The sequence below is a fragment of the Streptomyces sp. TRM70350 genome, from assembly GCF_019219825.1.
Classification (GTDB): Bacteria; Actinomycetota; Actinomycetes; order Streptomycetales; family Streptomycetaceae; genus Streptomyces.
Genome location: NZ_JAHUXH010000017.1, coordinates 57,672 through 115,342, shown reverse-complemented (window position 1 = coordinate 115,342; position 57,671 = coordinate 57,672). Strand labels below are relative to the sequence as shown.

Genomic DNA, 57,671 nt, shown 5'->3' with positions numbered 1-57,671 from the left:
GAGGACCGCACGGAACGCCTGGCCCTTCCCGCTTACGCCGCCCTGGGCGACGCTCACTGTGAGCATCTCGCCGAGCTCGCGAGCGCCTTCGGCAGGGCCGGGGTCGAAGCCGGACTTCTCAAGCCGGGCTGAACCGACCCTTCTCCCCTCCCCCTCGTTCCTCCGCCTTGAGGACCGCTCCAGTGTGCACAGGCATGCTCGTCGAGGTGGTGCGGAGCCGCTGACGCCGGAGCGTCGGGGCGCGCCGGGATGCACTTGACGATTTCGACGACCTCTGGGGAGCAGGCTCTCGGGCGCTCGTACACCACCGTTGACGAATCGGGTTCCATGGGACGACAAGGCTTTCGTGGACGTACTCAGTCCACCTCGTCCATGCCCTGCTGGAAGAGCGGTGGGACACCAAGGGCCGCAACAGGCAGTCGCGAGGAGAGCCGACGGATCCCTTGAGACGGCCTCGTTCTCCCGTGGCGACGGGTGTGCTCGCGTGTTCTCAGGGTCGGGACTCGGCCGCGGCAGCCGGTTCCGGGACCGGGAGCGCCTGCCGGGCCGGCAGGAAGCGGGAGACCACCGGCGACGTGACCGCCGTGGTGATCAGGGCCACCAGGACCAGCATGGTGAACAGTTCCGGGCCGATCACGCCGAGTTCCAGACCGATGGACAGCACCACCAGCTCCGTCAGGCCCCGGCAGTTCATCAGGGCGCCGATCGCCATCGCCTGCCGCCAGGGCTGTCCGCAGACCAGGGCGGCACCGGCCGCTCCGCCCCACTTGCCGAGCACCGCGATCGTCAGCAGCGCCCCGGCCCACAGCCACTGCGCCGGGTCGGCGGCCAGGGTCCCCATCTCGGTGCTGAGACCGGTGTGCACGAAGAACAGCGGCAGCAGCACCGGGACCACCACGGCGCGCAGCCGCGCGGCCGACGCCTCGATGCGGCGGTGGCCACGCGGTGTGGCCACGCCGAGCAGGAACGCGCCGAACAGCGTGTGCACCCCGATCAGGTCGGTCGCCAGCGCGGAGACGCTCAGGCCGCTGAACAACAGGACCATCACGGCCCCGTCGCCCGCCCGGTCCGCCCGCCCCCGGGCCCACCGGGCGAGCAGGGGGCGGACCACCAGCAGCATGGCGGCACCGAAGGCGACGGTGAACCCCGCCGCGGTCAGGGCGTCGAGCGGGGAGCCCGCCGTGCTGAACGCGACCACCAGCGCCAGCAGGCACCAGGCGGCCACGTCGTCGACCGCCGCACAGGCCATCGCCAGGGCGCCGAGCGGAGTCCCGTACAGGCCGCGGTCCACCAGGATCCGGGCCAGCACCGGGAAGGCGGTGATGGCCATGGCCACCGCGACGAACAGCATGAACGGTGTGAACTCGACGCCCTCGGGCGCCAGTTGGTCGTACATCGGGAAGGCGAGCAGCGCGCCCAGGCCGAGGGGGAGCAGGATACCGGCCTGGCTGACGGCGACGGCGGTGCGCGAGTTGCCGCGCAGCGCGCCCAGGTCGAGCTCCAGGCCGACGAGGAACATGAACGCGAGCAGACCGAGCTGTCCCAGCACCGAGGTGTACGGCAGGACCGACTCGGGGAACAGCCAGTGCTGCGCCTCGGGCCAGAGCCAGCCGAGCAGGGACGGTCCGAGGACGATGCCCATGGTGATCTCGCCGATCACGGGTGGCTGGCCGAGGCGTCTGAGCAGGCTCGCGCCGGCCTGGCAGGCGAGGACGGCGGCCGGAACGGCGACGAGCAGGGCGCGCATGGTCTCAGCTGCGGACACGGGCGGCTCCTTCGGCCGGGACGGAACGAGGCGGGAGCGGCAGCGCGGCCGGCGGGGGGCCGGACGCGGCGGCGGACCACTCGGCGTAGCGGCGCAGGCCGTACAGGAGGGGTTGTGCGGTGGGGCGCACGCTGATGCGGCGGGCCTGTGCGAAGACGGCAGTGTGGTCGCCGAAGGCGGCGGTCTCCACGACGGTGCAGTCGGCGATGGCGTGTGCGGAGGAGGTCAGGTGCGGGCCGCCGGCGCCGAGGGGCAGCCGCCAACCGACGCGGTCGAAGCGGTCGGGCGCTCCGGAGGCGAAGAGGTCGGAGGTCGCGCGGGCCCGTTCGTGCAGCAGGTTGACGGCGAACTGCCCTTGATCGAGGAGGGCCCGCAGGGTCGGGCTCGCCGTGCGGACGCACACCACCAGGGTGGGCGGGTCCAGGGCGACGCTCGTCATCGAACTGCACGTCATGCCGCGGGGCAGGCCGTCGGCGTCGACGGCGGTGACGACGGTGACGCCGGAGGGGAAGGCGGCCATGAAGGGCCGCAGGTCCGTAGCCCGGGGTGCGGCGCGGTCCGCGGCGGCGGCCGTTTCGTTGCCGTCGCCGTCCGGAGTGTCCGGGTGCGGAGCGGAGTTGGGCATGTCTGACTCCCTGTGGAGGACGATGCAGTGCGGCCCGGCACCCGGCTGACTGCAACGCCGGGCGCCGGGCCTTGGGAGCGGCGGCGGAAGCCGGGGCGGTCCGGGGGTGGCCGCCGGTTCCGCGCCGGAGTGCTGCGGTGCCGGGGAGACGCGAGGGAGGAAGCCGGGCCACGCCCGGCCCCGGCCGCTGCTACCCGTGCAGTCGCTTGAGGTACTCGTAGGCCGTGGGCAGCGTCTCCAGCAGGTTCTGCTGCTGGCGCTTGACCGTCTCGAACAGCGGCTCGGCGCCGGCCACCGACTCCGGCTTGTACGCCAGGGCCGGCAGGGGCGCGTCGGGCTCCAGGCCCAGGCCCGCGAAGATGCAGTAGTAGCTGCCGTTGGTCCAGAAGTTGCGGAACTCGGCCTCGAAGTTGCCGTAGTACGTCGACTCGTCGGTGATCGGTGAGTTGATGGGCAGCCCCGCCCGGTAGGCGGCGATCTTTCGCTGGATGTTCTCGGGGAGGGTCAGCTTCTTGTTGGCCTGCCAGAACGGGGTGTCGTTGCGGGGCGCGTAGAAGAAGTGGGCCTGGATGAAGTCTCGGGTGTCGTCGAACATCACCTCGATCTCGTGGTTGAAGCTGTCGATCAGGCCCTGGTTGAAGGTCGTGTCGGGGAAGTGCTTGGCCAGCTGGTAGATGGCCGCGGTGATGAAGTAGATGCCGGTCGACTCCAGCGGCTCCAGGAAGCAGGACGACAGGCCGATGCTGACGACGTTCTTCACCCAGGCGCGGCGGTTGCGGCCGACCCGGAAGCGGATGTGGTTGAACGCCGTCGTCTCGGGGTCGAGACCCCACATCGCCGCGAACTCGGCGGTGGCCTGGTCCTTCTCGGTGAACTTGCTGGAGTACACGTAGCCGGTACCGAACCGCCCCAGCATGGGGATCTTCCAGGCCCAGCCGGACGACATGGCGATGGCCGAGGTGTACGGCTCCACGCCGCCGGCCTCGTCGTCGTGCGGGACGGCGGTGGCGACCGCGCTGTCGCACAGCAGGTGGTCGCTCATGTCGACGAACGGCTCGGCCATCGCCTTGTTGATCAGCAGCCCGCGGAAGCCCGAGCAGTCGACGAACAGGTCGGCGTCGAGTTCCTGGCCGCCACGGGTGCGCAGCGCGGTGACGTGGCCGCGCGCGTCCTGCAGGACCTCCGTCATCTCGTCCTGGACGTGGTGGACGCTCTGCTTCTCGGTGGCGAAGCGGCGCAGGAAGTCGGCGACGAGCTGGGCGTCGAAGTGCCAGGCGTAGCGGGTGGCGGAGCGGCCGTCGAGCCAGCGCGGCGCCTTCATCGCGTCCATGACGGGAGGCTCGCGGAAGCAGGCGTAGTCGAAGGGCTCCGTGGTGCTCCCCTCGTACTTGCGCTTGAACCAGTAGTGCGACAGCGGCGTCTGGTCGTAGTCGGGCAGTAGACCGAACGGGTGATAGAAGTGGTCGGGTCGGCCGTCGGGCAGCTCCCGGGCCGTGGCCTCACCCGTGCCCTCGGTGCGCCAGTTCACGAAGCGCACCGCCATCTTGAAGCTGGCGTTGCACTCCCGCATCCACTCGTCCTCGGCGATGCCGAGGTAGTCGAAGAACGCGCGCTGCAGGTTGGGCACCGTCGCCTCGCCGACCCCGATCCGCGGAATCGTCGGGGCTTCCAGGACGGTGATGTCGACCGTGCCCTGGAGGGCCTTGCCGAGATACGCGGCGGTCATCCAGCCGGCCGTGCCACCGCCCAGGATGACGACCTTCTTGAGTCGGGTGTCGGTACTGGTCATGGAGCAGCCCTCATTTCGGAGTCGGGAGTCACGGCCGGAAGCCGGGAGCTGGAGAAAGGGCGACGTGCGGCGGGTCGGACCCGGGCCGCGGCCGGCCCCTGTCCGGCGGACGGGGGCCGCGCACCGCCGGTGGCGGCGGCCCGGGCCATCGGAGACTCAGTCTGGGGAGCGGCTCTATGACGGACCTACAGCAACGGGATCCGGCCGGTATAGGGCCCGTGTAGAGCCGGGGAACAGACTCGCCGCAGGCAGAACGGCATACGACGGCCCCCGGGAGGACGCGATGACGACCGCGGTGACCGGAATCGCACGGCAGGCGGTGCGCATCCGCTTCTTCGGCGACTTCGAACTGACCGTGAACGGCGCCCCGGTGCGGCGCTGGCGGGCCGGCAAGGCGCGCGGGCTGTTCCAGTTCCTGGTGATCCACCGCGGTCAGACCCTCACCCGCGAGCGGCTGTACGAGGCGCTGTGGCCGGGCTCCGACCGTTCCGCCGGGGACAGCTCGCTGAAGGTGGCCGCGCACGCGCTGCGCCGGGTCCTGGACGCGCACCCCGACAGCCCGTGCGCGTCGGGGATCCGGCTGTCCTACCGCGACTTCGGCTACGTCCTGGACGTCGCCGACCTCTGGTCGGACGTGGACCGTTTCCGGGAGCTGGTGCACACCGGGCTCCGGGCGGCCGGCGCGGGCGACCGGGGTGCCGCCCGCGAACGGCTGCGGTCCGCCGTGGCGCTGTACACCGGGGAGTTTCTGCGTGGCGAGAGCGCGGACTGGGTGGTCGAGCAGCGCGAGTACCTGCGGTCGCTGGCGCTGCGCGCGCTGGAGGTGCTGCGCGCCGACGCCGCCGAACGTGAGGACTTTCCGGAGCTGATCGAGGTCTGCCGCAGCACCCTCGGCATCGACCGGCACCACGAGGAGACGTACCGGGCGCTGATGACGGCGCACGGCAGGCGCGGCGAACACGCCTGTGTGCGCCGCTGGTACGACCTGTGCGCGCGCCGACTGCGCGAGGACCTCGCGGTGGCGCCGTCCCGGGAGACCGACCGGCTGCTGCACGCGATCCTGCCCGCGGCCCTGCCGTCCGCGACAGCCCGCGCCGCGCGTTCGGCCGTGGCGCCAGCCGCACCCGGCGGTTCCTCCACCGGACTGCGCCCGCGCCCCTTACGCCGCGCCCGGCCCGACGCCCGGCCCGGTGTCCTCGCCGACGTCCGGCCCGCAATCCGTGGCGACGTCCGGCCTGGCGTCCGCCCCGATGCCGTGCCCGAGGTTCGCACCGACATCCGACCCCAACTTCGTACCGGCGCCCGTACGGACACCCGGCCCGAGATCCGCGCCGACGCCCGGCCCGCCAACCACGCCGAAACCCAACCCGAGACCCACACCAACCTCCGCCCCGAAGACCGGACCAACACCCCTCCCCAAGCCCGAACCCCCACCCGACCCGAAGCCCAAACCCGCACCCACACCGACACCCGACCCCAGGCACACCCCGACACCCGGCCCGGGATCCGCCCCGGCGTCCGACCCGAAGTGCCTGCCGCCGTCCGTGCCGCGGGGGACGCCGCGAGTCGCGTCGCCGCTGCCCGGGCCGACACCCGTCCCGCGCCCCGTCTCACCGGTCCGGCGGTCGGCCCCCGGGCCGTCGCCCCCCGTCCCGGGCCGGCCCCGGGACCCGTCCCGCCTCCGCGCATCCCGTGACCGAGCGACCCAGTGAGGAACCACCGTGACCGTGCTGACCGAGCCGCAGGGCTACGCCGTACCGACGGCCGAGCCGTCCCCGGGCGCTGTGCCGCCCCGCTACGACGACCACTTCATCGGGGGCCGCTGGACGGCGTCCGACGCCGATCGCCGGCTGGTGGTCACCGACCCCAGTTCCGAAGCGCCGCTCGCCGCGGTGCCCGCGGGGACCGCCCGCGACGCCGACCTGGCCGTACGCGCAGCCGCCACCGCCTTCCCCGGCTGGTCCGCCGCCCCCGCCCGGGAGCGGGCGGCTGTGCTGCGGCGGGTGGTCGAGGGGCTGGAGCGCAACGCCACGCGGTTCGCCGGGATCATCACGGCCGAGGTCGGGGCGCCGTCCCGGATGGCGCTGCAGACCCATGTCGGCCTGGCGATCGGCATGGCGGCGCACTGCGTGGAGACCGCCACGTCCTACGGGTTCGAGGAGCGGGTCGGCCACTCCCTGGTGGTGCGTGAGGCCGCCGGTGTCGCCGCGTGCATCACGCCGTGGAACGTGCCGCTGCTGCTGACGGTGCAGAAGCTGCTGCCCGCGCTCGCGGCCGGCTGCACCGTCGTGCACAAGCCCAGCGAACTGACGCCGCTGCACGCCCGGCTCCTCGCCGAGGTCTTCGCCGAGGCCGATCTGCCGCCCGGCGTGGCCAACATGGTCGTCGGCACCGGTGACACCGTCGGCACCGCCCTCGTCACCCACCCACTGGTCGACGTGGTGTCGCTGACCGGCTCCACCCGTGCCGGGCGCCGGGTCGCGGCCCTGGGCGCCGACGGCGTCAAGCGGGTCCACCTGGAACTCGGCGGCAAGAACGCCTCCCTGGTCCTGCCCGACGCCGATCTGCGGGCAGCGGTGGGCGCCACCGTCGACCAGGTCCTGTTCAACACGGGCCAGACATGTCTGCAGTGGAGTCGGCTGCTGGTGCCCCGGGACCGCCAGGACGAGGCGGTCGAACTGGCCGGACGGATCATGGACGGGTACGTCACGGGCGATCCCCGCGATCCCGCGACCGACCTCGGCCCGCTGGTGTCGGCCGCCGCTCACGCCCGGGTCACCGACTACATCGTGCGGGGCGCGTCCGAGGGCGGCGCCCGCCTGGTGCACGGCGGCGCCGGCCGTCCCGCCGGCCTCACCACCGGCTACTACGTCCGGCCCACCGTCTTCGCCGACGTCGACCCGCTGACGACGATCGGCCAGGAGGAGATCTTCGGGCCGGTGCTGTGCGTCATCCCGTACGACGACGAGGACGAGGCGGTCCGGATCGTCAACGGCACCCGGTACGGGCTGCACGGCGCGGTCTGGTCCGGCGACGACGACCGGGCCGAGCGCGTCGCACGCCGGTTCCGTACCGGCCTGGTCGACGTCAACGGCGGGTCGTTCAACCCGGCGGCGCCGTTCGGCGGTTTCAAGCAGTCCGGCATCGGCCGGGAGTGCGGGACCGCCGGGCTGGAGGCCTTCCTGGAGACCAAGTCGATGCAGCTGCCGCAACGCGGGGGGAACGGCGGGCCCGTGGTCGGCCCGCGCCTGCGCGCCACCGCGCCGGCCACGACACCCCCGGCGGCCGCGACGGTCGCACCCACCGCTGTCCCCGACGAGGAGAGGAACGACGGATGACGGCCCAGCACGCCGGTTCCGTACCGGCCCCGCGGCCCGCGCACGGGCCGTCGGCGGGAGCTGCTCCCCCGCTGTTCGCCGCGCTGGCGCGCTGGACCCGTGAGCAGCCGGACGCGCCCGCCGTCAGCGCCGAGGACGGCACCCTGACCTACGCGGACCTCACCGCGCGCACCGCCGCCACCGCGGCGGCGCTCGCCGCGGCCGGCGCTGGACCCGAGCGCGCCGTCGGACTGCTCCTCGGCCGTTCCCGCGAGAGCGTGCCCGCGCTCCTCGCGGTGTGGAGCCTCGGCGCAACGGCCGTGCCCCTCGACCCGGACCATCCGGTGGAGCGGCTCGCCTCGGTCCTGCTCGACGCCCAGGCCACCCTGCTGGTGGCCGCGGACGTCCCCGAGGGGCTCGACCTCACGGGCATCCGTACGGTCACCCCGGCCGGCGCCGCCCGCGAAGAGCTCGCCGTGACCGTCCCCGCGCCCGACACGTGCGCGTACGTGATCTACACGTCCGGCACCACGGGCCGCCCCAAGGGCGTCGAGGTCACCTACCGCGGCCTGGACACCTTCCTCGGCGCGCTCGCCGGAGTGGGGCTGCCGTCCGGCGGTCTCGGCCTCAACGCCGTCTCGCCGGCCTTCGACGGCTGGCTGTGGTGCACGCTGCTCTACCTCGTCCACGGTCAGGGCGTCGCCCTGGTGGACCTGTCCCTGGACGGACTGCGCCGCGCCGACGCACAGGGCCGGGAGCCGCTGCCCGCCGGGCTGCGCACCGCCTCCCTGACCCCGTCGCTGCTGGCCGCCCACGGCGGCGCGCTCGACGAGGCGGAGGTGGTCGTCGTGGCCGGCGAGACCTGTCCGGCGGCGCTCGCCGCGCGCTACGCCCGGGGCCGGCGGCTGCTGAACGTGTACGGACCGACGGAGGCCACGATCGCGGCGACCTGGGCCGACAGTGAGCGGGGGGACGACGTGAGCAGCATCGGACGGCCGCTGCCCGACTACCGGGCGTACGTCCTGGACGACGACCTGCACCCGGTGCCCGCCGGGACCGAGGGCGAGCTCTACCTCGGCGGGCCGGCCGTGGCCCGCGGCTACCGCAACCGCGCGGGCCTGACCGCCGCCCGGTTCCTGCCCGACCCGTTCCAGGGCGGCGGGGCGCGGATGTACCGCACCGGGGACGTGGTGGTCCGGCTGGTGAGCGGCGAGCTGGAGTACCGGGGGCGGCGCGACGACCAGGTGAAGGTGCGGGGCCACCGCGTGGAACTGGGCGAGGTGGAACGGATCGCCGCCGAGGTGCCCGGCGTGGTCGCCGCGGCCTGCTGCCCGCTCACCTCGGGCCAGTCGCTGGGCCTCGCGGTCGTCGCCGCTCCGGACGCCGGTGCGCCCGAGCGGCTGGCCGCCGAGGTCGCCGCGCACTGCGCCGCGCTCCTGCCGCAGGCGGCGGTGCCCGCCGCGGTGCGGGTGGTGGACCGCATCCCCACCCTGGGCACCGGCAAGGCCGACCGTGCGGCGCTCGCCGCCGGGTTCACGGCACCGGCGCAGGCGCAGGAGCCGGTTGCCGCCACGGCGTGGGAACGCCAGGTGATGACGGTCTGGGCCGAGGTGCTGGAGTGCGAGGTCCCCGGGCCGGACGCCGACTTCTTCGAGCTGGGCGGACACTCCCTGGCCGCCGCCCGGGTCGTGGCGGACCTCCGCCGGGTCACCGGGCTGCAGGTCACCCTCGGCAAGCTGCTCGCCGCTCCCACCGTCGCGGACGTCGCCGCCGAACTGGACCGGCTCGCCACCGGATCCGGGGCCGCCGGACCCGCCCTCACCACACCCACAACGGCCGGACCCGTCCTCGCCGCCGAGGGGGCCTGACGCCATGGGCCGCTGGCTCTCCACCTGGCCGTCCGGCCCGGACGACGCCGCGCTCCCGGCGCTGCTGTGCCTGCCGCCCGCCGGCGCGGGCTGCCAGCAGTTCCGCGCCTGGACGCCGGCCCTCGCCGGAGTCGGGCAGGTCTACGGCGCGCAGCTGCCGGGCCGCGAGAACCGCTGGCGCGAGCCGATGCCGCGGACGTTCGGCGAGGCCGTCGAGGCGATCGCCGACGAGCTGCGGCCGGTCGTCGCCGGCGGACGCCCCCTGGTCGTCTTCGGCCACAGCTTCGGCGGGCTGCTCGGCTACGAGGTCGCCCGCCGGGTGCGGCCCGCCGCGCTGGTGGTCAGCGCCTGCCGGGCCCCCGGCCACTGGGACGGCGCCGGGCGGGGCATCGTCGAGGACGACGACGAGTTGGACAAGTTGTTCGACACCGCCGGGCTCGACCCCGCCTTCCTCGACGAGGACACCCGCGCGCTGATGGTCGCGATGCTCCGCAAGGACGCGGTGCTGTCGCTCAGTTACACCCACTCCCCCGCCACCGCCCTGTCCGTGCCCGTGCACGCCTGGCGGGCCGCGGGCGACGACACCGTCAGCGAGGAGGACCTGGCCGGATGGGCAGCGGTCACCACCGCGGCCTTCCGCGTCCACCGCGTCCAGGGCGGCCATCACGCCGTGCTGCGCCGCCCGCAGGCACTCCTCGAGCACCTGACCGTGCTGCTGCGGCACGCCGCCGCGGCGCAGGCCGAGGCCACCTGACATCACGTCACATCACGTCACGTCAGGTCACGTCAGGTCACGTCAGGTCACGAGCGAGACCCGTACATCCGCCCCTGCCCGAGAACCGTGTGCCCGAGCCACAAGCCCACCATGACCGAGCCCGGAGGACGTCGTGCCCACCATTTATCAGGTCCTCGTCAACCACGAGGAGCAGTACGCGCTGTATCCCGTGGCACGCGAGCTGCCCGACGGCTGGACGCCGGACGGGTTCAGCGGCACCGAGGACGAGTGCGTCGCCCACGTGGACGCCCGCTGGAGCGACACGCGCCCCCGCAGCGTGCGCGCCACGGCCACCGCACCGCGGGGCGGGGGCAGCTGAGATGCGGATCGACCTGCTCGACCCGGCGCCCTTCGCCCGCAACGACTTCTGGTCCGCGTTCAGCTGGCTGCGCGCCCACGCGCCGGTGTACTGGCACCCCGAGCCCGGTGGCGACGACGGTTTCTGGGTGCTGAGCAAGCACCGCGACATCATGGCCGTGTACGCCGACAGCGACACGTTCAGCTCGGCGCGGGGCATGCGGCTCGGCAGTGACCCGGCGGCGGTCGCGGCCGTCAGCCAGCGGATGCTGATCGTCTCCGACGCCCCGCAGCACACCCGGCTCAAGCGGGCGCTGTACCAGGCGTTCGGGCCGCAGCAGATGCCCCGCCTGGAGGCCCTCGTCGAGAAGGTGGTCGGCGAACTGGTGGCCGAGGCCGCCCAGCTCGACGAGCTGGACTTCATCGACCTCGCCAAGCAGCTGCCCAACCGGGTGGTCTGCGCCATGATGGGCATCCCGCGCGCCGACTGGGCGTGGATCGGGGCGCTGACCACCGACGCGTTCGACTCCCCCGACGAGACCGTGCGCAGCAACGCGCACTCGGAGATCTTCCTCTACTTCATCGAGCTGCTCGGGGAGCGCCGGGCCCGCCCCGGCGACGACCTGGTCAGTCACATCGCGTACGACACCCTGGTCGACGAGGGGGACGGCACCGAACGCCCCTTGAGCGACGAGGAGATCGTCTTCAACTGCAACGGGGTGCTGTCCGGCGCCAACGAGACCACCCGCTACTCCGCCGCCGGGGCGGTGCACATGTTCGCCGCGCTGCCGGAGCAGTGGGAGCTGCTGCGCGATCTCGGCCCCGCCGGCATCGCGCCGGCCGTCGAAGAGATCCTGCGCTGGACGACGCCCGGGGTGCACGCCCTGCGCACCGCGGTGCGCGACACCGAGATCGCCGGCACGCGCATCGCCGCCGGGGACCGGGTCACGCTGTGGAACGTCTCCGCCAACCGCGACGAGGACGTGTTCACCGACCCGCACGAATTCCGGGTCGACCGGCGTCCCAACCGCCACGTCGCCTTCGGCCACGGGCGCCACCTCTGCCTGGGCGCCCGTCTCGCCCGCTTCGAACTCGGTGCGCTGCTGACCGAGATGCTCGCCACGCTGGACGGTTTCGAGCCGACCGGGCCCGCCCAGTTCAACTCGTCCAATTTCACGTGGGGGATCAAGAGTCTCCCGGTGCGGCTGCTGCGCAGCCGGGCTTTCGCACGCCGAGAAAGGGCCTCGCTGTGACCACCGCACTCGTCGACTTCAACCGGACCGACACCGACTTCCCCGCCACCGGCTATGCCGGGCTCCTCGCCGAGCAGGCCGCCCGGACCCCCGGCGCCCCGGCCCTGGTCCAGGGCGAACGCTACTGGACGTACGCGGAACTGGAGGCCGTCACCAACCGGCTGGCCCACGCGCTGATCGCCGAGGGCGCGGCTCCCGGCGAGCGGATCGGGCTGTGCTACCCGCGCGGCGCCGAGTACGTCATCGGGTCTCTCGCCGTTCTCAAGACCGGGGCGGCGATCGTGGCGCTGGACCCCGTCAACCCCGACGACCGGCTCGCCGCGATGATCGCCGACGCGGCCCCGCTGCTCGTGCTCACCGCACCCGCGACCGTCCCGCGGCTGCCCGAGGGCGTGGTGTGCGCCGACGCGGCCACCGCCGGGCACGGACGGCCGGACACCGCGACCGGTGTGCCCACCGGCCCGGACACCGTCAGCCACCTCATCTACACGTCCGGGTCCACCGGCACGCCCAAGGCCGTCCTGGAGCGGCACGGCGCCCTGACCAACCTGGTGCACTGGACCGGGCGGGCCTACGGAGTGCGCCCCGGCGACCGGGCGTCCTGGATGTCCACGCCCGGCTTCGCGGTGCAGATCATGGAGTGGCTGCCGTACCTGCCGCTGGGCGCGGCGGTCCACATACCGGAGGCGGGCCGGGCGCAGACCCCGGAGCAGATCCGGGACTGGCTGAGCGAGCAGCGCATCACCCACACCATGCTGGTCGCCGCGCTCGCGGAACCCGTGTGGGGGCTGCACTGGCCGCACGACACGGCGCTGCGCATCCTGGTGACGACGGCGGAGCGGGTGCACACCTGGCCGCCGGTCGACACGCCGTTCCGGGTGGTCATGACGTACGGCACCACCGAGACGACCAACGTGCTGACCTGCCTGGATCTCGGCGCGGGCGTCGACTTCACCAGCCAGGCCACCCCCGCGGAGGTCCGCGCCGAGCGCCAGGTGCCCGTCGGGGTGCCCATCGCCAACATGCGCGTCCACCTGCTCGACGGGGAGGACCGGCCGGTCGCCGACGGCGAGGTCGGCCGGCTGCACGTCTCGGGCGCCGGGGTGGCCGCCGGGTACCACGGCCGCCCGGAGCTGACGGCGGCGAAGTTCCGGTCCGGGGTCCTCGCCGACGACCCGTATCCGGTGCTGTACGACACCGGTGACCTGGCCCGGCGCCGGGAGGACGGCGCGCTGGAGCTGCTCGGCCGGTCCGACGCGCAGGTGAAGATCCGCGGTTTCCGCGTGGAGCTCGGCGAGGTCGAGACGCACGTCGCCCGCCTCGACACGGTCGCCGAGGCCGTGGTCGTCACCCAGGAGCGCGGCACCGACGACAAACGCCTCGTGGCCTACGTCTCCGCCGACGGCGACGCGGTCGCGGACCCCGGCGCGATCCGGGCGGCCGTGGCCCGCACCCTGCCGTACTACATGGTCCCCGGCGCGGTCGTCGTCCTGCCCGCGCTGCCCCGCCTGCCCAACGGGAAGGTCGACCGGCAGAACCTGCCCGAGCCGCCGGAGCCCCGCGAGGGCGTCAGCGCCGGGTACGAGCCGCCGCGCAACGAGGTCGAGGACGGGCTGGTGCGCCTGTGGGGCGAGGCGTTCCGCACCGAGACCGTCGGCATCCACGACAACTTCTTCGATCTGGGCGGGCACTCCCTGCTCGCGTTCCAGCTCATCGACGAGATCCGCCGCCGCTACGGCGTCGAACTGAGCCTGTCCGACCTGTCGTCCTGCCCGACCGTCGCCGAACTCGGCACCCTCATCGTGAGCGAACGCACCGGCGGGCGCGGTGAGTTCGGCGGCCTGGCCGCCATCGTCCCGGACCCGGCGGCGCGCTTCGAGCCGTTCCCGCTGACCGAGAGCCAGCAGGCCCTGTGGATCGGCCGCGGCGGCCTGGTGGACCTGGGCAACGTGGGCTGCCACGGCTACTTCGAGTGGGAGAGCGAGCGGCTCGACGTCCCGCGGTTCGAGACCGCGTGGCGCCGACTGGTCGAGCGCCACGACGCGCTGCGCACCCGCGTCCTGCCCGACGGCACCCAGCAGGTGTACGAGGAGATCCCCGCGTACGACATCCCGGTCACCGACCTCGGCGGGCTGGACGCGGCGCAGCGGCAGGCGGAGCTGGACGCGCTGCGCGAGCGGCTGTCCCACCAGGTCCTCGACGCCGACGGCTGGCCGCTGTTCGACGTGCGGATCAGCCTGCTCGGCGGCGGCCGCGCCCGCATCCACCTGTGCCTGGACTTCCTCGTGGCCGACGCGTGGAGCTACTTCCAAGTGCTGATCCCGGACTTGGTGGCGTACTACACCGAGCCGGACGCCGAACTGCCGCCGCTGGAGCTGTCGTTCCGCGACTACGTGCTGGCCGTCGGCAGCTCCCTGCGCGGCAGCGAGCTGTACCGCCGCTCCGAGTGGTACTGGCGGGACCGGCTCGCCACCCTGCCGCCCGCCCCCGCCCTGCCCGAACGCCCGGCCGGCGCCCCGGTGCTGCCCGTGCGCTTCGAACGGCTCAGCCACGTCGTGCCCGCCGAGCTGTGGGCCCGCATCCAGGAGCGGGCCGGGGACCGCAAAGTGACCCCGTCCGGGGTGCTGGCCGCCGCCTACGCCGAGATCCTCGGCCGGGCCTGCGGCCAGTCGCGGTTCACCATCAACTTCCCGCTGTTCAACCGGCTTCCGCTGCACCCCCAGGTCAACTCCCTGCTCGCGGACACCACGACCACCCTGCTGCTCGCCGTGGAGCAGCGGGACACCACGTTCGCCGGCCGCGCGCAGGCCGTGCAGCGCAGGCTGTGGGCCGACCTGGAGCACCGCTACTTCAGCGGCGTCCAGGTGCTGCGTGAGCTGACGAAGATGCGCGGAACCCTCGCGCCCGCGATGCCGGTGGTGATGACGAGTCTGGCCGGTCACCCGCCGCAGTACGAGGAGACCGAGCTGGGCGTGCCGGTGTACGGCATCTCCCAGACGCCGCAGGTCTCGCTGGACTTCCAGGTCTTCGAGAAGGCCGGCGGCCTGACCTTCAACTGGGACTACCTGCCGGCCGTCCACCCGGACGGACTGGTCCCGTCCATGTTCCGTGACTTCGTCGCCCTGCTGGAGGCACTCGGCGAGGAGGAGACCTGGGAGCGTCTCTCGGCGCCGCCCGGCGACCAGGAGAAGGAGGAGGCCGCCGAGCCCGTCGAGGAGCGGGACACCGGCGACGCGTGGGAGCGCTACTGGGCGGGTGTCCGGCGCACCGGCAGGGGCGGCGACGTCATCTGGGACGCGGCCAGCACCGAGGAGTTCCGGTGGCTGCTCGGCCAGGCCCGCCGGCACTTCCGCGACGACCTGCCCGTCATCGACCTGGGCTGCGGCAACGGCCGCTACAGCCGCGAACTGGCCCCGCACTACCCGCGGGTGGTCGGAGTGGACGTGTCCGTCAGCGCGATCGAGCACGCCGTGCGCGAGGCCCGCGCGGAGGGCGTGGCGAACGTCGACTACCACGCCGTCGACATGACCGACGCCGAGCAGGCCGGCGTCCTGGGCGAGGGCCCGTACAACATCTTCGTCCGCGGTGTCTTCCACGTCCTCGACGGTGCGGCCCGGGCCCGCCTCGCGGCCGTCGCGGGGCGGCTGCTCGGACCCGACGGGGTGCTGATCGTCCACGAGCCGGACTACTCCGGGAACTCCTTCGGCTACCTCGGCTTCGTCGGCGGCAAGCGCGGCCGCGCCGAGGGCCTGGTCGCGCCGCTGGAGGCCGCCGGTGTGCGGCACTCCCACCGCTTCACCCGGCCCGAACTGAGCGCCGCCTTCCCCGCGGACGACTGGGAGGTTCTGGAGGACCACCCGATCCAGCTGCACGCCATCGACCCGCAGTCCGACGCGGAGGCACTGCTGCTGCCGGGCTACTACGCGGTGCTGCGCCGCAGGCGCTGAGCGCGGCGGCGGACCGGCCCCTCGGCCGGCACGTACCGGCCCTCGAACACCATGCGGCTGCGGGCGGTGTCCCGCAGCCGCCCACCCCTTTGTCGGTGAAAGACTGGAGACCGTGGAACGACGAACTGCCGACCGGCTGCTGAGGGCACGCGCACAGGCGATCGGGGGGCGGGCCCGTGAGACGACGGTCGCCGCCGCCCTGGACCGGGTCCTCGCCGTGCAGGCGCAGGACCTCGCGGCGGCGGGCCTCGGCCTGCGCGCCCGCGTGGCGGGCCTGACCGCCGACGACGTACGACGGGCCACCGACGTGGAACGGACCGCCGTACGCGGCTGGTTCATGCGCGGCACCCTCCAGCTCGTCCCCGCCGCCGACGCGCGCTGGCTGCTGAACCTGTTCGGCCCGGTGTACCTGGCTCTCGGCGCGCGCCGGCTGCGCGAACTCGGCCTGGACGAGGACCTGTGCGAACGTGCCGCGCGGCTGGTCGTGCGGGCGATCGACGGCGAGGGCCCGCTGACCCGGGCCGAACTGACCGAGCGGCTCACCGCGTTGGGCGTGGAGCCCAAGGGCCAGTCGGCCTTCCACCTCATCCGGCGCACCGCGCTGTCCGGACTGATCTGCCACGGCCCCCAGCGGGCCGGTGAGGCCACCTTCGTCCTGCTCGACGACTGGGTGCCGGGCACCGGCCGGCTGCCGTTCACGGGAGCCGCCGCGGAGACCGAGCTCGCCCGTCGTTACCGCGCGGCCCACGGGCCGAGTGACGCCGTGGACTTCGCCCACTGGTCGGGCCTGCGCGCGGGTACGTGCAAGAAGGCCTGGGCGGCCGCCGGGGAGACGCCCGCGCAGGACGCGGACGGCATTCCGCGAGGTGATGTGCGGCTGCTGCCCGCGTACGACAACTACCTTCTCGGGTACCGTCGCAGAGAGCTCTCGGTGCCCTCCGAGCACGAGCGCCGGGTGTGGCCCGGGGGCGGGGTGATCCGGCCGACGATCGTGGTCGACGGGTGGGCCGTCGGCACCTGGTCGGGCGGTCGGCGCGGCGGCGCACCGGTGGTCGAGCCCTTCCCCGGGAGCGGGCCCTTCGACGACGCGACGGCGGCGGGGATCGCCGGGGAGAGCGCCGACATCGCGCGCTTCTCCGGCGTCTACAACGCTTCTCATACGCTCTCTACACCGGATCTCCGGCCGCCCGGATTCGTAACCGGCCCCTAACCCGCCCTTCCTACGGTCAGTGCCGTCCGACAAATCCGTCCCCAATCAGAAAAGGGCGTCGACATGGCACTCGGTCGGCATTCCGATTTCAACCGCCTGTGGTTCGGGCAGACCGTCAGCAACTTCGGCGACAAGATCTCCCTGCTTGCGCTGCCGACCCTCGCGGTCGTCTTCCTCGACGGGGGAGCGTTCGAGGTCGGTGTCCTCGGCGCACTGCGTTTCCTGCCCTTCCTCCTGCTGGCGCCGATCGCCGGTCTCGTCGCCGACAGGTTCTCGCGCCGCAGCATCATGATCGTGGCGGACCTGGGCCGCTTCCTGGCCCTGGGCTCCATCCCGCTGGCGTTCGCGCTGGACTCCGTCACGATGGCGCACGTCTACGTCGTGGCCGGTCTCGCCGGCATCCTGACCGCGTTCTTCGAGGTCTCGTACCAGTCCTGGCTGCCGCAGCTCATCGGCACGGAGAACCTCGTCGAGGGCAACACCAAGCTCCAGATCAGCCGCAGCGTCGCCGAGGCCGTCGGCGCCGGCGCGGGCGGCGCGCTGATCCAGCTGCTCGGGGCGGCACGCGCCATCACGGCTGACGCCTTCACCTTCCTGGTCTCGCTGCTCGCGCTGCTGCTCATCCGGCACCGCGACACGCGGGCGAAGGTGGAGGAGACCAAGACGTCCGCCAAGGCGGAGATGAAGGAGGGCCTGAAGACCCTCTTCGGCAGCCCCGTCCTGCGCGGCCTGTTCACCGCCAACGTCGTGGTCAACCTCGGTGCCGCGATGGGTGACGCGCTGCTGATCGTGTACGCGTACAAGGTCCTCGACCTGAGCCCCGGCCAGGTCGGCGCGGCGTTCGCCGTGATGTCGGTCTTCGTGATCGTCGGCGCGGTCCTGTCCGAGATGGTCACCAAGGTGCTCACCGTCGGCCGCACCCTGGTCCTGACCGCGGTCGTGCTGGGCGCCGGGTACATCCTGGTGCCGACGGGCGGCGCGGTCGCCGGCTTCGCCGGCCTGATCGTGGTCCAGGCCGTCATCGGCTTCGTGTCCCCGATGTTCGACATCCACGTCCTGAGCCTGGTGCAGGGCGTCACCCCCAACGAGCAGATGGGCCGGGTCAGCGGCACCGCGCTGGCGGCGGTCTACGGCGCCCTGTCCATCGGCTACTTCGCGGGCGGCGCGCTCGGGGAGGCGCTCGGTCTGACCGGGGGCCTGGCCATCGCCGGAGCACTCAGCATCATCGGCGGTCTGACGCTCCTCGGGGGCCCGGTGGCCGCGATCAAGGAGATGCCGGGCGGGGACGCACCCGCCGACCCGGACACCTCGAACGCCCCGGACGCCGATCCGGCACGCGCGGACGGCACGAAGGTCGGCGCGTAGCGCGACCCGGGCACGTCGGAGGGGGTGCCGGCCGGTCCGGCACCCGCTCCGCACCCGTGCGGGAGCACCGGCGGATCCGTACGCACTCGCGGGACCGGGCGCACCCACCGGCCCCGGGGGCCCGGCACGCCGCAGCGGCATGCGGCCCTCGCCCGAGCGGCGGCCGAAGCACAGCGAAGAGCCGACGCCGCCACCCCGACAGACCGCACCACCCTCCCCGCCGCCCCACCATCCCCACCGCCCCACCCCAACAGACCGCACCACCATCCCCACCGCCCCACCCCAACAGACCGCACGACTGTCCTCGGCTGCCCCACCCCGCCGTACCCGCGTCCCGCGCCGTCCGGCCCCTCCCCCGCACCCCTTGCGGTATCCCTCTTCACCAGACGCACGGAGGCACAAGGTGAGCGAGTCCCTCGCCGAACGCATAGCCGCACTGCCGAAGTCCCGCCGGGCACTGTTCCAGGCCCTCGCGGGCCGCACCGGGGGGCGTGCCGCCGTGCGGGAGGACCCCGATCCGGCGCCCCGCGACCCGGACGCGGCACCGGTGCTGTCCTTCGCCCAGCGCCGCCTGTGGTTCATCGACCAGCTCCAGCCCGGCAGCCCGGCGTACAACGTGCCGGTCGCGACCCGGATCCGTGGTCCCCTGGACGTCGCCGCCCTGCACGGCGCGCTCCAGGACGTGGTGGACCGGCACGAGGTGCTGCGGACCGTCTACCAGGACGTGCCCGGCGCGCCCGAGGCCGTGCCGCGGGTGATCGACGGCTACCGGCTGCCGCTGCCGGTCACCGAGCTGCCCGACGAGGCGGCCGTCCGGGCCTTCTACGACGCGGACGCCTCCGCCCCCTTCGATCTCGCGGGCGCGGTCCCGCTGCGCGCCTCGCTGGCCCGGCTCTCCCCCGACGACCACGTCCTCGTGCTGAACCTCCATCACATCGTGACCGACGGCTGGTCGATGCGGCTGCTCGCGACGGAGCTGGAACGCGCCTACGCCGACCGCACCGGAGCCGGGAGCCGCCCCCGGCCCCCGCTCGCCCTGCAGTACGCGGACTTCGCGGCCTGGCAGCGAGGGCGCATCGGCGGCGAGCGGCTGCAGTCGCTCACCGGCTTCTGGCGCGAGGAACTCGCCGGCGCCGCCCCGGTGGACCTGCCGACCGACCGGCCGCGCCCTGCGGTGTTCGCTCATGCCGGGGCCTCCCGGTACATCGAGCTGCCGCCCGGACTCATCGCCCGGCTCCGGGAGTTCGGCAGGTCGGAGGGCGCCACCCTCTACATGACCATGCTGGCCGGCTTCGCCGCGACCCTGCGGCGCTGGACCGGGCAGGAGGACATCGTCGTCGGCACCTCCGTCTCCGGCCGCGACCACCCGGCCTTCAGCGACCTGATCGGCTTCTTCGTCAACACCCTGCCGCTGCGCATCAGGACGGGCGGGGACCCGGGCTTCGCGGAGCTGGTCCGCGCCACGCGGCACACCACGCTGCGGGCGTACGCCCACCAGGAGCTGCCGTTCGACCTGATCGTCGACGCGCTCGGCATGCCGCGCGATCCGAGCCGACCGCCGCTGACCTCGGTGATGTTCCTGCTGGACGAGACCCCGGACACCGCGCCCGGCCTCGCCGGACTGGCCACCGAGCCCATCGACTTCTCCTCCCGCGCCGCCAAGTACGACCTGATGATCAGCGTCCACGACACCGGCAGCGCCGTGCGCGCCCTCGTGGAGTACCCCACCGACCTCTTCGACGCCACGACCGTCGACCGGCTGCTGGGCCACTTCCTCACCACCCTGGAAGCGGCCGTCGAACAACCTGCCGAGCCGCTGTCGGCGCTGCCGCTGCTCACCGAGCCCGAGCGCCGGGCCGCCCTGGACGACTGGAACGCCACCCGCGCCCCGTTCCCCCAGGACGCCTGCCTGCACCACCTGTTCGAGGAGCACGCCGACCGGCGGCCCGACGCCGCGGCCGTGGTCTGCGGCGGGCTGGGCGGCTGGAGCGTCACCTACAAGGAGCTGGAGCAGCGCGCCAACCGGCTCGCCCACCGGCTCGCCGAGGCGGGCGCGGGACCGGACGGGACCGTGGCCCTGTGCCTGCGGCGCGGCCCCGGGCTGGTGACCGCGATCCTGGCGGTGCTCAAGGCGGGCGCGGCCTATGTGCCGCTCGACCCCGAGTACCCCGCCGAGCGCCTGGGCCTGCTGCTGCGGGACGCGGCACCGCCGATCGTGGTCTGCGACGCGGAGCTGGTCGGCCGGCTGCCGCTCGCCCCCGGCACCACCCGGATCCTGCTGGACGCCGACCGCAGGGAACTGGAGTCGCTGCCCGCGACCCGGCCCGCCGTCCCGGTCACGTCCCGGGACCTGGCGTACGTCATCTTCACGTCGGGCTCCACCGGCACCCCCAAGGGCATCGCGCTGGAGCACCGCGGGGTCGTCAACAACCTGCTCGACCTGAACCGCTCCTACGGCATCGGGCCCGGTGACGCGGTGCTGGCGCTGTCCTCGCCGAGCTTCGACATGAGCGTGTACGAGACGCTCGGCATGCTCGCCGCCGGCGGCACGATCGTCCTGCCCGACCCGGCCGCCGCGAAGGACCCGGCGCACTGGGCCGACCTGATCGAGCGGCACGGCGTCAGCGTGTGGAACTCCGCGCCCGCGCTGCTCGGCCTCTTCCTCGACCAGCTGGAGCACGCCTGCGGGCCGACGCTGCCCGGCCTGCGGGCCGCCTTCCTCGGCGGCGACTGGATCCCCGTCACCCAGCCGGACCGGCTGCGGGCGTTCGCCCCCGGGGTGGCGTTCGCCGCGCTGGGCGGGGCGACCGAGGCGTCCATCCACTCCGTGGAGTACCGCGTCGGCCGCGTCGCACCCGACTGGACGAAACTCCCGTACGGCCGCCCCATGGCGAACCAGCGCACCTACATCCTCGATGCGGCCGACCGGCTCGTCCCGGTCGGCGTGCCCGGCGAACTGCATCTCGGCGGGACGGGACTGGCGCGCGGCTACCTCAACCGGCCGGACCTGACCGCCGAGAAGTTCGTGCACGTCGAGCTGGAACCCGGTCGCACCGAACGGCTCTACCGCACCGGCGACCTCGCCCGCTACCGGCCCGACGGCACCATCGAGTTGCTCGGCCGCACCGACTTCCGCATCAAGCTCAACGGGTTGCGCATCGAGCCCGGCGAGGTGGAGAACGCCCTGCGGGAGCAGCCAGGTGTCCGCGAGGCCGTGGTCGTCGCCCGGCAGGCCGCCGGCTCGGCCCGCCTGACCGGGTACGTCGTCCCGGAGGAGGGCGCGAGCCCGGACACGGCCGCGCTGCGCGCCGCCCTCGGGACCGTGCTGCCGCCGCACTGCGTCCCGGCCGAACTCGTCGTGCTGGACCGGCTGCCGCTCAGCCCCAACGGCAAGGTCGACCGCAAGGCCCTGCCCGCGCCGCAGGCCCCGGCGGCGGCACCCGCCCAGGCAGCCGGCGGTGATCTCGCGGCACAGCGTGTCGCGGCCGTCTGGGCGGAGGTCCTCGGCCTGCCGGCCGTCGGGCCCGACGACGACTTCTTCGCCCTGGGCGGCGACTCCTTCGCGGCCGTCCGGGCGGTGCGGGCCGTCGCCGAGGCGCTGCCGGGGGCGGGCGCCCTGCGGGTGGTGGACCTGTTCAGCAACCCGACCCCCGCCGCTCTCGCCGCCCGCGCCGCCGAACTGGCCGGGCACGGCGGCGATCCGGCGGCGCACCGGCTGCTGCACCGGCTCACTCCCCCGTCCACAGGCGCCCCCGCCGCGCTCACCCTGGTGTGCTTCCCGCACGGCGGCGGCGACGCGATCGCCTACCAGCCGCTGGCCGCCCATCTCCCGCCCCACATCGAGCTGCTGGCCGTGTCCCCGCCCGGCCACGACCCGCTGAACCCGGGGCCGATGCTGCCGGTCACCGAGTTCGCCGAGCTCGCCGCCCGCGAGATCGCCCGCACCGTCACCGGGCCGTTCGCGGTGTACGGGCACTGCGCCGGGGTCGTCACCGCCCTGGAGACCGCCCGGGTCCTGGAGCGCGACGGGCTGCGGCCGGTCGCCCTGCACCTCGCGGCCGCCCTGCCGGAGGACGACCCTGCCTTCGCCCTGGAGATGGAACGTATCTCCACCGACGACGACCTGGTCGGCTACCTGACCACCATGGACGGCTTCGACGGCGTCCTCGACGACAGCGACCTGTCGGCCGTGCTGCGCATGGTCCGGCACGACATGACGGAGGCCGCCCGCTTCTTCGCCCGGACCCCCGACGGCTACGCACAGCCGCTTCTCACCCCGCTGACCTGCGTCATCGGCGACGCCGACGACGCCACCCGGGGCTATGAGGAGGGCCATCGCGCCTGGGGCCGGTACGCCCGCGACCTGCGGCTCGCCGTGATCCCCGGGGGCCGCCACTACTTCGCCAAGCATCTGCCGGACCGGCTCGCCGCCCTGCTGGCCGAACTGCACCGCAACGGAGGAACCCATGTCTGACCTCGCCGAACGTCTCGGCCGGCTGCCCCAGGGACAGCGCTCCCGGCTGCTGGGCCGGATGCGCAACCAGATGACCGCCGGTGTCGGTCACCGCGACGAACTCAAGCGGGCCGACCACGGGCCGCGCTCCCGCGCCTCCTTCCAGCAGGAGCAGATGTGGTTCGTCGACCGGCTGGGCGCGGGCAAGGCCCGCAACAACATAGCCCTGGCGGTACGCCTGGACGGCCCGCTCGACCGGGCCGCGCTGCACGAGGCGCTCAACGCCGTCGTGGCCGGCCACCAGGTGCTGCACAGCAAGCTCGTCGAGGTGGACGGAGTGCCGTGGCAGGAGCCCGTGCCCGCCTTCGTCCTCGGTGTCCAGACCAGCGACTTCACCGGCAGCGACGACCCGGACCGGGACCTCGCCGAGCTCACCGCGTCCTGCGCGTCGGCGCCCTTCGACCTGGCCGTCGTCCCGCCCGTCCGGGCCCACCTGGTGCGCCTGGGCGAGGAGCGGCACGTCCTGCTGTGGGTGGTCCACCACGTGGTGTGGGACCCGGGCTCCACGCGGATCTTCACCGAGGAGCTGACCTCCTGCTACGCCGAGGCCGCCCAGGGGCGCCGCCCGCAGGCCGGTGCCCCGCCCGTCGAGTACGCCGACTTCGCCGCCTGGCAGCGCGCCAAGCTCGACAACGCCGAGCACCGCAGGGCGCTGGCCGACAAGTGGCGGCAGCTGCTCGCCGGCGCCGCGGCCACCGAGGTGATGCCCGACCATCCGCGCAGCCCCGAGACCCGCGGTGACGGCCGTGGTCTGACGCTGACGCTGGAGCAGGAACTGCTGGACAAGCTGAAAGTGGTGGCGGAGGGCTCCGACACCACGGTCTTCACCACCGTGCTCGCCGCCTTCAACGCGCTGCTGCGGCACTGGACGCACACCGAGGACGTCGTCGTGGGCACGGCGAGCGCGTCCCGTCCGCACCCGGACCTGGAGCGCGTCATCGGCTGCTTCGTGCAGATGATCACCCTGCGCACGGAGGTCGGCGACGGTCTCACCTTCCGCGAGCTCGTCGCGCGCACCGCCGGCACCGTGATGGACGCCTTCACCAACAGCGAGCTGCCCTTCGAGCAGGTCGTCGAGGCCGTCCGGCCGGTCCGTGACCCGTTGCGCCACCCGCTGTTCCAGATCGAGTTCACCTCGCTGGGCCGCTGGGGCACGCACACCACCGAGGCCGCCGGGGTCGCCTTCGCCGTGGAGCAACTCCACGACGGTGCCGCCAAGTTCGACATGAGCTTCCTCGTCGGCGAGAACGACGGGCTGGAGCTGTCGCTGGAGTACAACACCTCGCTGTACCGGCACGGCACCGCCTCCGCGCTCCTCGCCGCGTTCCGGCGGGTCATCGAGCAGGTCGCGCACGACCCCGACATCCGTATCGGCGAGCTGAGCCTGGTGGAGGAGCCGGCCGCCTCCCGGCACGCCCGCGAGCTGTCCCGGGGCGGTCCCGTCGACGAGAGCGCCTGGACCACCACGCTCGACCGGGCCTTCCGCGAGCGGGCCACCATCGAACCGGACGCCGTCGCCGTCCGGCACGGCGCGACGACGCTGGACTACGCGGCCCTGGACCGCTGGTCGGAGGCGATCGCCCACCGCCTGCGCGACCGCGGCGTGCGGCACGGCGACCCGGTGGCGGTCTGCCTCGGGCGCGGACCGGCGGCGGTCGCCGCCCTCCTCGGCATCCTCAAGTCCGGCGCCCACTACGTGCCCGTCGACCCGGCCGCGCCCGCCGAGCGCACCAGGACCGTCCTCGCCGACGCGGGTGTCAGGCACGCCCTGGTCGACGACGCGGCGCGGCTGCCGGTGCCGCTGGAGCTCGTCCCGGCCGGCTCGACCGCCCCGGTGCGCGAGGTGCCGTCCCTGACGCCGACGTCGTCCCCCGCCGACCTGGCCTACGTGCTGTACACCTCCGGCAGCAGCGGCACCCCCAAGGGCGTGATGATCGAGCACCGCTCGGTCACCCACTTCTCCCGTGCCATCGCCCGGGCGTACGAGATCGGCGTCGGCGACCGGGTGCTGCACTTCGCCCCGCTCACCTTCGACGTCTCCGTCTTCGAGGTGTTCACCACCTTGCTGGCCGGCGCGGAACTGGTCATCGCCACCGACGACGAGCGCCGGGACCCGGCCCTCCTGCAGGCCCGGATGCGGGACGACGCGGTGACCGTGGCGGAGCTGCCGCCCGCGCTGCTGCCGCTGCTCGACCCGGCCCGACTGCCGGACCTGCGGCTGGTGTCCGTCGGCGGCGAGGCGTTCCCCGGCAAGCTGGTCGCCGAGTGGACCGCCGGCGAGCGCCGGTTCGTCAACGGCTACGGCCCCACCGAGGCCACCGTCGCCGTCACCCTCATGGACTGCGCGGGCGCCTACGACCGCAACCCGCCGATCGGCCGCCCCATGCCCGGCCACCAGGCGTTCGTCCTCGACGAGCGGCTGCGGCCGGTACCGCCCGGGGTGCCCGCCGAACTGTGCGTGGCGGGTCCCGGCATCGCCCGCGGCTATCTCGGCCGGCCCGATCTGACCGCCGAACGGTTCGTCACCAACCCGTTCGCCGATGGCCCGGAGACCGAGCGGCTCTACCGCACCGGCGACCTGGTGCGCTGGTTGCCGGGCGGGAACCTGGAGTTCCTCGGCCGCACCGACCGCCAGCTGAAGCTGCGCGGCCACCGCATCGAACCGGGTGAGGTGGAGGCCGTCCTCGTCGGGCACCCCTCGGTGCAGCAGGCCGTCGCAGTCGCCCAGCCGGGCGCGGGCGGCGAGCGGATGCTCGTCGCGTACGTGACCGTCGAGCAGGTCGGGGCCTACGCCTCGGAGGTCGCCGACGCCGAGGGCCTGCGCGCCTACGCCGCCGCCCGGCTCCCCGGCTACATGGTGCCGGTCGTGGTCGTCCTGGACGAGCTGCCCCTCACCCCGCACGGCAAGGTCGACACCGCGGCGCTGCCGCTGCCGGTCGACCAGGCCGCCGACGGCACGGCTCCGCGCGACGCCGTCGAGGAGCAGATCTGCCGCGACATCCTCACACCGCTGCTGGAGTGGCAGAGCCCTGACGTCGAGGGCGACTTCTTCGCCCTGGGCGGCAGTTCGCTGCAGGCCACGATCGTGGTGTCCCGGGTCCGGGCGGTGTTCGGCATCGACATCGCGCTCGCCGACTTCTTCGGGCGGCCCACGGTCGCGGGTCTCGCCGACCTGGTGCGCGCCGCGCAGGCCGAGGCGGCGGGCGAGCAGGACCGGCTGCTGGCGGTCTTCGACCAGATCGAGAACATGAGCGACGACGAGGCCGCCGCGCTGCTCAGCTCCCTGCAGAACCCGGACGGCTCGTGATGGCCGCGCCGACCGGCGCCGGTGTCGACCGGGCGCTCGCCGCGCTGCCGGAGGCCAAACGCGAACTGGCCAGGATGCTGCTGTCCGCCCGGCAGCCCGTCCCCGCCCGGCCGGCCCCGCGCTCCGGCGCGGGGCCGGTCCCCGCGACCGCCCTCCAGGCCCGGCTGCTGCACGGCGAACGGCGGCAGCCGGGCGCCGGCACCGGGTCGCACGCCGTACGGCTCACCGGACGCCTCGACCACGGGCGGCTGCGCGAGGCGCTCACCGGCGTCCTGGCCCGGCACGAGGCGCTGCGCACCCGGATCGACGACGCCCCGGACGGCACGGGACCGCTGCTGACCGTGGACGACGCACCCTGCCTGCGTCTGACCCGGGCGGACCTCTCGGACCACTCGGCGCAGGCGCGGCGGGACGCAGTGCGGCGCCACCTCGGCGAGAGCGCGGGGACGCCGCTGTCCCTGGAGGGTGGTCGCACCAGCTGGTTCCGGCTGCTGACTCTCGCCCCCGACGAGCACGTCCTCGTCCTCGCCTCGCACCTGGCGGTCTTCGACGGCTGGTCGTCCGGGGTGTTCCTCACCGACCTGGCGGCCGGGTATCTGCACGGCCCCGAAAGCCTCGCCCCGCCGGAACTGCAGTTCACGGACTACGCCGCCTGGCAGCGGCGGTGGCTTGCCGCGCCGGACGGGCAGGCCGAACTGGCCCGCCGCCGTGTCGGGTCGGCCCGCAGGCGGATGGCGGCGCCCGCACCGGGCGGATTCGAGCGGGGGCATCTGCCGGTGCGGCTGGGCCACGAGCCGGGCAGCGCGCTCAAGGCGGGCCTGGCGCTCGGTGCCACGCAGGGCGCCACGCCGTTCATGACGCTGCTCGCCGCCCTCGCGGTGGTGCTGGCCCGCCGCGACGGGCGGACGGACACCGTCGTCGGTACCCCGTCGGCCGGCCGCTTCGCCACCCCGCTCGAAGGCGCGGTCGGGCAGTTCACGACGGTGGTGCCGGTGGAGGTCGACCTGTCCGGGAAACCGTCGTTCACGGAACTGCTGCACCGCACCCGGGCGGCGGTCGCCGACGCACTGAGCCACCAGCGGCTGCCCGTCGACGAGCTGTGCGCCGGGGGCAGGCAGCCGTACAGCGTGCTGTTCGCCCTCCACAACTACCCCGCCGTGCCGTTCGCCCTGCCCGGAATCGAGGTGAGCCAGCTGCCCGGACCGCCCGCGCGCCACCTTCAGCTGTACAGTCCCGACCCCGCCAGGACCTTCGCCTGCGTCGGCCTGGTCGAACGCGACGGCGAGATCGGCGGCACCGCCGAGTTCAACCACCGGGCCGCCGCGCCCGAGGACGTCACGGCGCTGCTCACCGGCGTCGAGGACGTTCTGCGACGCGCCGTCGCCTCCCCCGCCGCCCCCGGGATCACCCGCTAGCCCCTGGGAGTTCCATTGCTCACCACCGAGTTCTACCGCGCGCCCGCCGACTGCGGACTGGTCCGCAGCGGTGACGGCGCGCCCCGGACGCCGATGCGCGTCCTGCGCGAGGAGATCCACGACGTCCTGGTGTCCGCTCCGGTCGCCGCCGCCCGGCGCACCAGGGACCCCCGCCCGGTCCACCGGGCCCTCGGCGAGGCCGGGCTGCTCGCCCCGCAGTGGCCCGAGGAGTACGGCGGCCGCGGCGTGAGCCAGGTCGCCGCAGCCGTCCTCGTCGAGGAACTGGCGATGCACGACGTCCCCGATCTGCTGCACACGCTGACCGTGCAGATCGTCGGCTCGACCCTGCTGAACGTGGCCAGTGACGCGATGAAGGCCAGACACCTGCCGGGCTTCGCGTCCGGAACGGCGTTCGGCTGCGTGCTCTTCAGCGAACCGCAGGCCGGCTCCGACCTCAACATCCTGTCCACCCGTGCCGTCTCCGACGGCACCGGCGGCTACAAGCTGTACGGCACCAAGGTGCACTCGCTGTTCGCCGGACTGGCGGACTACGGGCTGTGCCTGGCGCGCGGCGAGAACGACGCCTTCAGTCTGTTCCTGGTGCCCCTCGCCCAGAAGGGCGTGACGATCAAGGCCATTGCCGGGATCGGCGACGACGCCTTCCACGAGGTGACCCTGGACGGTGTCGTCGTCACCGCCGACGACGTGGTCGGCTCCATCGGCCAGGGCTGGGCCATCGTCGTCAAGACCCTCGCGTTCGAGCGGACCGGGCTGGACTACTACGTCAAGGCGCTGCGCTGGTACCGCGCCGCCGTGGAACGGCTGGAGGGTCACACCGACCGGCTGGAGGCCGGCCAGCACGACCACATCGGCCTGGCCAAGCTCAACGCCCGGCTGCTGGCCGCCGGCACGCTCGTACGGCGGGTGCTGACCCGTCTCGACCGCGGCGAGCTCAACGAGGACGAGGCCGCCGCGGCGAAGTGGTACACCACCGAGCTGGCCGCCGAGGTGGCCTGGTGGGCCGCCGAGCTGGACGGCGACCACAGCATGACGCTCGACGCCCCGGGGGCCGACGGGGTGGCACATCCACTGGACTCGGCGCTGCGGGAGGCCCCCGGGATGCGGATATCCGGCGGCACCGCCGAGATGATGCTGGAGACGCTGGCCCGCCTGCGTCTCGACTCAGGGGCGGAGGTACGGCCGTGACGCACGGGACACAGCGGGAGGCCGTCGGCGGGGTGCCCGCCGAGCGGTGGCGCGAGCGCGAGGAGGAGGACGCCCTCTTCCGGCAGTTGAGGCTCACCGTGCGCCAGGGCCTGGAGACCGCCGGCACCGCCGGGCACGCCTGGGAGGCCCTGACACAGGTGGGCGCCTGGGAGTTCCCGCTGCCCATCGGCATGGACGGCCTCGACCTCGGCCAGGCCGTGGTCGCGATGGTGTGCGAGGAGGGCGGCAACGCGATGCGGTCCGTCCCGCTGACCGACACCCTGCTCACGCTCGACCTGCTGTCCGCGCTCGGCCCGCCGGCGCGGGACGGGCTGGACGGGCTCCTGGACCGGATGCGGGAGGGCATGCACCCCGTCGCGGTGCCGGGCCGGCTGCCCGACCCGCGCGGTGCGGTGCCGCCGGGCATCACCTGGAAGCCCGACGGGGACCGCGGCGGCATCGTCCTCGACGGCACCGCCGGGCCCTTCGCCGCCGGGGTCGAGCCGGGGTCGCTGCTGGTCCTGGCCTCCGGGCCGGACGGTCCGTGCGTCGCGCTCGTGGAGCTGCCGGCCGCCGGGGTCGTGGTGCGCCCACTGCCCGACCACGGCGGCGGCGCCGTCGCCGGGGCGGTGTTCGAGCAGGCCGGCGTGCCCGCCGGGGCCGTGCTGCTCCAAGGGGTCGCCGCCGAGCGGGCCCTGGCCCGGGTGGGGCTGCGGGCCGCCGTGCACCAGGCGTCGCTCCTCGCGGGCATCACCGCCGCCGCGCTGACGGCCGTGGTCTCCCGCATCAGGAGCCGGCGGCAGTTCGGACAGGCACTGGTCAGGCATCAGGTCCCCCGGCTGCGCGTGGCCGGTCTCCTGGCCCGGCTCGACGCGGTGCGCTGGGCCGTCAAAGACGCCGCCAAGGACCTCGACGAGGGGCGGCTCACCTGCGGGGAGGCCGCCGGACTGATCGCGCTGACCGCCGAGACCGCCCTGGACGTGACCCGGGACGCCGTCCATCTACACGGCGCGTCGGGGCTGGTGCGCGACGGGCTGGTGGCCGGGTGCTACCGGCGGGCGGCCTGGGAGGCGCTGCGCTGCGGCCGGCCGGCCCACCTGTGGGACATCGCCGCGCACGGCACCTGAAAGAACGACGGGCCAGGGGCTCCCGACCGGCGGAAGCCCCTGGCCCGTCCCGGCGGCCGCCGGGTCAGTCGAGGTCGCGGCGCATCACCCAGCGGTAGCGCTTGTCGCTCTTGGCCTCGGTCCTGCGCACCCGGCGGAAGCCGGACCGCTCGAACATCTCCATCGTGCCGACGTACGCCAGCGTCGGGTTGACCCGGCCGCCCTCCGGGTCGACGGGATAGCCCTCGACGGCGGGAGCGCCGTGGGCGCGGGCGTGTGCGACGGCGCCTTCGAGCAGCCCCGAGGCGACGCCCCGGCCGCGGAACTCCTTGCGGACGACGAAGCAGGTCACGGACCACACCGGCAGGTCGTCGACCTCGGGGATGGTCTTCGACGAGGTGAGGCGGTCCAGTTGCTTGCGGGGGGCGACGTTGCACCAGCCGGCCACCTCTCCGTCGAGGTAGCCGAGGACGCCGGGGGGCGGGTCGGCCGCCTGGACGAGGGAGCGCAGGTGCTCGCCCCGCTCGTCGGCGGTCATCCGTCCGTAGTCGCCCGTGGTCAGCCGCCAGGCCATGCACCAGCAGGTGTGGGCGCTCTTGCGTGGCTGCAGGACCGCCCGCAGATCGTTCCATCGCTCGGCGGTCGCCGGCAGAACTTCCAGAGTCATCAGGCTGCTTCGCTCTCTTTCCCTTGCGGTGCGGGCTCCGTCTGCGCGGGCCCGCTCTTCTCCCGGCGGTCCGCACGGACGGCCGCCGCCAGGACCTCGACGGCGCGACGGCATGCCCGTCGTCCGACGTCCAGATGGGTGACCAGCCGGAGCACGTCCGGTCCGGGCGCGGTCACCAGTACGCCCTCCCACGCCGCCCGTCTCACGACGTCCTCGGCGCCGGGCGTGTCGACGAGGACGATATTGGTCTCCGGGTCCCGCACCGAGCAGCCCGCCTCCCGCAGGCCCTCGGCGAGCAGGCGCGCGTGGTCGTGATCCTCGGCGACGCGCTCCAGGTGGTGGTCCAGGGCGTGCAGGCCGGCGGCCGCGAGGATGCCGGCCTGCCGCATGCCGCCCCCGAGACCGTGCCGCAACGACCGGGCCCGCGCCAGGTGTTCGCCGGCCATGAGCAGGACGGACCCGGCCGGCGCGCCCAGCCCTTTCGACAGGCACACCGCGAGGGTGTCCGCGACCGGTGCGCCGTACGCGGACAGGGGCGTGCGGGTCGCGGCGTGCGCGTTCCAGATCCGCGCGCCGTCGATGTGCACCGCCGTGCCCGACCGCGCAGTCAGCCGTCGCAGGGCGCGCAGGGTCTCCAGCGGGTACACGGTGCCGCCCGCCCGGGTGTGGGTCTGTTCGAGCGCCAGCGCCCGGGTGCCGACGGTGTAGGCGTTGCCGGGCCGCAGGATCCGCCGCACCGCTTCGGGGGACAGCAGTCCCCGCTCACCGGACACGGTGCGCGTCTGGATGCCGCCGTACCGGGCGGGCGAGCCCTCCTCGTGGGCGAGGATGTGTGCTTCGGCGTCGCAGACGATCTCCTGGCCCGGGGCGGCGAGCAGGCGCAGCGCGATCTGGTTGGCCATCACCCCCGAGGGCACGAACAGCGCGCCGGGGAAGCCGAACAGGTCCGCCAGCCGGTCCTCCAGCGCGCGGACGGTGGGGTCCTCGCCGAACAGGTCGTCGCCGACCTCGGCGGTCGCCATGGCTCTGCGCATGCCGGGGGTGGGCCGCGTGACGGTGTCGCTGCGCAGGTCGACGGGGTGCGTGGTCATGGCGTCGGGTCAGCTCCTCGGTCCGGTGGTCGGGGGGTGATCCCGCGGGCGGCGGCCCAGTCGAGCAGCGGGCGCACCTGCGCCCAGGTCTCCCGCACGAACGCGGCGGCGTCGGCCGTCCGCAGGGCGGGGCCGGGACCCAGACGCCGGCCGGCGTCGATCCTGCGGTGCCGCAGCAGTTCCAGCCGGGGGTGGTCGGCGGGCACGCCGCGCGGCCGGGAGGCGAGCCGGTCACCGCCGATCGTGAAGCCCTGCCCGGTCAGCCGGGCGGTGATCGCGGCGAGTTCCGCGCCGCCGTCCTCGTCCTGGACGGCGGCGCGGTACCGGGTGATCTCGGCCGTCGCGTACGGGTAGTACCGCCCCGAGGCGTACAGCCCGTCCCGGTCCAGGTGGACCCAGAAGCCGAGGGCGGGCAGCACGTCGAGGTAGGCGCCCTGGTACGTCTTGTAAGGCGACTTGTCGCGGGACATCCGGGTGTCGCGGACGGGGCCGAGCAGCCGTACCCCGTCGTCGTCCGGGGCGAAGTGCGCGGACAGTTCCGCGGCGAGTTGCTCCATGGGGGCCCGCACGTCGCTCTCGTAGACCGCGCGGTGGCGCAGCCGCCAGGCCTCCTTGGTGTTGTCGGCGGCGAGTTCCGCGTACAGGCGCGGGGCCGAGGGCGGGAAACCGCTGAACGTCACGACAGGTACCCCGGCAGGGGGTGGCGGGCGCAGAGCTCGACGACCCGGGCCTGTGCCGCCGCCCGTGCCGCCTCGGGGAGTACTCCGGAGCCTGCCCGCAGCGCGTCGAGCACGTCGGCGACCAGGTCCGCGCACGCGGCGGCGGCCGCGCGGTCCATGCCGCGGGCGGCGAGGGTGTTGCTGCCCAGGCGCAGGCCGCTCGTGGTGCGCACGGGGGTCATGTCCCCGGGGACGCGGTTGCGGTTGACGATGATCCCGCAGGACTCCAGGGCCTCCTCGGCGACATCTCCGGTGAGTCCGGTGCCGCGCAGGTCGATGAGGACCATGTGGGTGTCGGTGCCGCCGGTGACCAGGCGCATGCCCCGCTGCACGAGCCGTTCGGCGATGGCCTGGGCGCCGTCGGCGAGCCGCTGGGCGAGTGCCGCGAACTCGGGCCCGGCCACGTAGTGCAGGGCGCGTGCCTTCGCCGCGACCGACGCCAGGTCCGGGGTGCCCTGGGTGAAGGGGAACACCGCGCGCCGCATGGTGGCGGCGAGCGTGCCGCGTTCGGGGCCGGCCCGCCGGGCGTCGCGGCCGAGCAGGATCAGCCCGCCGCGCGGCCCGTACAGCTGCTTGTAGGTACTCGTGGTCGTGATGTGGGCGTGGTCGACGGGGCTGGGGTGGAGGCCGGCGGCGACCAGGCCCGCGATGTGCGAGATGTCGGCGAGGAGGTAGGCGTTGGCTTCGTCGGCGATCTCCCGGAACCGGGCGAAGTCGATGCTGCGCGGGTAGGCGCTCGCCCCGCACACGATGAGCTTGGGCCGGTGGGCGAGGGCCAGTTCGCGGATCTGGTCGTAGTCGAGCAGGCCGTCCGGGGTGAGGCGGTAGCCCTTGGCGTTGTAGTAGCGGCCGCTGACCGAGGCGGGCGAGCCGTGGGTGAGGTGTCCGCCGCAGTCGAGGTCGAGGCCGAGCAGGGTGTCGCCGGGGCTGAGCAGCGCGGTGAGCACCGCGAGGTTGGCGGACGACCCGGAGTGCGGCTGGACGATGGCGTCGCGGGCGCCGAACGCGGTGCGGGCCCGTTCGATCGCCAGCCGCTCGATCTCGTCGGCGACCCCGCAGCCCGCGTGGTAGCGGGCGCCCGGGTAGCCCTCGGCGGTGAGGTTGCCGAGGGTGCTGCCGCCGCAGGCCAGCACCGACGGGTCGGCGACGCTGGACGCGGCGACCATCATCAGGGTGTTGTTCTGCCGGGCGGCCTCCCGGTTCAGCAGGTCGAACAGCGTGGCGTCGGTCTGCCGGAGCCGGGCGGCGGCGCGGCCGGCGAACGTGATCGGGTCGGGTGCGTGCGGTCCGGGCCCGGCGTGCGGCCCGAAGTGGTCGTCGGCCGGCGCGTCGACCGGCGCGGGCAAGGTGAACGTCATGGCTGTCCCTCCTGGAGTGGGTGGATCGGTGGTGCGGCCGGAACCGGGCCCGCCGGTGCCGGGCGGCGGGCCGGTGCCGTCAGTGCGGGGCGTCCGCGTCGTCCGGGGACAGCTCGCTGAGCGCCTCCGCGGCCGCGACCGCTTCGGCGCCGTGCTCCTCGTCGGTGGCGATCTTCGCCGCGAGTTCGGCGACGACCGGGGTTCGGAAGACGGTCCTGACCGGCACGGGCACTCCCAGCAGCTCCTGCAGGAGGCCGGCCAGGCGGGTGCCGCTGAGCGAGTCGCCGCCCAGTTTGAAGAAGTTGTCCGCGGGCCCCACGTGGTCCAGGCCGAGAATGTCGCCGACGGCCGCGCAGAGCACCAGCTCCAGCGCGTCGCCGGGCTCCGTGTCCCGGTCCGCGGCGGAGTCCTCGGCGGACTGCTGGGCTCCGGCTCGGGCCGCCAGCAGCAGACGGTCGACCTTGCCGTTGCGGGTGAGCGGCAGTTCGTCCAGCACGGTGAGAGCGGCGGGCACCATGTACGTCGGCAGCTGCTCGGAAAGCCGTGCCAGGATCTGCTCGCCCGAGCCGCCCGGCCCGGCCACGACGTAGGCGTGCAGCCGGCGGACACCGTGGGCGCTGGCCGGAGCGACCACCACGGCGGCGTCGACCTGCTCGTCCTGGCGCAGTGCGGCCTCGATCTCGCCGAGTTCGATGCGGTGGCCCTGGACCTTCACCTGGAAGTCGTCGCGGCCGAGGATCTCGATGCTGCCGTCGGGGAGGTAGCGGCCCAGGTCCCCGGTCAGGTACGCGCGTTCACCGGTCTCCGGGAGATGGACGAAACGGTTGCGGGTGCGCTCCTCGTCGCCCAGGTAGCCGAGCGCCAGGCCGACGTCGCTGGCCACGGCCATCTCGCCGACGACCCCGAGCGGGCGTTCGCGGGCGGTGCCGTCGACGACGTAGTAGCGCTGGTTGGTGATGGGCGTGCCGTACGGGATGCTCGTCCACGTCGGGTCGACCTCCCCGATGGGCTGGAACAGCGACCAGCAGATGGTCTCCGTCGGGCCGCCCGACCCCACGACGTGGATGCCGGGGCTCTGGGCGCGGAGCCGGTCCGGGAGGGTCAGCGGGATCCAGTCGCCGGAGAGCACCGACAGCCGCAGCGACCGAAGCGGCCGGTCGCCGCCCCGCCGCTCGCGCACCTCGGCCTCGCCGACGAGCAGTTCCATCAGCACCGGTACGGAGTTCCACAGCGTGACGCGTTCGGCGGCGACCAGACCGGCCCAGACGTCGGGTTCCGCGTGGCCGAACGGCGGCGGGATCACCACCGTGCCGCCCTGCGTGAGCACGCCGAACACGTCGTAGACGCTGGCGTCGAAGTGCAGTCCGGAGATGGCCAGCAGCCGGTCCGAGGCGTTCACGCCGAACCGCCGCGCGACGTCCTGGATCAGGTTGACCACGCCGATGTGGTCCACCATCACGCCCTTGGGCTCGCCCGTCGAACCGGAGGTGAAGATGGTGTACGCCAGGTCCGCGGGCGTCTGCGCGGTCTCGGGCCGGGTGGCGTCGCCGCTCTCGAAGTCCCGGTCGACGAGGTGGCGCCGGGTGTGCCGCGGCCACTCGATCCGACTCTCCAGCGTCGACTGGGTGAGGACGGTGTCCACGCCGGCCTGGGCGAGCAGACGGCGCAGCCGCTCCGGCGGCACGGACGCGTCCAGCGGCAGGTAGGCCGCGCCGGACGCCAGGATGCCGTACACCGCCGCGTACTGTTCCCAGCCCTTCTCCATCACGACGGCGATCAGCTCGCCGGGCCGCACGCCGTCCTCGCGCAGCCGCCGCCCGATGCGCCAGGCGTACGCGGCGAGTTCGGCGTACGTCAGCCGGCGGCCGGCGTCGACGACGGCCTCGGCGCCGGGGGTGCGGGCGGCCTGCTCGGCGAAGAGCTCGTGCAGGGTGGTGTACGGGATCTGGCCCGCGGTGTCGTTGACGCGGCGGCGCAGTTCCCGCTCGGCGGGCGGGATCAGGTCGAAGCGCCGGGTGCGCAGGCTGCCGGGGTCGTCGAGGAGACGCCGCAGCAGGGCGGTGTAGGCGCCGAACGCGGCCTCGGTGAAGCCGGGTGCGAAGGCGCCGTCGACGTAGTCCCAGATGACGCGCAGTTCGCCGCCGAGTTCGCGCAGCTGTACGTCCAGGGAGACCTGCGGGGTCTGCGAGATGGAGTAGACCTCGTGTCCCAGGTCGGTGACCGGGCGGCGGGCGGGGTAGTCGAGCAGGCTGGTGACGACCACCGGCATCCCGGCCTGGGCGCCCGCGCCGTGCAGCCGGGTCAGCTCGCGCAGCACCCGGACGCCGTTGAAGCTGCCGTGCTCCATGTCCCGGTGCAGCTGGTCGCGCAGGGCGTGCGCCCGGTCCAGGAAAGTGGCGCCGGAGCTGTCCGCCGTGAGCATGACGGCGTTGGTGAAGTCGCCCAGGACGCCGCCGATGTCCTCGTGCACCGGGGGCCGCTGGAACACCGGGTAGTTGAGGGTGAAGTCGGCTTCCTCCGCCCAGCAGCGCACCACCTCGGCGAACGCGGCGGTGAGCAGGATCGACGGGGACAGCTCCGCCTCCCGTGCCAGCCGCTGGAAGCGCTGCCAGTCGTCGGCGGCGAGGCGGTGCTCGTGCCGCTCGAAGCGGACCTCGCCGTCCCGGGCGGCTCCGGCGGGCAGGGAGGGGGCGGGCGGCAGCTGCGGCACCCGCTGGAGCCAGTAGTCGCGCGCCGCCGCGAAGGCCGCGGTGGCGGGCAGGACGTCGGCGCGCCAGCGGGCGTACTCGGCGAAGGTGATGCCGGGCTTGGGCAGCTGCGCCGCGGGGTCCTCGTACAAGTCGATCAGGTCGGGGAAGAGCACCTGGAAGGCGCTGGACGCGTCCAGCACCTGGAGGTCGATGCCCAGGTGGATCCGGCTGAGGTTCCCCTCCCCCGGCAGCCGGATGATCCGCAGGTCGAACAGCGGCCAGCTGCCCACCGGGATCACCTGGTGACTCATCTCCGTCCGCAGCCGCGCGAGTCGGCGCTGCGCGTCCGCCGGGTCGGTGTCCCGCAGGTCCACGACCGGTATGTCGTAGGGCGGGGGCTCGGCGAACACGTGCTGGGTACCGTCGAACCGGCCCACCGCGCGCAGCATGTCGTGGCGGGCGACGACCCGGCGCCAGGCCGTCGCGAAACGCTCCGGGTCCAGATCGGCGCGCTCCCACTCGAAGTAGCCGTAGCAGCCGATGCTGCCCAGCTCGACGCCCTCGCCCCGGCCGATCATCAGCGCCTGCTGGGTCTCGGTCATCGGGAAGGGCGCGGCGCTGTCGGCGGGGCCGTGCAAGAGCTCGGTCATGGTCCAACTCCACTCGCAGTGACGGAAAGGGGCATCGGGGCCAGGTGCTTCGGGGGCGTCGCGCCGCGGGGCAGGGGCGAGGCTAGGGCGGGCCGGTTAGCCACCGGTTACGCTGCGCGGCGACCGTCCCGCCGGTTCGCCCCTCGCCCGTTCGCCCGGCAGGGAGAGGGCGAACAGCCGTACCAGCGGGTGGAACAGGTAGCAGGGCCGGCCGTACCGGTCCGCGCCGCTGACCTCCAGCAGTGCCGCGTCCGCCATGGCCTCCAGCAGCAGTTCGGCGTCCCCCTCGGGCAGCCCGAGCAGCCGCGCCGCCTCCACCGCGGGGAACGGCCGCAGCCCGAGGCCGGCGAGTGCGGGGAACGCCCGGCGGGCCGCCGGCGGCAGGCCCCGCCACGACGGCAGCAGCGCGCCGTGCACGTCGAGGTCGCCCGAGTGCAGCTCGCGCAGGCGGGTGTCGGGGTCCGCGAGCCGCCGGGCGAGCCGGTCCGGAGCGTAGTGCGGGCGGGCGGCGATCCGGGTGCCGACGATCCGCAGGGCCAGCGGAAGTCCGGCGCAGTGCTCCACGATGACGCCGGCCGCACCGGGCGCCGCGGCCATCCGGTCCGGTCCCGCGGCGGCCGCGAGCAACTGGAGCGCCGGCCCGTCCTCCAGCGGGTCCAGGGCCACGGTGTGCGCCCCGGCGATGGTGGGCAGAGCGGTGCGGCCGGTGACGAGGACGGCCGGTTCGGGGGTGTTGGGCAGCAGCGGGCCGAGCTGCGCGGCGCCCGCGGCGTTGTCCAGCAGGATCAGCAGCCGCTGTCCGCCGGTGCGTTCCCGGTACAGGCGGACCAGTTCGTCGGTGTCGTCGGCGGCCTGCGCGTCCTGGGGCAGCCCGAGGGCCCTGAGCAGGTGCAGCAGCACCAGGCCGGCGGGCCGCACCGTGCCGTCCGGGGCGCGCAGGTCGGCATAGAGCTGCCCGTCGGGGAAGTAGCGCTTGCAGCGGTGGGCGGCGTGCACGGCCAGCGCGGTCTTGCCGACCCCGGCCATCCCGGTCACCAGGACCCGTCGCGGGCGGTCGGCGGTGTCGGCGTTCGGGGCCAGCGCGCGGTGCAGCAGGTCGAGTTCGCGTTCCCGGCCGGTGAAGTCGACCGTGTCCGGGGGCAGCGTCGCCGGGACGCCGTGCGGCGCGCCGGCGCCGTCGGGGGCGTCGCCCGCGCCCGGATCGGCCGGGTGCGCGGCCCGTGCAGGGGCGTGGGCCTGCGGCAGGCGGGCGAGGGAGCCCTCCAGCAGGGCCCGGTAGGTCGCCTGCAGTTCCTCACACGGGTCCACGCCGAGCTCCTCGGCCAGCGCGGCGCGGCCGTGATGGTAGACGTGGATGGCGTCGGCCTGCCGGCCACTGCGGCACAGCGCGGTCATCAACTGGGTGCGGATTCGCTCGCGCAGCGGGAATTCGGCCACCAACCCGGTGAGCTCGGCGGTGATCTGCTCGTGCCGACCGAGCGCCAGATCGGCCGCGATCCGGTACTCCACAGTGGCGGTGCGGGCCTCCAGCAGACTCGGTGCCTCGGCCTCCGCGAGATGCTCGGTGGTGTTCGCCAGGGGCGGGCCGCTCCACCGCGCAAGCGCGTCCCGGAGAAGGTCGGCGGCCCTTTCGTGGTCGTGCGCGAAGAGTGCTTCCCGTCCCACGCGCGCGAGTTCTTCGAATGCGAACAGATCGACCAAGGAATTTCCTATGGCCATGGCATATCCAGGTGGCCTGCGGTCGATGAGTATGTCATCGCCGAGCATCTTCCGAAGCCTGGACACATAGGTGTACAGCTGGGCGCTGGCGGTGACCGGTGGCGTCCATCCCCACAGCAGCCGGCTCAGCCGGTCGTCGGACACCACCTCGCCGCGGGCCAGCAGGAGTGCCGCGAGCACGGTGTGCAGCTTCGTCCCGGAGATCGGCACCCGGTGTCGCCCGTGGCGCACCTCTACCGGCCCGAGCACTCGGAATTCCATGACATCCCCGTTCGTGATTCATGCGAAGAATCTGCGAACGAAGCTAGAGGGACCCGTTGTTTTCCCGATGTCGTGTCGATTTCACGAGTGCTCCGAGGCGTGAAATCGGTGGGACAATGATTCGATAGGAGGCGTCCCTAGTGTCCCTTCACACCGCAGAGAGCGGCTGTACGGTCCACTGGCAGAGGGAGTCTCCATGCGCAGCACTCGGACGGCGAAGCGGGCGGCGATAGCAGGTCTGGTCGTTCTGGCCGGACTCGTCACGGGCACCGGCGCCGGGCTGGGTACCACCGCACACTCGACCACCGTGACGGCGGGCGACATGCCCTGGGGCATCGTCAAGCCGGTCGAGCCGTCGGCCACAGCTGAGGACGACATGCCCTGGGGGTGACCCGCCGAGGGTCCGCACGCGCCTTTCGTAGTGGGCAGCGACGACTCGGTGCTCACACCGGAGTCGGCCGCATGGCCCGCGACCGCACCCCGTACGGCCCGCCTCCACACCGAGCGGGCACGCACGCCCCGTACCACCATCCCGCCCGCAGCCGCAGCACGCGGACGCGCGACGCACACGGCCGGGCCACCTGTTCCGGCCCGCGCCCGGCGCCACGCCAAGTCGGCCGGATCCTCAGCGACCGCACCGACCGAGCTCCGGCCCTGCGGTGGTGAAGGCCGGGTGCCGTGGAGCCGGAGCAGCAACACACGGTTCCGACCTCACCACCGTGCACGCCCGTACCTTCCGTCGGCTCGGACCAGGCGGTCAGCCCTTACCGTCCGACAGCAGCCGACGCAAGGCCTGCGGCGTGAAGCATCGTTCCGCCTCGCTGCCGGTCACGGCGCCGTCCCGTACGGCGGCCATCAGCCGCAGGACGCCCGCCCGCCAGGGCTGCGCTCCGACCTCCCCGAGAGCGGCGTAGGCCCGCTCGAACCTCCGCGCCGCCGCCGCACGGTCACCGCCGAGGGCCCCGACGCAGCCGAGGTCCGTCTGGACCCGGGCGTACAGGAAGCGGTCGGCCAGTTCCTCGGTGATCTCCAGGGCCTGCTCCAGCGTGCGCTCGGCCGTCGGGAGGAGGCCTTGGCTCCACTGGGTCTCGCCCAGCCCCCGCAGGGCGTGGGCCTCGCCGACGCGGTCACCCTCCTTGCGGGCCAGTTGCAGCACGTCGTGGAAGGACTCGGCGGCCAGGTCCAGTTCACCGGCGTGCAGTCGTACTTCGGCGAGCCGGTAGACACTCTGGGTCTCCGCGCGGACCGATCCGGCACGCCGGCTCAGGGCGACCGCCTCCACGGCCAGCGGCAGCGCCCGGCCCACTTGGCCGCGGTCGAGCTCGATCTGAGCGAGGTAGCCCAGCAGGTGGGCCTGGTTGCCGACGTCCCCGGCCGTGGCGAAACCGTCGAGCGCCGCCCGGCAGTGCTCAAGCGCCCGCTCCCAGTCTCCCTGCAACCGGGCGCACATGGCGAGGTTGCGCTGGGCGAGCGCCGCCCCGTGCGGTTCGCCGATCTGCCGCAGCAGCCGCAGCGCGGCCATGTTGCGCCCTTCGGCCAGCTCATAGCGCCGCTGGTAGATGGCGAGCGAGCCGAGCAGCCGCAGCATCGTGGCCTCGCCGGCCCGGTCGCCGGTGCGGCGGGCCGACGACAGGGACGCCTCGGCGCACCGCTGCCAGTCCTCCAGGTAGTTGCGCGTCTCCAGGTGCAGCACCGCGCTCTCGGTCAGGGCACAGGCGTACCGGGCCCGGTCCAGCTCCGCCGCGTGCACCACCACGTCGGTGACGGCGGCGCGCTCGGAGTCGAACCAGTCCAGCGGTGAGGCCAGCAGGTCGTCCGCCGCGCTCCGCAGGAACCTGGGCGCCGGCTCCGCGGGGCGGCCGACCGGGAACTCGCGCCCGGCCAGGCGCCGATGGGCCTCCTCCGCGAGCCAGAGCCAGGCCGCGAAGGTCCGCTCCAGTACGTCGTCGCACTCCTGCTGCGTCTCGTCCGCCTCCGCGCGTTCGCGGGCGAACAGCTGGAGCAGGTCCTGGAAGCGGTAACGGGCCGCCCGGCCCGGCACCGGGTCGACGGCCTCCAGCAACTGGGCGTCGACGAGCTGGTCGAGCAGTTCCTCGGCGTGCCACAGATCGGTCTCCACGGTGGCCGCGGCGACCCACGCCGCGAAGTCGGCGGTGCGCAGCAGCCCGAGTCGGCGGTACATGCGGGCGGCGTCCGGGGACAGGTCGCGGTAGGTCAGACGGAACCCCGCCCGCACCCCGCCCTCCTCCGGGCTCAGCTCGTCCAGCCGCCGCCGCTGGTCACGCAGCCGCTCCACCAGCCCCCGTACGCTCAGCCCGGGTTTGGCGGCCAGCCGGGCCCCGGCGATGCGCAGCGCCAGCGGCAGCCGGTCGCACAGGGCGCTCAGCTGCTCCAGGGCCACCGGGTCGCTGCCGAACCGGTCAGCGCCGGCGATCTTGGTGAGCAGCGTGGTGGCCTCGGACTGTGGCAGGACCCGCAGCCGGATGCGCAGAGCGGTGTAGTCGCCGGTCACGTCGTCGAGGGCCTCGCGCCCGGTGGCCAGGACGACGCTGCGCCCGCCCCCCGGGAGCAAGGGCCTCAGCTGGGCGAACGACCGTACGTTGTCGAGGAGGATCAGCACCCTGCGGGTGCTCAGCAGACTGCGGAACAGCGCCGCGCGCTCGTCGCGCTCCTCGGGTATCTGCGGGGCGGGCGTTCCCAGGGCCCGCAGGAAGCGGTCCAGTACGGCGGACGGGGAGACCGGCGGGTTCTCCTCGTCGTAGCCCCGCAGGTCGGCGAAGAGCTGGCCGTCGGGGAAGCGCTCGGCCGCCTGGCTCGCCCAGTGGACGGCGAGCGCGGTCTTGCCCACGCCGGCCACCCCGACGATCGTCGCCACGGCGGGCGCGTGCGGATGGTACGGCTCCTTGAGCAGTCTGTCGAGTGCGGCCAGCTCCTGCTGCCGTCCGGTGAATCGCCGTACGTCGGCCGGGAGTTGGGCGGGCGTCTGGACGGTGACCGGCGCGGCCGGTACCGCGGCGGGCGGCCGGGTCAGTTCCGGCGAGTCGTGCAGGATCAGGTCGTGCAACTGCTGCAGCGGCGGGCCGGGTTCGATGCCGAGTTCCCCGTTGAGCAGTCGGCGGCCCTGCCGGAAGACCTCCAGGGCCTCGGCGCGCTGACCGGAGCGGTACAGCGCCAGCATCAGGTGCTCGCGCGACTGCTCCCGCAGCGGGTGCCGGGCGACCAGCTCGCCGAGCTCGCCGGTGAGCGCCCGGTGCCGACCCAGTTGCAGCATCAGCCCGGCGCGCTCCTCGATCAGGTCGAGGCGCAGTTGTTCGAGCCGGGTGGCCTCGGCCTCGATCCGTTCCCCGGTCAGTTCGTCGAGGGCCGGGCCGCGCCACTTGCTGAGCGCCTCCTCCAGCAGGATGCACGCCTCCTCGGCCCGTCCGAGCCGGGCGGCGTCACGGCCGTGTTCGGCCTGCTGCAGGAACTCCATGACGTCGATGCGGTGTTCGCCGCGGGCCAGGACGTAGCCGGGCGGGGAGGTGAGCAGCAGTTCGCTCTCGCCGGCCTCCTTGAACGTCTTGCGCAGGGTCGCCACGCAGATGGCGATCTGGTTGCGGGCGGTCGCCGGGGGTGATTCCGGCCAGACGGCGTCGACCAGGGTGTCGACGGAAATGATCCGGTCGGCGGACAACAGGAGCATCGCCAGCGCGGTGGACTGCCGTCTGCCCTTGATGCGCAGTGGGACCCCGTCGGCCTCGACGTGCAGGGGACCCAGCAGTCTGAACACCAACTGATTCAACGGTCCCCCCGGACTGCGGCCTGTGACAGGTCGGTAACGCTACAACAAGGCGAACAAAGGTGCCGATCGGACAGCGACCGGCGGGTGGGCGGGGCGGTGTGGCGCCGTGTGCGGCCCTCTGGTCGGAGCGGTCGAAGGCTGCCGCCCGGCTCCGTCTCAGGACGGGACGCGCGGAGCTACGGTGCACAGGGCCCGCGACAGTCCGCTCAAGGTCTCGACGGTGCGCCGGAGTTCGGCCTCTCCCCCCAGCTTCTCGCACAGCAGCCGGGCCAGTTCGGCGTGGGCGGGGCCGACATCGCGCAGCGCCACCTCTCCTGGCCCGGTGGCCGCCAGCAGCCGGGCGCGCCGGTGCGCCGGGTTGTCCCGGTAGGCTGCGAGCCCCTGCTCCACCAGGAGGTCGGCGAGTCGCTGCACGCTCTGACGGGTGGTGCCCAGCAGCCGGGCGACGTCGGACACGGTCCGCGGCCTGGCTCCCACCGCATCGAGGACCTGCCATTGCGCGGCGCTCAGTCCCGAGGTCTGACTCAATTCGTTGAGGAGCGCTACGAACCGGCCGTTCAGATGGAGCACAGCGACGGCGGAGCGGCTGAGGGCGTCGACCGCGCTCAGGCGGTCACGGTCCTCCCTGCCGGATGTCGCAGCATGCACAACGTCCCCCTCAGGCAGAAATCGGCACACTGATCGCCCCGCCGTGTGCCGCAGACGGCGATTCCCGGCCATGCGTTGCTGCACCGTACAGGTGACCGACACCCGTGTCTATGTTGTCGCCCATGAGCGGAATGACCGCTACCGCCTGCAGGGATTGCGCTGTTGGCCTCGGTGCGCTCCCGCATCGGCGGCGTCACCCCCGCCGTACGGCTCCCTGGCCCTCCACCGCGGTCACTGTCCGTCCTTGGCACCAGGGGGGAATCCGCTCTCCCGCTCCGACGGCGCCGGCCTCGGCCGGTCGGCGGTTCGAGCCGGAGGGCGACGACGCGGCCCGCGCCGCCCACTTCGCGGACGTGACGTCGCCGCGGGTGGCCGACCCGAGCGCCACGAACGCGCGACGGCCAGGCGGCGCCGCCCGTGGCACCCCTCGGTCATGGACCGCGCTGGTCACCGCGTCGATGGCCGCCGTCGCCGGGGCGTCGCTGAACCGCCCGCGCAGAAGAAGGTTGAGCCGTCCTGTCCCCCTGGAGACGTCGGCCTTCCTCACGGTCGGGCCCACCGCCGTCAACCGGCGGCCTCCGTCGGGGTTTCCACGTTCCGCGCGCAAATGCCGCCGGGTTGGACGCCCTCCATGCCCCGGGGCGACGGTGTCCTCCCGAGCGGCGTGAATCATCCGCCCGGCGCCTGCCGCATCGCAGCGGCCCCGCCCTGCACCCCGCTCCGGCATCCCACCTGCGGGGCTTTCTCTCACCAGGCGTCATCGAGGGTTCACTGGTGTTCGCCCGTCCGGCCTTCTCCCCACTCCCACATGCTGCGCACCACCGGCTCCCCCCAGCGCCCGGCTCTGGCTGGTCAGAATGGAGCGGACGCGGGGAGGCCAACACGGCGCCATGGCGAGGTGTGGCGTACCAGCCGATGCAGCGGCGGACCTCGTACCGGCGAGGCCGCATTCGTTCCTCGCGGCCTGGAGGCACCCTCGATCGCCCAGCGTGCGCCGGCGACGCGGACCAGCGCGGTGACCGTCGTGCCGACCGGGGCGTGGGCCGGGTAATGGGCGATCTCGTCAGGTCGGGTCAGGCTGCGGCGGGCCAGGACCCAGCGGTGACGGGTGGGATCGTTGCCGTATAGGTCGGCGATGGCAGGCAGCCGGGCCGCGGCCCCGTCGTAGACTCGCGGGCCTTTCGAACCGGGCAAGACGGCCCAGTGTCAACAACGCTCGTCATCAATCCCCCCAGTGAGCGCCTCGTCCGCTGGGCTGTGACCGGCCCGGGCGATGAGCAGGGCTACGTCGTCATGGTCTCCTTCATCACGCAGGGTGTGCAGAAGCAGGTCGCAGGTGGCGTCCAGCGATCGGTCCGGGTCGTCGAGGATGTCGAGGAGCGCGTCCAGGCGTGCGTCGATCGGCAGGTCGCGGGTCTCGACGAGGCCGTCGGTGTAGAGGACGAGCTGGTTCCCCGGCCGGAAGGCGAAGGAGGTGGTGTCGAAGGAGATGCCGCAGCCGCCCAGGGGCGCGCCGGTGGGCAGGTCGAGGAGTTCGCGTGTGCCGTCCGGGTGGAGAAGGACGGGCGGCAGGTGCCCGGCAACGGAGATGTGGCACTGCGCTGTGCAGGGGTCGAAGACGGCATAGACGCAGGTCGCGATGGTGTCGAGGCCGTCTGTGATGTGGTCGAGGTGGTGCAGGACCTGGGCGGGGGCCAGATCGAGGTCGGCCAGGGTTCTCGTAGCGGTGCGCAGCTGTCCCATGGTGGCTGCGGCTGCGACGCCGCTGCCCATGACATCGCCGACGACGAGGGCGGTCTTGTCGCCGGTGAGAGGGATGACGTCGTACCAGTCGCCGCCGATCTCGATGGTGGCTTGTGCCGGGCGGTAGCGGTGGGCGACATCGAGACCAGGTCGTCGTGGAGGGGGGTGGGGCAGCAGACTGCGCTGGAGGGTCAGGGCGGCGCGGCGTTGTTCTTCCACGGCGCGGTGCCGGTCGGTGACGTCGACGCTGGAGGTGGCCACTCCCAGCACTCTCCCGTTGGGGGCTTCGAGTCGGTAGAACGAGATCGACCAGGCATGGTCGTTGTCCGGGTCGGCCGCCGTACGGCCGACGGTGTACTGGTCCAGGATCGGGGTCCCGGTGGCCAGGACTTCGCGCATGGCTGCTTCGAAGGACTCGTCGAGGAAGGGCAGCACCTCGTGGACGTGGCGGCCGATGTGCTCGGCGGCCGGTACGCCGTTCATCCGTTCCTCCGCGGGATTGACGGAGATGTACCGGAGATCGGTGTCCAGCATGCCCAGACCGATCGGTGACTGGGACACCAGCTGGGCGGACAGGGCCAGGTTCCGCTCCACCTGCCGCAGGGTTGCCTGATCCGTGGCCAGCCCCAATGCCCAGTACTCGCGCTGGTCGTCCTGCAGCCGCATGTTGCGGAACTCCACCAGGCGCGTGCTGCCGTCCTTGTGCCGGATGGGGAAGACCCCTGCCCAGCTCTTGCCCTCCCGCATGACCTGGGCGAACAGCTCCAGGACCGTGTCGAGGTGCTCCTTGTCGATCAGCAGGTGGCCCGCGTACTGGCCCAGGGCCTCCTCGGCGGTGTAGCCGAAGAGGATCTCGGCCTGCGGGCTCCAGAGATCGATCCTGCCCTCTGCGTCGAGGAGGACGGCGGCCACGTTCAGAACATCGAGCAGCCCACCCGGCATGGACGGAACCACGTCCGCCGTGCCGGGGTCACCCCGGAAGGGCTCTGCCGCACCCATACCCCAGGCTCCTTCCGGCCTCGATCGGGCTGCCGTCTGCCGGACCGGACCCTGTGCCGGCGTCCGTGCCTCGGCCACTCCATCGTCCCCCTCCGCTGCCCGCGCGTGCACGCCAACCGCTGGGCGAAGAGCACCCTCCAGCGGGCGTGCACCCTGCCGAGGACGCCGCCGTGCTCGCGGACCGGTAGCGGGGTTCGGTCGTCGTAGGCGTTGGCGGCGGCCAAGCGCAGGATCTCGTCGGCGCCGCCGTCGGCCGAGGTGATCTCGGCTGCCGGGACCTCCCCCGAAGCACGCCGAACAGCCGCGCAACGGCCGTGCCCACGACCTTGCCGCCCGTGCTGCCCGGTTGTCGCCCTGTGGCTGCCTCGATCGCGCAGCCGGTGATCTACGGTGTTCGTGCGTCTCAACAACGTCTGACTTGCCCGAATGCGCTACCTCGGCGAATCCCTGGGAGTCGCCGCGCTTCGGAGTGGCCGGTCGATCGAGCACTTCCTGGGCGCGGCCGCGACACCGGAAGATCCCGGCATCCGGCGGGCCGAGCTGCGGCCACGGCCAAAGGCTTCGCCCTGGTGGTTCACATGGCCCAGCACATCGGTGGCGAGAACTTCTACGACCTGGTCGACTTCCCGTCCTTCGGGCGCGAGGACGGGGGGAAGGGTAAAAAGGCCGCCGGTTCGCCGTCGTCGACGAGGCCCTGGCGGCCCGTGCCATCAGGGCCGAGGAGAAGATCGGCGCAGGCCGTGGCCGGTGGGCCAATCAGGGGATGGCCGGTGACGAGTACCAGGACCACGTCGACCGTCCGTCGATCCGGCCACGATGATCGAGGACCCGGAGGCGTTCAGCGCGGAGTCCCCCAGCCCGGCGTCCAGGTCCCGGCCTCGTTGTGGCCGGCCGCTGTGGCGGCGAGGTGGGCCCGGAGGGTGGTCAGCTCGGGGTGGGGGTTGTCGCGGTGCCAGAGGAGCGAGTGCGGGTAGACGGGCGTCGGGTCGGTCACCGGGATGCGGCGCAGGCCGTGCCCGGCGGGCCAGACGAGGCGGGTCTGCTCGCCCATGAAGGTGGCCAGGGCCGGGTTGTCGGCGACGGTGTCGAGGAGTACGTCCGAGCCGAAGTTGGGGCCCGTTGTCTCGATGGTGAGGCCGAACTCGGCGATGAGGTCGTCGTAGTAGGCGGCCCACTCGATCCCGTGGACGATGCCGGGCATCCAGATCCGGTGCCCGAGGAGCTGAGCGACGGTCACCGACCGGGTGCCCGCCAGCGCGTGGGCGGGGCCGGTGAGGAGCTGGAGCGGCTCGTCGAGCACCCGTACGGACTCGATGTCCTCCGGTAGGGGGCGGCCGGGCACGGCGACGGCGCGGAAGGACGCGTCGATCGCACCGGACCGGATGGCGGCGACGGCCGTCTCGATGTCGAACAGCATCACCACGTCGAGCTCGATCTCGGGGTGCGCGCGGTGGAAGCCGCGCATCAGGCCCGTCGCTGCGCCGCGCGAGGCGATCACGTCGACGCGCAGCGGACGGCGGCCGGTGCGCACGGACGCGACCGCGCGCTCGGCGACGCGCAGCAGCTCGCGCGCGTGGGGCAGGAACGCCTGCCCGTCGATGGTGAGCTCGGCACCGCGCGGGGTGCGGGTGAACAGCCGCACGCCGCGTTTCCGCTCCAGCGCGGCGATGCGCTTGGAGACGGCCTGCTGGGTGACCGCCGGCTCTGCGGCGGCCTCCTGGAACTGCCCCGCGTCGGCGGCGACGACGAAGGACCGGACGTGATCGTGCTGCGCCGCCCTTCTTCGGAGCGTTCACCCCTGCGCGTGCGGCTCGGAGATGTGCGCTGAAGTGCGGAGAAGGACGATGACCAGATAGGCGGACACCGCCGACGCGACCGTGGCCGGGGTCAACGGGACCGCCCGGCGTCCGAAGCGTTCGAGGGGTCCGCGACTGCGCGCGTCAGCAGGCGCCCACCCCCCACACGGCGCAACGCGGCGTCGAGGCCCGCGGGGGGTCAGCGCCCGGTCGGGGTGAGCACCACGAAGTCCGCGTTGGCCGGGTCGACGCAGACGGCCAGTCGGCCGACGCCCTCGGCGTCCTCCGGTCCCATCTGCACGCTGCCGCCGTTCCCGGTGACCTCGGCGACCGCGGCGTCGCAGTCGGTGACGTGGAAGACCGGGTGCCAGTACGGCCGCCCGTTCGCCAGCGCGAGGTTCTCCGCGGGGAGCTCCATGATGCCGCCCTGCATGCGCTCCTCGGGAAGTCCGGCGGGGGTGATGAGGGTGTACGCGCCCCCGCCGCCCGGCAGTTCCATGTCGCTGAACTGCCAGCCGAAGACACCGCCGTAGAACTCCTTCGCGCCCGCCGCGTCGGTCGTGTACAGCTCGGTCCAGGACAGCGAGCCCGGCTCGTCCGCGAGCTCGAAGCCCGTGTTCTTCCCCGGCTGCCAGACGGCGAACTGGCCCCCCAGCGGGTCGCTGTACTGTGCCATCCGGCCCCAGTCGTCGAGGTCGCTCGGCGCCACCCGCACCGTGCCGCCCGCGCGCTCCACGGCCTGGGTCGTGGCGTCCGCGTCGGTGACGGCGTAGTAGATCATCCAGGCCGAGCGCGCGCCCTCCTCGGTGAGCTTGCCGAGCCCGGCGACGGTCTTGCCGTCCTTCCGGAACATCCCGCCTTCCATGTCCTCCCCCTCCCCCATGGACTCGTACTCCCAGCCGAGCACCGCGCCGTAGAAGGCCGCGGCGGCCCGGACGTCGGGGGCACCGAGGTCGAGCCAACAGGGGGAACCGGGGGTGGGGTCGGTGGTGATCACGGCAATTCCCTTTCGCTGTCGCGGGTCCGGCGTGAGACCAGCGTGACACCCGGCACCGACAATCGCGCGTCGGCCGCCTCGCGGCGCGGCGTCCGGTGCGGCTTGCGGGAGGCGAGCCGGTCACAGGTGACGGCGAGGGAGACAGCGGCATCGGGCAGAGAGCCGGCGAAGCGCTGCCCCCGGTTCCTGGTGAGAGCCGCGTGCAGCGGGCCGCCCTGGTGGCGGACGGCCACAGTGACCCCGTCGAGGGCATTGTGCGCGCTACGCAGCGCACTTGCCCGGCTCCCGTATGGCGGTCCTCGCCGCGCCCGAGACGTGACCGACCTGCTCACGGACGAGCCCGCGCTGGGCGTGGCCGCCGTCAACGGACCGCGGCACGTGGTGCTGTCCGGTGATCTGGACGCACTGGCCCGAGTGCGTGCGGCCCCGACGGCACGCCGGGTGAGAACCCGCCCGTTGCAGGTCTCCCACGCCTTCCACTCGCCCCTGATGGAACCCGTCGTCGCCGAGTTCGCCGCCATGGCCGATACGGTGTCCCACGCGGCGCCGGCATCCCCATGCTGTCGACCGTGCTCGGCCGCCCGGCGGACGCCACCGCCATCGGCCCCGCCTACTGGGCCCGGCACGTCACCGCCCCCGTCCTCTTCGCCGACGCCGTACAAGCCGCGTTCGCGTGGGAACCGACGCACCTGGTGGAGATCGGGCCCGCCCGGTGCTCACGTCGCTCGTGAACGTCCTGGAGCCGCCGGCCGGCCTGCGCCGACTCGCCGTGTGCCCCGGCGAGAGGCGACGACCCGCCATCTGCTCGACGTGGTGGCCGCCCTGCACCGGGCCGGGACGGAACCGCGCGCCGAGGAGCCGGCCGGCACCGAGGAACGGGCGACACCGCACCGGCTCGCGCCATACGGGTTCTCGCGAACGCGACGCTTCGCCACCGCGGTCGCCGCCGCGGCGCCGTCCGTCCCCCTGTTCCCGGGCGCCTCCGCGGACGCCGCCACGAACCACGTTCCATCGAGTGGTTCGGGCTCGCGGACCGCGACGACGGCCGGCCGGCGGCGCAGGAGGACTACAAGGCCATCGAGGAGAACGTCCCACGACTCACTGAGGAGATCCTGTGCGAGCTGGCCGATGACCTGGGGTGGGACCTCAACGCGGTCGACTACCTGCTGCCGCCCCAAACGTCGGGCCGGATGACCCGGCTCATCGTGGAACGTATCGGGGTACCGGCCCGGGAGATCAGCTGTGTCGACACGGCCGGAAACAACGGCACTGGGCTTCCGTGGTATGAAGCCGAGTGCCGAGCAGGTTCCGCAACCGGATCCGGAGCACGACGGCTCCGGCGCCGCGGCGGACGACGCACTCGTCACGGCGCCCGCCAAGAACTGACGTACGACATGGCGCGCACCCGGTTCGCTTCACCGCAACCGGGTGCGCGCCCCATTGCTGGTCGCGCTGTTCGAAAGGATCCCTCACGATGCGCATCGTCGCGGCGGTCGTCTCCGCCCTGCTCATCCTCGAGTTCTCGCTCGCCGCGCTCACCTGGACGCCCGCGCTGTCGGTCGCGGTGGACCGGTTCTCCTCGCTGACGAGGATCTCGCCGGCTCCCGGCCTGATGTTCCTCATCGGCATGCTCGATCTGATCGGTGTGATAGGCGTGGTGGCGGGATTCTGGAAGCCGCTGCCCGCCGTGCTGGCCGGCTGCTGGTTCGCGTTGCTGTGCGGATGGATCCTCTACCGGCAGACCATCCACGGTGACCGGGGATCGTCGCTCGTCCCGTACACGCTCTTCTCCAGCGCCGCGGTGATCCTGGTCGTCACCCGGCTGGCCGAGCGGGCCTGAAGGGCGCCGGGACGCCGAGCGGCGCCGCGAAGAGCGTCGCCGCTTCCCGGTCGACGAGTTCCACGGCGCCCGCGGCCGGTTCCCGCCCGCGCCCCGTGTCGGCCAGCCGCGCTGACCGCGTGGTCGCCGTCCGGGCCGTCGGCCGAGGACACGGAAGTGGTCAGGAAGGACCAGGCCGAACTCGCGGAAGGAGAAGCGCAACCCTGTCCGAGCGCCTTGGTGTAGGCCTCCTTGAGGGACCAGAGGCGGACCAGACGGGCGTTGCGCTCCTCGTACGGCAGGCGCCGCAGCGCCGCCCGTTCCACCGGGGTGCAGATCTCCCGCTCAAGAACTTCCGGGCCGTGGCCACGCGGTACGACAAGCGGGCCTACGTCTTCCACGGCACCGCCACCGTCGCCGCCATCTGGCTCCGGCTTCGTCCATGACCCACCGGACAGAACCTGACGGTGAGGCGCTCGAAAACCAGTGGAACAGCGCCGCTGTGCGCCATTACCGTGCTGCCGAACCAAGTCGTCTGGTCAAGGACGTGCCGTTGTACACCCTGTGAGACCTCCCGAGCGCTGATTCGTCGCGCGTCGCGCATGTGCGCCGCGCTCCTTTCTGCTGCGGACCTCTCACTGAAACCGGTGTACTTCTGTGCTCGAAAACTGGGTGGTCGTGCCCACCTGCCTCCCGCTCATTCGACGCCGTTGCCACGCGTGCGCGTCCGAGCGCTTCCGGGCAAGCGGTAAATTCCGCGTCAACGCACACCACAAGCTCATCGACGCCTGGCTCCTCGCGCTCTGTACCGCTTGCGGGGAAACTGCAAAGCTCACGGTCCTGGAGCGGATGAATGTGCGCTCCGTACGACCTGAACTGCTGGACCGGCTGCATGACAACGACCCCGGCCTGGCGGCTGAGTTGCTCCAGGATCCGGTCGTGCGGCGCCGCAGTCGCATCGCCCTCGACTGGGACAGCGCCTGGCGTCTCGACACCGGCGGATCGGATCACCTGGACCGCGAGGTGATCGACGTCTCGGTCCGCTTTGCGGCGCGGATCCCTGTCCGGCCGGTGCGACTGATCGCTGAAGGTTGCGGTCTTTCGCGGGCCGAGGTCGAGAGACTGATCACGGAGGGGAAGCTCGTGTCGGTGGTCCGGCTGAGCGGCAAGCTCTCCGGCGACTTCACCTTCACGCTCAAGCGCTGAGCAACGTCCCGTCCAGCGGGCCGCCGACCAGTTCGGCGTAGCGCTGTCCCGGCATCAGGCAGAGTTGAGGCTGCCAGTAGTCCGCGGGGGCGACGGTTCGGCGGTCCACGAGGTCTGGTCAGCCATGAAGCACCAAAGTCCGATGCGGGTGGAGGCCGTTCAGCGGGCATACCTCGGCGCCACTGCAACAGGCGGGCAGCCCGGGAGACTTAGGGGTCCTTGCACTATGCCCGCCCGGGTCGCGCGGCCTGGCACCGCACCTCGCAAGGCGCCGGAGCTACCTGGGCGCTCCGGCGCCTTGCGAGGCACGGCACCAGACCACGCGACCTGATCGGACGCTCATAGTGCAAGGACCCCTTAGCGTCAAGACATCCACACGACAGGCCGAGGTGCGCCTTTTGCACGCTTTCGGGCGACGGGGAAAGCATTCTTCGCCTCATGGCGGCTGGATGAACACGGACGATGACTGGGCCGTTATCCGGCGATCCAAGGGAGAGACGTCCATGACGAAGACGACCATCCTCCGCCTCCTCGGCCCCGCCCTGCTGGCGGCCCTCACCGCCATGGTGTCCACCCCGGCGGTCGCGGCCCCAGCCGTGCCCGTCCCCACCGGCCAAGACGTCTTCATCGACCACACCCAGACCGGGGAACACATCACCCCCAACGGCTTCGCCCAAGAGCCGACGGCGTACGTGGACATCTGGGAGGACCACAACGGCGTCATCTACGACACCGAAAAGTGGATCTACCAGGCCGTCGATGGCAGCACCGACACGTTCCTCATCAAGAATGCGGGCGGCAACAACATCTGCCTTCAGCCCGCGAGCGTGGAGAGCCGCCAGCTCATCTCCACCAAGAGGTGCTCATCCGCCAACAAGCAGCAGTGGTGGCACCTGTACGCCACCGACACCGGGATCGAGCGAGGCTTCACCCTGCGCCCCTACAACGACACCTCCCTGGCCGTCACCCCCCACAGCGTCCCCAGCCGCAACGACCACTACCTCGTCCTCTCGCCCGTCGGCGACTACCTCAACCAGGTCTTCCGCAACCGTCCGGCCTGAACCGCGCGTAAGCCCACGTGACCCGGACAGGCGCTGAGCCAGACGCGCAAGCGCCTGATCCAGCCCCGCCCACTGCCACGGGGGAGGCGAATGAGCTGCGCTCCTGCACCGCCCCGGGCAGCCCATATGGGGTCCACCGACGGGCGGTGCCCTCGTCCCCGGGGGCGTGGATGGTGTGCGCCAGGGACGAGGGAGACGAGGACGCTAGCGGGAGTGGGGCGGGCCGGCCTCACCGGCGCTTCCACTCCCGCCGCGCCCTCCACGCGCGACGCACGGGCGCCGCACGCGGGTCTTCGTGCGCCTCGACCTGGGCATCGTGAACATCGCCACCACCAGCGACGGCGAGATCATGGCTGGGCGTGAACTCAATCGCATCCGGGTGCGGGAACGGAAGCTGCGCGGCAAACTCGGATCGCGAAGCATGTGGTGGCCGAGGCTGAACGCACCGGTCGCGGGATCGCCCTGGAAGAGCTGACGGGGATCCGCGAGCGGGTACGGCTTCGCAAGCCCCAACGGGCCACCCACTCCAGCTGGGCCTGCGCCGAGTGCGGGCACATCGACAGAGCGAACCGGGTCTCCCGGGCCTGGTTCGCATGCCGGTCCTGCGGATTCGTTGTGGGCCCAGTCCATGGCCCCTGCCCCACCACCGCGCCGGCGGGGCGGGGCTGGACGCAAGCGCAGCATCACCACCGGCGATGCCTGTTGTGCAAGCCCGAGAGTTCCAGTCCCGGGTAGTTGACGTTCCATGCCTCGACGGTGAAGTCACTGCGGCCGGTGCCTGTCGTGCGGGCTTGCAGCCGCCACGGTCCGTCGGCGACCGGATAGAACCTGAGGGTGAGGACCTGGCCGTCGGCGAGATAGACCTCGGCGATCGAACGGTCCACGATCAAGCGCAGCTCGACAGGGGCGCCGGGGGTCGTTGCGGCGGGGCATGGGGCGGTGTACGCGCCTGCTCGTGCCCGTGCGTCCAGTGATGCGTGGCCGCGGTCGACGGTGAGGTGGCCGCCCGAGGGGTCGAGGCTGATGTCGAGGTACTCGGTGCCGTCCGCCGAGGTGACCAGGCGCAGGCTGCTCATACCCGTGGGGTCGGGAGTAAGGACAGCTGTGACGTCGAAGGTGCGGCTGACCTCGCCCAGCTCGGCCGCTGCGGACTGCGTGACGTGTCCGGTGCGGTGCAGTACCCGTTCGCCGCGCAGGGCGAGCAGCTCGCGGGCGGGGCGTTGGACGACCGTGCCGTCGGCGGTGAGGGTCACCTCGCGGGGGAGGGTGAGGACGCCCGCCCAGCCTGCTTCATGCGCCCAGGCGTCGTCGCGGGCCTCCCAGGCCCAGCCCCACAGCAGCCAGCGGTCTTCCCCGGGGGCCTTCAGCAGGGCGGGGGCGTAGAAGTCGGGACCGTGGTCCAGTGGTACCGGGGGTGCGGTCGCCGTGAAGCGGCCGTCCTGCTCGCGGCCGGTGTGGACGGTCGTGTGGCTGGGGCCGCCCTGTGGCGTCCAGTCGCTGACGATCAGGACGCTCCGGTCGCCGAAGGTCGCGTACTGGGGACACTCCCAGCCGACCGGGCCAGTGCCGGGCGCGGGTCCGCTCGTGGCGAAGGGGCCGCGGTACTCCCAGTGCTCCAGGTCGTCGGACTCGTACAGCAGCGCCGCGCCGCGCCCGTCGGCGAGGGCGGAGCCGACCAGCATTCGCCAGCGGCCTTCCTGCCGCCAGACGTAGGGGTCCCGGTACATGGTGGTGTCGGCGGGCGGCTCCGGGATGAGCAGCTCGGGCCGCTTCTGCCATGTGCGCCCGTTGTCGCGCGACTCGGCCGTGGTGACCGGCTGCCACCAACGGTCGTCACGGTGGGCGGAGTAGAAGGCCACGAGCCGGCCGTCGGCGGAGACGGCGTTGCCCGAATAGCAGCCGTCGGCGTCGTGGCCGCCCGGCGTGGGGGCGAGGGCCACCGGGAGGGGTTCCCAGGTGATCAGGTCGGGGCTGCGGAAGTGGCCCCAGTGCATGTTCGCGTGCTGCGGGCCGTACGGGTTGTACTGGAAGAACACGTGGTAGTGGCCGTCGTGGAAGACCAGCCCGTTGGGATCGTTGATCCAGTTGCGCGGCGGCCGCAGATGTACGGCGGGCAGGTGGGGGTGGGCAGGCGACGTGGACACACGGGGCCTTTCTCGGGGTGCGCGAAGCACACAGGGGTCAGACGAGACGAGAAGGGGGTGGCGGAGCGGTGGGCGCGCGGAGTCAGCCCTTGACGCCGGTCGAGGCGATGCTGTTGACGAACGACCGCTGGAACGCCACGAACAGGGCGAGGATCGGCACGGTGATCATCGACGAGTACGCCATGATCTGGCCCCAGCCCACGTTCAGTTGGAAGAAGTAGGAGATGCCCACCATCACGGGCCGCAGCTCCTCGCTCTGCACGACCATCAACGGCCAGAGGTACGAGTTCCAGGCGGGCAGGAACGTCAGGATGGCGACGGTGGCGACCGCCGGGCCGGACAGCGGCATGACGATGCGGCGGTAGATGGTGAACCAGCTCGCCCCGTCCATGACCGCCGCCTCGTCGATCTCCTTGGGGATGCTCTGGAAGTACTGGTGGAAGAAGAAGACCGAGAAGGCGTTCGCGACGAACGGCAGGATCTGCACCTGGTAGGTGTCCATCCATCCGGTGGTGAACTCCAGGTGGAAGCCGTTGACGCGGAGCAGCGGCAGCTGGTTGATCCACCACACCAGCGGCACGGCGAAGGTCTCGAACGGCACGATGAGGGTGGCGATGACGGCGGTCAGGACGGCCTTGCGGCCGGGCATCCGCATCCGGGACAGGGCGAAGGCGGCCATGCTGTTGACGATGATGCCGAGCACCACGGTGATGGAGGAGATCAGCACGGAGTTCAGCAGGAACTGCGCCGCCGGGACCCGCTCGAACACCCCGGTGTAGTTGTCCAGCGACAGGGCGCCCACCGGCAGGAAGGCCCGCAGAGAGCCCAGGTCGCCGAAGATCTGGTCGTCCGTCTTGAACGACGAGACCAGCATGAACACGAGTGGGAGCGCGAAGACCAGGGCCAGGACGACACGGCCGGCGTGACCCCCGAGATGCTTCAAGAAGGAGGGCATGATCAGTCCTTCTCCCGGGTCAGGAAACGCTGGACGAGGGACACGGTCAGTACGAGCACGAAGAAGACCAGCGAGATGGCCGCCGCGTACGCGGTCTGCTGCTGCTCGTAGCCGGTGCGCACGGCCTGGTAGACGACGGTGGTGGTGGAGTCGAGGGGGCCGCCCTCGGTCATCACGTTGATCTGGGTGAAGAGGCCGAACGCCTGGATGGTGATGGTGACCAGTACGAACGTGCGGGTGGCGCGCAGTCCGGGCCAGGTGACGTGACGGAAGCGGTGCCAGCGGGTGGCTCCGTCCAGGTCGGCGGCCTCGTACAGCTCGGCGGGGATGGTCTGCAGCCCGGCCAGCCAGATGATCATGTGGAAGCCGACGCCCTGCCACACCGACATCAGGATGATGGCGGGCATGGCGGTGGCCGGGTCACCCAGCCAGTCCCGGCCCTCGACATGGCCGAGGGTGAGCGCCGAGATGACGTGGTTGACCAGGCCGTCCTGCCGGTAGAGGAAGGTCCACAGCAGGGACACCACGACCATCGAGGTGACGACCGGCAGGAAGTAGACGGTGCGGACGAAGTTGACGCCCCGCACCTTCGCGTTCACCAGCAGCGCCAGCACCAGGGCGAGCCCGGCCTGCAGCGGGACGACGACGGCGGTGAAGTACACCGTGTTGCGCAGGGACTTGAAGAAGACCGGGTCCTCGAAGAGCCGGGTGAAGTTCCGCAGGCCCACGAAGCGGGCCGGGGTGGGCGAGACGAGGCGCGCGTCGGTGAAGGCCAGGGCAAAGGTGAGGACGAGCGGTACGACGACGAAGACGATCAGCAGCACCACGGCCGGGGTGGCCATGCCGAGGGCGGTGAGGCTCTCACGGCGGCGGGCGCTGGTCCTTCGGGTCCGCCGCACCGGACGCAGCCGGGCGAGGGCTGCGGTCATGGTGGTCACGGTAGCTCCAGGGGGGTGCCGGTCCGGTTCGGGTGCGCGGGGACGGCGCGGTCGGGGCCCGAACCGGACCGGGGCGGGTCAGCCGGCGTAGTGGTTGTTCGACTTCAGGTCGTTGTCGATGTCCTTCGCGGCCTGGCCCAGAGCGTCCTTGGGGTCGGCCCCGGCCAGGATGTCCTGGGTCGCCTTCTGGAACTCGGTGGAGATGTAGGGGTAGGCCGGGGTGACCGGGCGCACTTGCGCGAACTCGCGCGCGAACTGGACGAACACGTTGAACTTCCCGCCCGGCTGGTAGTCGGCGACCTGCTTCGCGGCGGCGTCGGTGGCCGGGATGGTGCTGGTGGCCTTGGCGTAGTCGACGAAGTACTTGGTCTGGCGGGAGAACTTCAGCCACGCCTGGGCGCCGGCCTTGTTGGAGCAGGTGGAGCTCATGGCCCACTGCCAGGAGGCACCGCCGATCTTGGGGCCGTTGCCGAAGTCGACCGGCGGGATGATCGCCAGGTCGTCGCCGAGCTTCTCGGCGTTCTTGGCCGCGTTCCAGCTGCCGTCCCACTGGATGGCGCTCTTGCCGGCCAGGAAGTCCTTGTTGGGGTCGGCCCCGGACTTCTTCGACAGATAGCCCTTCTTCACCAGCGAGCCGAACCAGGTGGCCCACTCCACGGCCTTCTCGCCGT

At 73.0% G+C, this 57,671-nt stretch carries 40 protein-coding genes and 2 pseudogenes (2 of these 42 cut by a window edge); 22 read left to right on the top strand and 20 right to left on the bottom strand.

Going from position 1 to position 57,671, the window contains the following annotated elements:
* Positions 1 to 132, top strand: partial view of a hypothetical protein gene (locus KWI83_RS24090; protein WP_218516470.1) — the 3' portion only. 90 nt of this gene lie to the left of the window's left edge; only the last 132 of its 222 coding nucleotides appear in the window; its start codon lies beyond the left edge, outside the window; its stop codon occupies positions 130 to 132.
* 358 nt (positions 133 to 490) lie between these two features.
* On the opposite strand, the gene KWI83_RS24085 is transcribed toward KWI83_RS24090, so the two are convergent.
* The 3 genes from KWI83_RS24085 to KWI83_RS24075 form a co-directional block, all read right to left on the bottom strand.
* Positions 491 to 1,765: a cation:proton antiporter gene (locus tag KWI83_RS24085; protein WP_308122148.1), complete on the bottom strand. Its 1,275-nt coding sequence runs from the start codon at positions 1,763 to 1,765 to the stop codon at positions 491 to 493.
* On the bottom strand, positions 1,752 to 2,390 hold the full coding sequence (locus tag KWI83_RS24080; RefSeq protein WP_256362730.1) for a flavin reductase family protein: 639 nt from the start codon (positions 2,388 to 2,390) through the stop codon (positions 1,752 to 1,754). Before KWI83_RS24080 ends, KWI83_RS24085 begins: the two co-directional genes overlap by 14 nt.
* 190 nt (positions 2,391 to 2,580) lie before the next feature.
* Positions 2,581 to 4,179: a tryptophan halogenase family protein gene (locus tag KWI83_RS24075; protein WP_218516469.1), complete on the bottom strand. Its 1,599-nt coding sequence runs from the start codon at positions 4,177 to 4,179 to the stop codon at positions 2,581 to 2,583.
* Between the two features lie 283 nt (positions 4,180 to 4,462).
* Between KWI83_RS24075 and KWI83_RS24070 the strand changes: the two genes are divergently transcribed.
* The 14 genes from KWI83_RS24070 (at position 4,463) to KWI83_RS24005 (ending at position 29,779) form a co-directional block, all read left to right on the top strand.
* Complete coding sequence (locus KWI83_RS24070) at positions 4,463 to 5,875, top strand: BTAD domain-containing putative transcriptional regulator (RefSeq protein WP_218516468.1); 1,413 nt, start codon at positions 4,463 to 4,465, stop codon at positions 5,873 to 5,875.
* 88 nt (positions 5,876 to 5,963) lie between these two features.
* Positions 5,964 to 7,517 carry an aldehyde dehydrogenase family protein gene (locus tag KWI83_RS24065; protein ID WP_218516492.1) on the top strand — a complete coding sequence of 518 codons (1,554 nt, stop codon included), beginning with the start codon at positions 5,964 to 5,966 and terminating at the stop codon, positions 7,515 to 7,517.
* Positions 7,514 to 9,364 carry a non-ribosomal peptide synthetase gene (locus tag KWI83_RS24060; protein ID WP_218516467.1) on the top strand — a complete coding sequence of 617 codons (1,851 nt, stop codon included), beginning with the start codon at positions 7,514 to 7,516 and terminating at the stop codon, positions 9,362 to 9,364. The genes KWI83_RS24065 and KWI83_RS24060 overlap by 4 nt, the downstream gene beginning before the upstream one ends.
* Before the next feature lie 4 nt (positions 9,365 to 9,368).
* Positions 9,369 to 10,118, top strand: coding sequence for a thioesterase II family protein (locus KWI83_RS24055; RefSeq protein WP_218516466.1), 750 nt, complete (start codon positions 9,369 to 9,371; stop codon positions 10,116 to 10,118).
* A gap of 133 nt (positions 10,119 to 10,251) precedes the next feature.
* Positions 10,252 to 10,458 carry an MbtH family NRPS accessory protein gene (locus KWI83_RS24050; protein WP_218516465.1) on the top strand — a complete coding sequence of 69 codons (207 nt, stop codon included), beginning with the start codon at positions 10,252 to 10,254 and terminating at the stop codon, positions 10,456 to 10,458.
* Position 10,459: 1 nt separating this feature from the next.
* Complete coding sequence (locus KWI83_RS24045) at positions 10,460 to 11,689, top strand: cytochrome P450 (RefSeq protein ID WP_218516464.1); 1,230 nt, start codon at positions 10,460 to 10,462, stop codon at positions 11,687 to 11,689.
* Positions 11,686 to 15,636, top strand: coding sequence for a non-ribosomal peptide synthetase (locus KWI83_RS24040; RefSeq protein WP_218516463.1), 3,951 nt, complete (start codon positions 11,686 to 11,688; stop codon positions 15,634 to 15,636). The genes KWI83_RS24045 and KWI83_RS24040 overlap by 4 nt, the downstream gene beginning before the upstream one ends.
* A gap of 112 nt (positions 15,637 to 15,748) precedes the next feature.
* The gene (locus tag KWI83_RS24035) at positions 15,749 to 16,846 is read left to right on the top strand and encodes a winged helix DNA-binding domain-containing protein (protein WP_218516462.1); all 1,098 of its coding nucleotides are present in this window, start codon (positions 15,749 to 15,751) and stop codon (positions 16,844 to 16,846) included.
* A 63-nt stretch (positions 16,847 to 16,909) separates the two neighbouring features.
* Entirely contained in the window at positions 16,910 to 18,211 is a 1,302-nt protein-coding gene (locus KWI83_RS24030) for an MFS transporter (protein WP_218516461.1), read from the top strand.
* Between the two features lie 403 nt (positions 18,212 to 18,614).
* Positions 18,615 to 22,685 (top strand): non-ribosomal peptide synthetase, encoded by a 4,071-nt coding sequence (locus KWI83_RS24025; protein WP_218516460.1) that lies wholly within the window; start codon positions 18,615 to 18,617, stop codon positions 22,683 to 22,685.
* The gene (locus KWI83_RS24020) at positions 22,678 to 26,031 is read left to right on the top strand and encodes a non-ribosomal peptide synthetase (protein ID WP_218516459.1); all 3,354 of its coding nucleotides are present in this window, start codon (positions 22,678 to 22,680) and stop codon (positions 26,029 to 26,031) included. Before KWI83_RS24025 ends, KWI83_RS24020 begins: the two co-directional genes overlap by 8 nt.
* Positions 26,031 to 27,446, top strand: a complete 1,416-nt coding sequence (locus KWI83_RS24015) for a condensation domain-containing protein (RefSeq protein ID WP_218516458.1) — start codon at positions 26,031 to 26,033, stop codon at positions 27,444 to 27,446. The genes KWI83_RS24020 and KWI83_RS24015 overlap by 1 nt, the downstream gene beginning before the upstream one ends.
* Before the next feature lie 15 nt (positions 27,447 to 27,461).
* Positions 27,462 to 28,652, top strand: coding sequence for an acyl-CoA dehydrogenase family protein (locus KWI83_RS24010; protein ID WP_218516457.1), 1,191 nt, complete (start codon positions 27,462 to 27,464; stop codon positions 28,650 to 28,652).
* Positions 28,649 to 29,779, top strand: a complete 1,131-nt coding sequence (locus tag KWI83_RS24005) for an acyl-CoA dehydrogenase family protein (protein WP_218516456.1) — start codon at positions 28,649 to 28,651, stop codon at positions 29,777 to 29,779. The genes KWI83_RS24010 and KWI83_RS24005 overlap by 4 nt, the downstream gene beginning before the upstream one ends.
* A gap of 64 nt (positions 29,780 to 29,843) precedes the next feature.
* Here the strand turns inward: KWI83_RS24005 and KWI83_RS24000 are convergent, their stop codons facing one another.
* From KWI83_RS24000 to KWI83_RS23975, 6 genes are all read right to left on the bottom strand, one after another.
* Positions 29,844 to 30,425: a GNAT family N-acetyltransferase gene (locus KWI83_RS24000; RefSeq protein ID WP_218516455.1), complete on the bottom strand. Its 582-nt coding sequence runs from the start codon at positions 30,423 to 30,425 to the stop codon at positions 29,844 to 29,846.
* Positions 30,425 to 31,516, bottom strand: coding sequence for a low specificity L-threonine aldolase (locus KWI83_RS23995; protein WP_218516454.1), 1,092 nt, complete (start codon positions 31,514 to 31,516; stop codon positions 30,425 to 30,427). The genes KWI83_RS24000 and KWI83_RS23995 overlap by 1 nt, the downstream gene beginning before the upstream one ends.
* Positions 31,513 to 32,196 (bottom strand): DUF2461 domain-containing protein, encoded by a 684-nt coding sequence (locus KWI83_RS23990; RefSeq protein WP_218516453.1) that lies wholly within the window; start codon positions 32,194 to 32,196, stop codon positions 31,513 to 31,515. Before KWI83_RS23990 ends, KWI83_RS23995 begins: the two co-directional genes overlap by 4 nt.
* Entirely contained in the window at positions 32,193 to 33,593 is a 1,401-nt protein-coding gene (gene glyA, locus KWI83_RS23985; RefSeq protein ID WP_218516452.1) for a serine hydroxymethyltransferase, read from the bottom strand. Before glyA ends, KWI83_RS23990 begins: the two co-directional genes overlap by 4 nt.
* A gap of 79 nt (positions 33,594 to 33,672) precedes the next feature.
* Positions 33,673 to 36,933, bottom strand: coding sequence for a non-ribosomal peptide synthetase (locus tag KWI83_RS23980; protein WP_218516451.1), 3,261 nt, complete (start codon positions 36,931 to 36,933; stop codon positions 33,673 to 33,675).
* A 96-nt stretch (positions 36,934 to 37,029) separates the two neighbouring features.
* Complete coding sequence (locus KWI83_RS23975; protein WP_218516450.1) at positions 37,030 to 38,913, bottom strand: BTAD domain-containing putative transcriptional regulator; 1,884 nt, start codon at positions 38,911 to 38,913, stop codon at positions 37,030 to 37,032.
* Positions 38,914 to 39,109: 196 nt separating this feature from the next.
* Here KWI83_RS23975 and KWI83_RS23970 point away from each other — a divergent pair, with 196 nt between their 5' ends.
* Entirely contained in the window at positions 39,110 to 39,304 is a 195-nt protein-coding gene (locus tag KWI83_RS23970; protein ID WP_218516449.1) for a hypothetical protein, read from the top strand.
* A 366-nt stretch (positions 39,305 to 39,670) separates the two neighbouring features.
* Here KWI83_RS23970 and KWI83_RS23965 read toward each other — a convergent pair whose 3' ends face one another.
* The 6 genes and pseudogenes from KWI83_RS23965 to KWI83_RS23940 form a co-directional block, all read right to left on the bottom strand.
* Positions 39,671 to 42,682, bottom strand: coding sequence for a BTAD domain-containing putative transcriptional regulator (locus KWI83_RS23965; RefSeq protein ID WP_218516448.1), 3,012 nt, complete (start codon positions 42,680 to 42,682; stop codon positions 39,671 to 39,673).
* Between the two features lie 168 nt (positions 42,683 to 42,850).
* Positions 42,851 to 43,342 carry a helix-turn-helix domain-containing protein gene (locus KWI83_RS23960; RefSeq protein ID WP_308122146.1) on the bottom strand — a complete coding sequence of 164 codons (492 nt, stop codon included), beginning with the start codon at positions 43,340 to 43,342 and terminating at the stop codon, positions 42,851 to 42,853.
* Between the two features lie 1,206 nt (positions 43,343 to 44,548).
* Positions 44,549 to 46,084 (bottom strand): SpoIIE family protein phosphatase, encoded by a 1,536-nt coding sequence (locus KWI83_RS23955; protein WP_218516446.1) that lies wholly within the window; start codon positions 46,082 to 46,084, stop codon positions 44,549 to 44,551.
* 838 nt (positions 46,085 to 46,922) lie between these two features.
* Positions 46,923 to 47,843 (bottom strand): annotated as a pseudogene (locus tag KWI83_RS23950) (LysR family transcriptional regulator); the annotation flags it as partial.
* A gap of 236 nt (positions 47,844 to 48,079) precedes the next feature.
* On the bottom strand, positions 48,080 to 48,877 hold the full coding sequence (locus tag KWI83_RS23945) for a VOC family protein (RefSeq protein WP_218516445.1): 798 nt from the start codon (positions 48,875 to 48,877) through the stop codon (positions 48,080 to 48,082).
* A complete protein-coding gene (locus KWI83_RS23940; RefSeq protein ID WP_218516444.1) occupies positions 48,874 to 49,110 on the bottom strand; it encodes a hypothetical protein in 237 nt (78 codons plus the stop codon). The genes KWI83_RS23945 and KWI83_RS23940 overlap by 4 nt, the downstream gene beginning before the upstream one ends.
* Positions 49,111 to 49,434: 324 nt before the next feature.
* On the opposite strand from KWI83_RS23940, the gene KWI83_RS23935 reads away from it, so the two are divergent.
* Together KWI83_RS23935 and KWI83_RS23930 are read left to right on the top strand one after the other, a co-directional pair.
* Complete coding sequence (locus tag KWI83_RS23935) at positions 49,435 to 49,608, top strand: hypothetical protein (protein ID WP_218516443.1); 174 nt, start codon at positions 49,435 to 49,437, stop codon at positions 49,606 to 49,608.
* 743 nt (positions 49,609 to 50,351) lie between these two features.
* Positions 50,352 to 50,717 carry a hypothetical protein gene (locus KWI83_RS23930; RefSeq protein WP_218516442.1) on the top strand — a complete coding sequence of 122 codons (366 nt, stop codon included), beginning with the start codon at positions 50,352 to 50,354 and terminating at the stop codon, positions 50,715 to 50,717.
* Here KWI83_RS23930 and KWI83_RS40375 read toward each other — a convergent pair.
* Positions 50,609 to 51,022, bottom strand: a complete 414-nt coding sequence (locus KWI83_RS40375; RefSeq protein WP_374106363.1) for a 4'-phosphopantetheinyl transferase superfamily protein — start codon at positions 51,020 to 51,022, stop codon at positions 50,609 to 50,611. The genes KWI83_RS23930 and KWI83_RS40375 overlap by 109 nt on opposite strands.
* 18 nt (positions 51,023 to 51,040) lie before the next feature.
* On the opposite strand from KWI83_RS40375, the pseudogene KWI83_RS38980 reads away from it, so the two are divergent.
* From KWI83_RS38980 to KWI83_RS40045, 4 genes and pseudogenes are all read left to right on the top strand, one after another.
* Positions 51,041 to 51,142: pseudogene (locus KWI83_RS38980) on the top strand (IS5/IS1182 family transposase); the annotation flags it as partial.
* A gap of 211 nt (positions 51,143 to 51,353) precedes the next feature.
* Positions 51,354 to 51,902: a DUF1062 domain-containing protein gene (locus KWI83_RS23920; RefSeq protein ID WP_218516440.1), complete on the top strand. Its 549-nt coding sequence runs from the start codon at positions 51,354 to 51,356 to the stop codon at positions 51,900 to 51,902.
* A gap of 503 nt (positions 51,903 to 52,405) precedes the next feature.
* Positions 52,406 to 52,963 carry a hypothetical protein gene (locus tag KWI83_RS23915; protein ID WP_218516439.1) on the top strand — a complete coding sequence of 186 codons (558 nt, stop codon included), beginning with the start codon at positions 52,406 to 52,408 and terminating at the stop codon, positions 52,961 to 52,963.
* Positions 52,964 to 53,258: 295 nt separating this feature from the next.
* Positions 53,259 to 53,438, top strand: coding sequence for a hypothetical protein (locus KWI83_RS40045; protein WP_308122145.1), 180 nt, complete (start codon positions 53,259 to 53,261; stop codon positions 53,436 to 53,438).
* Positions 53,439 to 53,646: 208 nt separating this feature from the next.
* On the opposite strand, the gene KWI83_RS23905 is transcribed toward KWI83_RS40045, so the two are convergent.
* From KWI83_RS23905 to KWI83_RS23890, 4 genes are all read right to left on the bottom strand, one after another.
* Positions 53,647 to 55,107 carry a glycoside hydrolase family 32 protein gene (locus tag KWI83_RS23905; protein WP_218516438.1) on the bottom strand — a complete coding sequence of 487 codons (1,461 nt, stop codon included), beginning with the start codon at positions 55,105 to 55,107 and terminating at the stop codon, positions 53,647 to 53,649.
* An 82-nt stretch (positions 55,108 to 55,189) separates the two neighbouring features.
* Positions 55,190 to 56,062 carry a carbohydrate ABC transporter permease gene (locus tag KWI83_RS23900; protein WP_218516437.1) on the bottom strand — a complete coding sequence of 291 codons (873 nt, stop codon included), beginning with the start codon at positions 56,060 to 56,062 and terminating at the stop codon, positions 55,190 to 55,192.
* A gap of 2 nt (positions 56,063 to 56,064) precedes the next feature.
* The gene (locus KWI83_RS23895) at positions 56,065 to 56,991 is read right to left on the bottom strand and encodes a carbohydrate ABC transporter permease (protein ID WP_256362728.1); all 927 of its coding nucleotides are present in this window, start codon (positions 56,989 to 56,991) and stop codon (positions 56,065 to 56,067) included.
* 87 nt (positions 56,992 to 57,078) lie between these two features.
* Positions 57,079 to 57,671, bottom strand: the 3' end of a protein-coding gene (locus KWI83_RS23890) for a sugar ABC transporter substrate-binding protein (RefSeq protein WP_256362727.1). Its footprint extends 667 nt past the window's final position; only the last 593 of its 1,260 coding nucleotides appear in the window; the start codon falls outside the window, past its right edge; it ends in the stop codon at positions 57,079 to 57,081.

Bases quoted from the DNA above. Each gene is read 5' to 3' on its own strand.
- KWI83_RS24075 (WP_218516469.1), bottom strand. From the start codon at position 4,179: ATGACCAGTACCGACACCCGACTCAAGAAGGTCGTCATCCTGGGCGGT.
- KWI83_RS23915 (WP_218516439.1), top strand. From the start codon at position 52,406: ATGACGAAGACGACCATCCTCCGCCTCCTCGGCCCCGCCCTGCTGGCG.
- KWI83_RS23980 (WP_218516451.1), bottom strand. From the start codon at position 36,933: ATGACCGAGCTCTTGCACGGCCCCGCCGACAGCGCCGCGCCCTTCCCG.
- KWI83_RS23895 (WP_256362728.1), bottom strand. From the start codon at position 56,991: ATGACCGCAGCCCTCGCCCGGCTGCGTCCGGTGCGGCGGACCCGAAGG.
- KWI83_RS23975 (WP_218516450.1), bottom strand. From the start codon at position 38,913: ATGGAATTCCGAGTGCTCGGGCCGGTAGAGGTGCGCCACGGGCGACAC.
- KWI83_RS23955 (WP_218516446.1), bottom strand. From the start codon at position 46,084: ATGGGTGCGGCAGAGCCCTTCCGGGGTGACCCCGGCACGGCGGACGTG.
- KWI83_RS24060 (WP_218516467.1), top strand. From the start codon at position 7,514: ATGACGGCCCAGCACGCCGGTTCCGTACCGGCCCCGCGGCCCGCGCAC.
- KWI83_RS23900 (WP_218516437.1), bottom strand. From the start codon at position 56,062: ATGCCCTCCTTCTTGAAGCATCTCGGGGGTCACGCCGGCCGTGTCGTC.
- KWI83_RS24000 (WP_218516455.1), bottom strand. From the start codon at position 30,425: ATGACTCTGGAAGTTCTGCCGGCGACCGCCGAGCGATGGAACGATCTG.
- KWI83_RS24045 (WP_218516464.1), top strand. From the start codon at position 10,460: ATGCGGATCGACCTGCTCGACCCGGCGCCCTTCGCCCGCAACGACTTC.
- KWI83_RS23930 (WP_218516442.1), top strand. From the start codon at position 50,352: ATGCGCATCGTCGCGGCGGTCGTCTCCGCCCTGCTCATCCTCGAGTTC.
- KWI83_RS23995 (WP_218516454.1), bottom strand. From the start codon at position 31,516: ATGACCACGCACCCCGTCGACCTGCGCAGCGACACCGTCACGCGGCCC.
- glyA (WP_218516452.1), bottom strand. From the start codon at position 33,593: ATGACGTTCACCTTGCCCGCGCCGGTCGACGCGCCGGCCGACGACCAC.
- KWI83_RS24055 (WP_218516466.1), top strand. From the start codon at position 9,369: ATGGGCCGCTGGCTCTCCACCTGGCCGTCCGGCCCGGACGACGCCGCG.
- KWI83_RS23935 (WP_218516443.1), top strand. From the start codon at position 49,435: ATGCTGTCGACCGTGCTCGGCCGCCCGGCGGACGCCACCGCCATCGGC.
- KWI83_RS24080 (WP_256362730.1), bottom strand. From the start codon at position 2,390: ATGCCCAACTCCGCTCCGCACCCGGACACTCCGGACGGCGACGGCAAC.
- KWI83_RS24020 (WP_218516459.1), top strand. From the start codon at position 22,678: ATGTCTGACCTCGCCGAACGTCTCGGCCGGCTGCCCCAGGGACAGCGC.
- KWI83_RS24070 (WP_218516468.1), top strand. From the start codon at position 4,463: ATGACGACCGCGGTGACCGGAATCGCACGGCAGGCGGTGCGCATCCGC.
- KWI83_RS24030 (WP_218516461.1), top strand. From the start codon at position 16,910: ATGGCACTCGGTCGGCATTCCGATTTCAACCGCCTGTGGTTCGGGCAG.
- KWI83_RS24015 (WP_218516458.1), top strand. From the start codon at position 26,031: ATGGCCGCGCCGACCGGCGCCGGTGTCGACCGGGCGCTCGCCGCGCTG.
- KWI83_RS23970 (WP_218516449.1), top strand. From the start codon at position 39,110: ATGCGCAGCACTCGGACGGCGAAGCGGGCGGCGATAGCAGGTCTGGTC.